We start from the raw sequence: 43,668 nt of genomic DNA on the forward strand, positions 1-43,668 counted from the left end.
TCGAGTCAAAACGTACAATGCTCCTTGGCCGTCGACTCCTGCATAGAACACTTCCTCGATGCTCTGTATTCCTTGCTCACGGAGCTTCTTTTGAAGCCACTTATCGTCATATCCGGCATGGCGGAGGTTTTCAGTAATGATGTTACCGTCCTTGATCACATCATTCATCATCCCTTTCTCCGGAGGCTTACGATTCAGATCGCCCAGAGTGAGTGGCATCTTGTCGGATTTAGGCAGGACGGATAGCTGCCCATCGGTCTCAAGTATGGCACAGTAGACATCGCCTGGATGAAATACATTTTTTTGGCGAAGAATTGTTAGCAGCTCATCAAGGGTCAACCTTGCTTTGCGAAGCTGTTGGGAATCGATTTGCCCCTTGTATATGACCATTTTGGGTTTGGAAATTACGAGATTACGGAGACCAGGGGACTTCTGGATAAAGTAATCCAGCGTTAAAGTAAGAGCGGTGAAAATGCCGAGTGCGACGGCAGCCCTTTTCCAATCATTCGTTGGAATCGCTACTTCAGTTGTCAGTGCGCCAATCGTAATGGCCGAAGCGAAATCAAAGAAATTGAACTGCGATAATACCTTGCGACCAAGGACTCGGCAAATCAGATGCAGGAAAAGATAAGCTCCAACCGCCGATACAGCCGTCCACCACCATTCGATGTTCCTCACCTCTTTGATATTTGCTTGTTATGTCCGTTAATTATTGTTATCTGAATGTTCCAGATTATTTGTGTAGGTCAGTGATCAGCTCTTAACTTCAACGTGTTTTTCGGGGCAACTGGAGCTTTCACTTCTTGGCTAATTTACCCACTTGGGTAGAAATGTATGTAACAGAACAGTGTTTAGTTACATTTCTACTGTCCGTTTGTTCAATGAACAGAGTAGAACGCTACAAAAGCGATGGATCTGTCGGATGACAAGAACCTGATGCCATAAATGACAAGAGCCTGATGTCATTACAGCTTATTGTAGATGAACGGGATACGGGAAATGAACCCGTACTTAAAGTTGTCAACATAAAATAAGTATTAGACAGGAATAGATGACATTACGGAGACGTTAGAGTTTAATGATGATCCATAAAAATGACGGATATGGGACATCTTAGACATGGAGCTTCGAGAGATCACCGATATGCAGCTTAGGTCTAGTCCTATTTGGGTGGCCAAGCTTCACGGAGCCGATCGTTTCCGCAAACATCAACGAATTGTGGGACACCTCCCAAGGGATGATAAGGAACGAGGTTAGATCCACTCACGGCGACAGCCATCTCGGTCACATCTTCCCGGATGGCCTTGCTAATCGCGGTGGCCTTCACTGCATCAATTTCGCGTCGCTCCGATTCATCCTTCGCGACGACGACATGGAGAGCGAGGGCTACGGCAAATATCGCGATCAGGTTGAGGAGGTATAAAAATGCATCAGCGCGCTGTACTCGCTGGGGGATGCTTCTGGGGAATGCAGGACTTGATCCGCAAGCTTCCCGGCGTCGTCTCGACTCGCGTCGGCTATACAGGCGGTGACACTCCGAACGCGACATATCGCAACCATGGTACTCATGCGGAGGGGATCGAAATCGTCTTCGATACAGCGGAGACGAGCTACCGGCGCATCCTGGAGTATTTCTTTCAAATCCACGATCCTACGAAGCGGAACCGTCAGGGCAACGATATCGGCACAAGCTACCGTTCGGCGATCTACTATACGAGCGACGAGCAGAGAAAGGTGGCGGAGGAGACGATTGCCGACGTGAACGCGTCGGGTCTGTGGCCAGGCAAGGTCGTCACCGAAGTGACGCCTGTCGGCGACTTCTGGGAAGCAGAGCCGGAGCATCAGGACTATCTGGAGCGCCATCCTAGCGGCTACACCTGCCACTTCCCGCGCCCCGACTGGGTCCTTCCCAGACGGGAGGCGGGTGGCGCCCCGTCAAGTAGACAAGAATGAAATAAGAGCACTATGCAGCCTTAGTTCTGCCTCCACCGGACTAAGGTTGTTTAATTTGCAAAAGATAATGATTTATATTCGCTAATGCATAAATTAGTATGTGGAAAGGACGCCGGCGACAAGGGTTTTGTCTACTTGGAGGAAATGAAAGACAGCAAATGGCGATTCACCCATACAAGCGGCACGATCCCAGACTTCTCCAAGGTGGCCGCTTTCAAGGTACTCCGTGAAAATAACTCCCCTTCCGGACTACCCGGGTCTACAGCGCTAAACGGTCGGCGATCCGAACCTTAAATGATGCCGATCTCATTTCAATCCTTGGCTCAGGCATCTTAGGATTGGAGCTGCATGTCCACACAAATAAGGTTCGATTCGTCGATATGCATGAGGCCGAAAGCCTTGCTTTGACAGGAGAGATCACCAGTGAGTTCTCCAGCTTCACTGGACTCGTGTATGCCGATGATGAGGATAGATGAAGCACTTATAGCCAAATTAAGCGACGACCCGCTTCAATTATGAGGAGTTGGAGCCAATATGGTTGCAATCTGATCAAGTTTTTCTGTAATTCTGATAATTCGATAACGAGTTCCTTGGATCTGGCTTCAGCCGAATTTGCTCTGTCATTCCAGTAATTTATTAGATTTCCGATGCTGCTGTTCGATTTGGACACGGACCCGCAGCAAAGAATGTACTGGTTGATGCCGCGGCCGGGGCTAGAATTATTCGGCTGATGGCCGGGCTGATGCGAAGCAATGACTCACCCGCCAAATAATTCGAGTGGCTGGGGGGTTACCGGTCGAATAGTATATGGGGCTGACCAACCGTATCTAGGATTACGGTGGACAGCCTCTTTTCATATGGAAGGGGAAGCTTAGAACACAGGAAAAATCGCACTTTTAATTAACTCCAATCCAGTGATCATTCACAATTAATCCAAGCTCGTGCCGGCTCCGAGTCTCCAGTCCCCTTTGTTGGGGCTTTTTAAGGGCTAATCACGATGGCGTGATGCCGGCTGACGGCCTACTAAATTACTGGATTTCGTGGCTGCACCTTTATTGAGGGGCAGATTCGCGGTATTGGTGAACGGGAATCCTAACGCCACCATGGCCCCTTCGAATTTCACTGAACAGCTCAAGTCGCCTGTGGTTTTGGATGTTGCCAATTATTTTGTCGCATTTGAATTTTTCTATTTTTTTCATGCATCTGAATCGCCTACCAATTTGCTCAGTTCCCCATGGAGTTTGGAAGCCTTACATTCATTACAGCTACCTTACTTCACGCTCTTCGCGGTTGCGTCCCCGCATTCCGGCCAAGCCCAGCAGTCCGAGGAGTCCTAGCCAGCCCCAATTGTAGCCATTACCTGTAGTCGCTTTGGCCGTATAATTGTTAGTTCGGTATGCGTTCGTGCGATAAGTGCTTGTGTCGTAGTTGCCGCCATAGCCGTAGCCCGTATTTACATTGGTATTGGTATGCATTCGGTCGAGCATATTATAGGAGTAATTGCGAACGGTGTTTGCAACGGTTCCTGTTGTTCCTGTATTTGTACCGGTTGTAGTCCCCGTTGTTCCGGTCGAAGTAATTGTACTAGTCGTACCATAGCCAGGTGCCGGTACGTAGGTTCCCGAGGCGGGATTGTACCCCCCCGGAGATCCCGTAAGACTTCCCGTGCCAATTCCCGTCGCACCGGTGGAAGGAATCGTACCATAAGTCCCAGTACCATAAGCTCCGGTTGTCCCGATACCATATGTCGTCGTTGGAGTGCTCGTTGTTTCCATTTCGGCAAACGCCTGACCACCCACGCAGAAAGTCGCTGTAACCGCGAAAGCTAGTACCGTTTTACGAAACTTATTCATCCGTTCGCATATACTCCCTTCTGACGCATGAGATTTGTATTGTGCTTGCCCCATAGCTTGGACGTCCGGCATTGTTCTTATCCTCCCCGCATTTTGGAGAAGCAGCCATAGATCATAGGAAAATTTGCTCGATCCGATCACGCCGACAACGGCGGGGCCGAGATGAATTACGATTCGAATGCCGATGAGATAGCATTTCACTGTAGAGAGATTAAGGTATAAAAAACATAAACAAGACTACCTTACCTTCGGGTGAAGGGGGACGGCAGTTTTGTTTTGATTTCTTGCTCTGATTATTAGATCTTAGCTCTTTTCATCTTCCAAATAAATTCTGCATTATCTCGAAAACTCTCTTTTTGATCGATAGCTCTGACATATTAGATATCGAAGGGCAAGCCTTCATTCCATCCCAATTATATTTTTTCTTCTGTCATCTCATGAATTTTTACCCATACTCCATCCCGACGCAGGTAGGATTCTAGCTTCAAATCACTACTCATAACGCTGATAAATTCTTCGCGAATTTCCGGTACATTCCAATTTAGTGTAAAAGTTATCCTCGTTAAAGTAAGCAAGCGCCATCCACCACGCCCAGATGCGTTTATATCTTGGTTCTTTTAGCAGATCGTCTAGATCGGGGCTCCAGCCGTAAACTGTATGTAGGTACCGCTGTACTTTTCTTGCCCTCTCTAGTTCAATACTCAACATTGCCTCCTCCTCCTAAATTCTTCCGGATACTTTTGCAAAAAAAACTGAAAACCCGATTTTCCTTTTAAGACAACCCTCGTGAGATACAGTATATTACTTAAAGTTGTCCATGCCTGTCGAGGCGAAATCCATGTAACGCCGTGCTCGGTTGCATCGAGTGTCCGGCTTCCCTCAATGTAGAAGTCGAAGCGAGCAAGATCGTTCTGAAGTTTCCAGATTTCCCGCTCCAACATCTTCTCGGGCAAGCTTGAGGTTATGTGACGCTTACAAAGAAGAAGGAATCGATCCATTTGGATTTGGCGAATTGTAAGAAGTTAAATGCGAAATTGGGATGCAGAAATGTGGGAGAAAGAATATTGGGGATTAGATGTATACTTGAAATGTAAAGGTGGATCTTACGTAAATGGGAGTTAAGGAGTAAGGGACTTCTCTAATGAAGTCCCTTACATTGACCTTCTTTTACTAAAGATTAATCTGGGGAGTACTTTCATTGTAATTATTAACGCCTAACGCTTTATTCTTCAATAAGATATCCTTAATTAATTCATCGTTTCCTTCGGAACACTTTACCATCAAAAAGACTTCTGTTGCTTTAATTCGACCAAACAAATCGATTGTGGGCATTTTTTTGACCGCGATCAGTTTTATTAAAAAACCAAGAACTCCTCCTACGACCAGTCCGATCAATGCCCATAACACAGGGCCAAGCTTAAGGACAAAACCGTAAATTCCACCCAATAGCATGAAAATGGAACCCAAAATGGTTGCCAGATCCACAAAACTTACACCGTCCGAGTAATGAGCATTATCAAACAACCTGGTCTTTTTATTTCGAACTTGTAGGGGCAAAGCAAGAATATCAGACTTCTTCACCCCATTCTGTTCTAGTTCAGTTAATGCGATTTCGACAGAAGCTGAATGTTCGTAGGATGCAACAATATACATATCTTCTCCCTTTCTCTCCGAATGGAATGGGGTTTCGAATGAATTTTGATAGTCAGAAACCAGAAGCTTAGCTTGGGATAGTTTATAATGTTTGTTACTTTTTACAGCCTCCCAGTAGCAATGATATAAAAATCCACCATAAATAGAGGGAATAAACAAAAACCACTGAGGATTAACAACTTCTATTGCTTTTGCAAAATCTCCGGTCAAGCTATAAAATAATCCCACGTAAAAACGTGAAAAAGTAATAGTTATTACCCACGTAACCAAACTGAAGAAAAAATTGAACACTTGGTTCAAATATAATGAACCTAGCCCTGGCATCAACATTTCCCAGAATAGACTTACCGATGGACTTACCTTGTTCAATGTGTTTACACTAAATGTAGACATAGAGGCTGTGTCCGTTGTTTTCGTTTTTCTGTAGGACAACACATAATTATTATTGAGATCTACAGCTCTTCGATAAGAATCAAACATGGTAAAAATGTATACTCCAATATATAAATAAAAAAAGCGAAGATCGATTACGTCTTTTGCACTTTGGATATCCCCGATCATGGAATAATATATAGCTTGATTAACCTTTGCAAGATTATTTATTATAAATTCAAAGATAACTAGAATGTAGCCAATTAATAAGTTGTTCATAACAGCGTGTCCGTATCCTGGAAAGGCTGCCGACCACCATAAAGGTATCCAAGGATTTAATGGATGCAAAATATTCGTGTTGTAAGGAACACTTTTCATCAAAAGTGGATATCTCTTCATCATTCCTTAGATCACCTGTTTCCCATGGGATGTACCATAATGTTGGGGTTAATCATGCTCTCTATGCTTATATAGTATGGGGAGCTTTTTCTTTGTTCCCGCCGCTCCGCGCTGAAATACATATGTTTATGTCGTGACGTGACTTAGCGACACAAAAATTGCGCTTTCAAATAAAAAATCTCCAAATTACGGGGATCACAAAGCACATACATGTTCGTTTTACGCGACACAAACATGTACTCTTCGCCGATTCGACTCAACGTATCATGTAAGCCTACACCGACCAGCCGAGCGCTGTCTCCAGCATGGACTTCAAAGATTCGGCCCTATGCAGTTCCGGTTTTGCCTTGAGCTTGGTGAACTCCTCGCCGATATATCGGATAAAATCATCGCGTAGCCGCTCCAGCTGTTCCACCGTCAATAAATATAAATAAGCTTTAACATAGTCGTAATCCGGGTACCATTCCCTGTTTTCCAGAAAAGCTAAAGATGAACGCTGGTACCACGCCCGAGTACTCGCCTTCAAAGCCTCTGTAATCTGTTGATCCTTCCCGGACATTGCAAAAAGCCGGTTTTCGGATAGCAAACTTCTGTACTTCACGACACCGCTATCCGGGAAGGTGTTCGGAAGCTCATGAAAACGAAGAAGATTTTCTTGCAAATCAACATAGACATCTGGCCCAGCGTAACGCGAGTTGAACTGCAGCCTCACCGCAGCATGAGCGATTTCTTTCAGCAGAGCAAGCGCTTCTGTAGCTTCTTCCTTAACGGGGGAACCGGTGAAGAACAACCCCTGCTTGCCGGCGCGAATTTCCGCCCGGTCGATGGCGTCGTGAAGCGCGTCCGCTAATTGCTCCTTACTGTGCGCTGCCCACTTAACGAATCGGTCGGTAAGAATTTTGCTTATACCAAACTCCCTGCGCAAAATATTGACAATGTCGACCCCGCTGCTGCCTTGAACTGTATTTAGTATATCAAGCAATAAATTTTCTAGGTTTCTGGACTTTTTAATGCTGACTATAACCTCTTCCGGAACCGTGAAGATAGCTGCCTGCTCTTTCTGCTTTAGATCGGTAATAAGCTGCTCTAGCTCTTTAAGTAATGGCTGCATTCTTGGTTCATCCTTTCTTGCATTCATTATTCCCATCTTTTCCACAAAATAGCGTGTGCAAAAAATTTCAACACAAACGTCCATTTATTTTCTGAACATTCACAATGTTTACCGTTAGATTCCAACAGCCCGCCACATTATAACGGGCAGGCTGTTATTGAACAAACTACGGCTATGCTGATATGTTATATGTTCATGTTTTAGCGTCAAAGAAAAGTTCATCAAAATCGCACCTAAACTTATCCGCAATTACAGGATGTGTTAAGTGCCCAACCGTCTTGAGTCCAAGTTTACTCAAGCGGCTCTGGCTAGATCTCACACGGAAATGACCTTAATGCTGGGGGAGCAAGCAAGTCTAATACGAGCGGCAGAATAGTCATCCCCCATCCGGACAAGTTCTTTGTTAACCCCGTTGGAAAACAGTCAGCGAGCATGGCAACAGGGCATCCGGCGGGAACAGCAGTAGGCATGGCCGTACGTCTGGCATTACGCCACATGAAATGAATGTAGCGGAGCTGCAAAGCCAGTTTCGTAAGGATAGTGCTATTCTGAATTAATTATTGTTCATCCTATAATGTAACCCGAACGCTATAAGGAGTTCGGGTTATTGTTAATTGGAATTGCCGCTGGGTAACTGAGTAATCCAGGTTAACCTTTCATATAATAAGGAAGCGGGAATGAATAGCAATAGAAGAGGCGAATATGATTAGCCCGGAACTGAAGGAAAAACTTAAACAGCTGGCGGCGGATTGCGGATTAGAGACTCGAGATGCGTTCATAGAGCATTTGGCAACGTTGTACAATTTAAACCAACTCAAGGAAAGTGACTGCAGCAGTTATGCAAAGCAGATAGAAGAACTAGAGTTTTATACGCGACGGAACCTAGATCTGTTCATTGGAATGATAAAGACGGAGGCGGCAGAACGACTTGAGCTTTCCATTCATCACGACGAAGCTCTCTCGAACCGAACTGCGACAATAGTAGCTCAGGAACTGGTGATTATTGATTTACAGAAAGTAGTGAAACAGCAGACTGAAGAATTGGAGCGTTTGCGTGACGAAATCGCGAAGCTTCAGAGGGTGATGGAAATGAGTGACATCGATAAGATATTTAATGGCGGCGAAGTCAAAGAAGTGTCGAAAATAATTAAGAAAAATTATGAATTATTGGAAGGAAACGAAAAGGTAGCAAAAAAGACAGGAGAACAAGCAGATATAAAAGAAATCTATGGGCGTGATGATAATGATGAGTATGCTGGATAGCAATGTTTTCAAGTTATGCGCTAGAAAACCATTGAATTTTTGATTGACGTATAAAAAGAAAACACTGTAGTTTATGCTACAGTGTTCTCTTGAAGGCCAATGATTAGCCCTGTCTTTGTTTGTGTTTTGGGTTGTCGCAGATCACCATGACATTTCCATTTCTTCTAATCGTTTTACATTTTTCACATATATGTTTTACAGATGGTCTAATTTTCATTATAGTTTCCCTCCCTATAATAATAAAGAGAATAGATATATAGATTATATCATAATCCATCTGTAATCAACTGATAACTACTGGAAACGAGGATGTCAGGGTGCTCGAATCTTGCAAAGAACAGTTTGATAAACAAAGTCCTTGTCTATTTAGAACAACCTGAACCTGTCGTAATTATAGCAGCATCTTCAGGTAGAATTTATGGAGGGCTCGAATGAGAAGTGGAGATTTGCATAATGTTTATGTCGCCGAACAGGTGGTGTCGAGTGGTTTTAGGAAGTCAGATAAAGGCGTTCCAAGTTTCCCTTAAGTTGATGCCCATAGCACAGCAAAAAGTAATATATCATTGAGAGATAACAACATAGGGTAACAAAATGACAAAGTGCCACCTTCGTGTTAACCGAATAACGTATAATAAAGACCGCATCACCGTCTGAGTAAAATAAGACGGCAATGCGGCGTTTTGTGATAAGCTCGGGTCCGATTACATATTCTCGGTTCTCAAACTTCAGGATCTTGTGTCATCTGCCCTTCCTTCAAATAAGCAGTGTATGCAATTATAACGCCTTTCCATAAATCTGGAGAAAACGACAAGCCAGGCTCCGCAAGCCAATAAAGCGATACCGCTCCAAAGCCGTAAGACCGACTGTTTGAACCAAGGCGGCATTGCATCATCGAAAGTACATAGTTTCTACGTACTCTGTATTGGAATTAACTACGGATCTCATAAAACTTAGTCCTTCGTAGAAACATTTTCAAACAAGTTAAGGTATTCCCCGTATCCTTCCCTTACCAGATCCTCCTTAGGAATAAAGCGAATCGCTGCCGAGTTAATGCAATAACGCAACCCGCCTTTATCCTTCGGTCCATCGGCAAAGACATGGCCCAAATGGGAATCCCCTTTCTGGCTCCTCACCTCGGTACGAATCATGTCATGACTTTGATCAAGCTTTTCCGTCAAGCGAGACTCTCCGATCGCTAGGCCATCCACAGCCCGAATCAAATTTATCCAGCGAACTGAAGAGTGGCTCACTCGAAACAACGTCCACATATATCCCTTCTTGTTTATGATCCCAATATTCGTTATGAAATGCCGGTTCTGTGCCGTTATTTTGAGTCACTTCATGTTGCATCGGCGTCAGCTTCTGCTTTAATTGCGCTAGGTCCTTCCTGGGCTTCCAATTCTGTTCAATAAATTGATCCCTGCCGGAACCTCTGCGGTACGTTTGATAGCGGAACGAATTGGTTCTATGGTAGTTCTGATGATAATCCTCTGCAGGATAGAACGTTTGTGCCGGTAAAATATCCGTCACAATCAGTTTGTTGAACTGGCCGCTCTCGGCGATTTTTCCCTTCGATGCTTCTGCCTTGTTCTTCTGTTCCTCATTATGGTAAAAAATCGCTGTCCGGTAGGATTCTCATCTGTCGTGAAACTGCCCGCCCGGATCAGTCGGGTGGATCTGCTGCCAATAAATGTCCAGCAGCTTGTCATAGGGAAAAACCTCCGGATCAAACGTAATTTGCACCGCTTCCCTATGTCCCGTAGTCTCGGAGCAAACCTCCCCATACGTAGGATTCTCCTTGTGACCGTCCGTATAGCCGGAAACAACCTTGATGATGCCCGGCATTTCCTCAAACGGCGATACCATACACCAGAAGCACCCTCCAGCGAAAGTAGCTAATTCATTATGTTTATCGTTTATGCCGTTCACCTTAACACCTCATTCTTCAATATCCAAGATGACGAAGATTTAAGAAAAAACATGCTACATTACAATGATCCACAGCCGGCTGGACAAATTATCAACTCCGTCTTCACTTCATCTAACCATTCATTGCCTATATCCAACGTGGACAGTCAATGTTTGTTGTAAGTCCTTCTTCAAATGCAAACCGAAACAGAGATCGAAGGAACCGGATACGGTTCCCTAGACTGCTCGGTTTTAAATGTTGTGACTGCTTTGCCAAATATCCTCTTAGAAACTCAAATGACACTTCTTCGATGTTTAGGTTTCCAATCTCGCGGACCAGCACTTTAAACTGTAGGGAATAAGCTTTTAACGTATACGGACTAAGACCCAGAATGCGTATATCGTCCTCATACAACGTCCAGAGACCAGTCATTTTCATAAAACAAAACCCCTCCCAAGGCTATTTATTATTAGCTTCACTATGTTTGGGAGGGGTTAATCCGTGTAATCGTATTAAATTTGTTGAACTACTGTAATCCGTTAGCTCCACGTTTGCGCTCAAATCAACTTTCGAATAAGGATTATATTCTGAACATCATACTCCGTTTACGTATTTTGCTGGATTTCCGTAGAAAAGCATGAAGCAAAAGGAAGGAATAACCAACCATGAGCTGCTGGTTGCTTCTCCCTCTTCCACTTTTATTGAATATAAATATTACCACTCTCAATGCCGGCCCTATCTCGAGTCGAAACGTACAATGCTCCTTGGCCGTCGACTCCTGCATAGAACACTTCCTCGATGCTCTGTATTCCTTGCTCACGGAGCTTCTTTTGAAGCCACTTATCGTCATATCCGGCATGGCGGAGGTTTTCAGTAATGATGTTACCGTCCTTGATCACATCATTCATCATCCCCTTCTCCGGAGGCTTACGATTCAGATCGCCCAGAGTGAGTGGCATCTTGTCGGATTTAGGCAGGACGGATAGCTGCCCATCGGTCTCAAGTATGGCACAGTAGACATCGCCTGGATGAAATACATTTTTTTGTCGAAGAATTGTTAGCAGCTCATCAAGGGTCAACCTTGCTTTGCGCAGTTGTTGGGAATCGATTTGCCCCTTGTATATGACCATTTTGGGTTTGGAATTTACGAAACTACGGAGACCAGGGGACTTCTGGATAAAGTAATCCAGCGTTAAGGTAAGAGCGGTGAAAATGCCGAGTGCGACGGCAGCCCTTTTCCACTCATTCGTTGGAATCGCTACTTCGGTTGTCAGTGCGCCAATCGTAATGGCCGAAGCGAAATCAAAGAAATTGAACTGCGATAATACCTTACGACCAAGGATTCGGCAAATCAGATGCAGGTAAAGATAAGCCCCAATCGCCGATACGGCCGTCCACCACCATTCGATGTTCCTCACCTCTTTGATACTTGCTTGTTATGTCCAGCAATTATTGTTATCTGAATGTTCCAGATAATTTGTGTAGGTCAGTGATCAGCTCTTAACTTCATCGTGTTTTTCGGGGCAACTGGAGCTTTCACCTCTTGGGTAATTTACCCACTTGGGTAGAAATGTATGTAACAGAAAACAGTGTTCAGTTACATTTCTACTGTCCGTTTGTTCAATGAACAGAGTCGAACGCAACAAAAGCGATGGATCTGTCGGATGACAAGAACCTGATGCCATAAATGACAAGAACTTGATGTCATTACAGCTTACTGTAAATGAACGGGATACGGGAAATGAACCCTTACTTACAGTTGTCAGCAGAAAATAAAGTAATAGACAGGAATAGATGATCATTACGGAGACGTTAGCGTTTAATAACGATCCATAAAAATGACGGATATGGGACATCTTAGACATGGAGCTTCGAGAGATCACCTAAATGCAGATTAGGTCTAGTTCTCCTTTGAGTGGCCAGGTTTCACGAAGCCGATCGTTTCCGCAAACATCAACGAATTGCGGACACCTCCCATGGGATGATAAGGACCGAGGTTAGATCCACTCACGGCGACAGCCATCTCAGTCACGTCTTCCCGGATGGCCCGTGTAATCGCCTTTCATCGATTCCGCGTCGCTCCGATTCATTCATCCGACGACATGGAGAGTGAGGGCTACGGCAAATATCTCGATCAGGTTGAGGAGGTTTAACATGCATCAGCGCGCTGTACTCGCTGGGGGATGCTTCTGGGGAATGCAGGACTTGATCCGCAAGCTTCCCGGCGTCGTCTCGACTCGCGTCGGCTATACTGGAGGTGACACTCCGAACGCGACATATCGCAACCATGGCACTCATGCGGAGGGGATCGAAATCGTCTTCGATACAGCGGAGACGAGCTACCGGCGCATCCTGGAGTATTTCTTTCAAATCCACGATCCTACGACGCGAGACCGTCAGGGCAACGATATCGGCATAAGCTACCGTTCGGCGATCTACTATACGAGCGACGAGCAGAGAAAGGTGGCGGAGGAGACGATCGCCGACGTGAACGCGTCGGGTCTGTGGCCGGGCAAGGTCGTTACCGAAGTGACGCCTGTCGGCGATTTCTGGGAAGCAGAGCCGGAGCACCAGGACTATCTGGAGCGCTATCCTAGCGGCTACACCTGCCACTTCCCGCGCCCCAACTGGGTTCTTCCCACGCGGGAGGCCGGTGGTGCCCCGTCAAGTAGAGAACAATGAAATAAGAGCATTAAGCAGCCTTAGTTCGGTACTCCACCGGACTAAGGTTGTTTAATTTCTTCTAAAACCGCTTGTGATTGTAAAAGTGAATGTACCGGTGGACCTCATCGATAAGCTGCCTCTGTCCCTTCTTCATTCTAACTACAGGGTGAAATCCTGCGAATTCATGAGTCTGAGTGAGGAAACGGAATCATTTTTAGGGAGTTCAATTACTTATTTGCCCTTTCCTTCTCTCTCAAAACAAACAAAGACTTCTCTTATGAACGCTCCTAAACTACCAGATAAGGCTATTATTATAATTAAATTAACAATCCTAACGATTAAATATGAAGTCTCGATTATGGTTAAGCAAGATAACAATATTAGTGTGGGGAAGGCGATGAATCCAACATAAAGCTGCTTTTTTGTAGTGATAATCTTACCTCCTTCCAAATTATCTCCCCATAATTACACTCGACTTAATCCATTTTAAACCTTTTGTGCCGCCCCAAACCATTAAACAAAACTGCCAGTTAGCGTAATCATGAGTTTAGATGAACTCAATCAATTTCTTGTCTATATCTGCAATCACTCCAATATCCGATACACCATCCCACAGAATAATTGACTTAGCTTCATCGTTCTCAACGAAATCATCAGCTGTCTTAGTTGACCTGAATACAAGATTGAATTAGACTGCTCTTTAACGTTGCAAAGCTGCCGATGAATGAATCAGCGACAGCTTCTAGCGGTGAGTTATTATTATTAAAATAGCGTATCCGTCCCTCGGTTTTAAGGGTTTATCTCACGTATACTCAGTCATTCGCAGGATTTCTCACGTTGGAATGCAGTGGTCCGTAGGAAATAGAGCTTTTTTACCCGTAAACTTTGTGTTTTGGGCATGCCGAAATAGAAGAAACGAACGCTTTGGAACATTTCCCCAATTATACTCTGCTGCACGTATCCTCCACAATAACCCTGGAAGTTTACCATCCCACGGCTCTACGGGTCCCTGCCCTAACATTCCTTCGTAACACTTATCCAAGGTGTGGAGACCGATAGCGTTTAGCGGATGGGTCAAAGCCCTTATCGGATACGAACTCGGTCCTCCGTGCTTTCTTTTTCTGAAATCCTGCGAATGACTCAATTCACGTTTTAATAAATCTTACGCAGCTTGAGTGTAATTGTGGATCGTTTTTTCAGGAGTGAACGACTCATCACGCTGAACCATACCGACTAGAACCCGCGCCAACTTCCCAAGCAGTTTAAACACCGACTGCTGTTTACTCATATGCTTTATTTGGACATTTTCTTCATGCAACTGTCGGAAAACAGCATTGGTCCCCACCAATGTAAGAGTAGCCAGATACAAATATTTCCGCAGTTTGGCATCTCCTCTTTTCGAGATTACGATTTCCCCTTTTCGTTTTCCCGACATGCTTTCAGCGAGGTTTAACCCAGCCCTTCGTAGTAATTGTCGTCCATGGGCATACTGTTTTAGATCACCTGCACCTGACAGAATGGCTGCAATATAGATTGGCCCCAGCCCTTTAAGAGATCTTAGCTGGCTTGCTATTGGAATCTCATCGAGTACGGTTGCAATGTCTTTTTCAATTTGTTCTAATATATCGACGATGCGCTCGTACTCGTCTATTAAGCGTTGGAGATCCTGCTTTGCATCCTCGAGTGCCGTTGTATCCCCCACACTCTTGCTAGCGTGAGAGATGAGTTCGGCAGCTTTCTGAATACCAGTTGAACCACCAGCTCGCTTCATATGGTTTCTCCAGCGTGTAATTACATCCGCTGTCGATTGATCTTTAAGTTCTAGCGGGGAAGGAAATTCTTTGAGGGTCGCTATTGATCGTGGACAGGTCCAATGTTTAAATACCGTCGTATATTCAGGGAAACGCATATCAAGCCAGCGGATAATTCGATTCTGCAGCCGAACGCTATTCGTGACCCAAAATTCGCGATCGCTCATAATGGTACGTATTCTTTGGAAATTGGTTGCCTGGCGTGTGTAATTATAGTAGTAGCCGCGACTAACAACGTCTGCAATGACAAGTGCATCCTTCGGATCACTCTTAGAAGGGCTGTTATCGCGATTTTCCTTGTTTCGCTTCGTAGTTGCGGGATTTACTAGGACAACATTTATCCCTTCGTCATCAAGCCAATTGGCTAAGTTATACCAATAGTGGCCTGTGGGCTCCATTCCGATTATAAGACTCTTTAATCGGTGTTTCTGTTGTAATCCGTCGATCCACCGTTGTAATTTCTCGAAGCCTTCAATGGTGTTTTTGAAAGAAAGATGCCTACTAGAAAGTACGATCCCACGAAAGTTCGTAGCTTGGGCTACGTGGACTTCCTTCGCCATATCAATTCCTACAACAAGATGGGAAGTGGTAATTCGTTCTATCCGTTGATTTTGTCCGTCTGATTGCTTAAATTTCATAATAAGAGCGCCTCCTTGATGGTGTTGGGTTTTGAACCCGTGGACAAACCCATCATACCGAGGCGCTCCTTTTTTGACAAAGCCCAATTCTTAGGCTATACAGGAATGTTTAGTGTAACGTGCAGTCATTCCGAAGAGAATCTCATGAAATATGTCCGTAAAGTTCGTCTAAAGTGGTTATCATTCGATCTACAGGCCTTTCAAAACGTTCCTTCTGCCTGTTTAACCAGATGCCTCTCATTTTGAGATTTTCGCAAGGTACGATGTCTGTAAATACATCAACTGAGGCAATTAAAACTTCGAAGTAATCTGATATCCCCATTACTTGTACTGCTGCAATATCCACTTCTTTCTTTGGGGCTAGCTTTTTTACCGGTGTCTTTGTATAAAACGTTACGATGCGTGATGAGATGGTTGGTCGCGATATAGAAAATTCATGCGTTCAAAGCATTCTTTTTGACCAGTGAAATGATCCATAAAATGAGTGGAATCGCGATACCACAAACAGGGAATATCACAGTTGTCCAAAATTCGTCGTATGTTGCAAGTGACGTCTCATTCGGAATCAAAATCGCCATAATAAAAATCACCGGTGCGCCGAACCAAATGATTCTACGCCAATTTTTCACATTGAACCACTGCGCCGTTTCATAGCTAACGACAAACAAATATAATGATAATTGTGCAGTCACTCCGAATATCCAAACAAATATGATGAATATATCTAAGTTTTGAATAAAATTTAATATATCAATGGTTCTTACATACATAATGTAAGGAAACCTCATTTTGGCTGCTAAATTCGGTCCCAAAACCATTAGAACCATAAGTGTGGCGGTAAAAACCATGAAAACGGTAATGCCTACGCCCAACATCGATTTGGAAAGCGCTTTTTGGGGGTTTTGCATAAAAGCGACAATAACCAATAAGGTGAACGGGCCTGAGAACCACATACCGGGACGAATCGATCCTTTTACAATGTTTAACCAACCTGTATCTTTAAATACAGGCAATAATTGATGCCAATCCGCATTGCCAGCATTAAAAATGAAACTTCCAATTAATGCTAAAATAATAATGGGACCCACGATTTGACATAATCGACCGATTCCCGTAATAGCTGTGGAATAGATTAAATATACCATTAAACCTAATAAGAGTATCATAAGCACCCACAAAGGTGTTCTGTCAATTACAATAGGTTGCAAAAAGCCGGGAAATCTGCGCAGTAAGTATGCAGTTAGCGTGTACCAAGCAATGAGATGCGGAAGGACAATCAGTCTCCCTAACCATTTGCCCAGCAGAGCTTGGCTGAATTGGGTCAAAGTTTGATTCGGGTGGAGAATGCTAAGATGAACGAAAAGAAAGGTTAAGGCTGCACCTATCCCGCCCCCAATCAACATCGAAAGCCACGAATCTTGTTTCGATATTAGGATCGCCGACGGAATATTTAGCCCGATCAACATAACGACTTCAGTCGTTACAAAAATCCAAAAAATTTGCGATTCTGACAGTTTCATAATTACTACCACTCCTTATCGAGGATAAACAGCCCGAACCCAAATTAAGGTATACTCTTGATTGACGAATTGGTTTCGCCCGGATCCTTGCATTGAAGGTGTACTTTGACCGAAACATTCAGCTCAGGGAAAGTTACGTTCCAATCTCGTTTCAAGGTTTTCCACTGTTCCGGATATTGCTGATGCACATGTACACCAAACCCGAAGATGTCGGTCTTATACTGCTTCTGAACTTTTTCGACCAACTGCTGTACCGATCTCTGAGTCGTTTCACTGACTTCATCTTCAATGATTTGGAGATCGTTTCGCTTGGTTGGATCCAAGTTCGTATTATTTTCGACAATGGTTCCTTTTCCGGTGAGAAGAACGTCAATTTTTATTTGCTTATCGATCATTTTCACTTGAATTCGTCGATCTAACGATCGCAGGTTTAAACTAATATTGCCATTTCCTCGTTTGACGAAAGAAGCGATAACTAAATTTGTTTGTCTATTCGCAATCCAATTGGCAAAGAAAGAGTCTTCAATATTCAAGAAACCCACTAATTTCAGGCCATCGTCTTTATTGAAAATAGCAGTGCCCGAATAAACAACTTGTTTGGTGTCTGTTAAACTAACCGCAGGCATCATGGGCTGTAAACCTTGACTAAATGTATCTGACAGAAAATTCCGGAAATAACGACGCTTTAAACCTAAAGTTTCTTGTTGCCGTACCAATGCCGTAGATGTGAATGGCTCGAAGAACGGCTCAACAGATAGGATATCTTTCGCTTGGCCATCTTTCACAACAAATATCCTTGAACGCTGCTCCGATTGAGGATTACGAACAAACTGATCAAGAAAATCGCCTATTCCTTGCTCGGCCATTCGTTGTCCGATGAGGATGATCTGACGATGCCCGATAAAGAAATTCCGCGATAACTGTTTCTGCAAATTTGGAACCGTATCGTAAATGTTCTTTCCAATCGCGCTTATTACACGAAAGCTTTTACCCCCAGCTCCGCCGCCCGCTTCCTGTCCGCCGCCAAGACGTGAGGGTATCACGATTTGAGAACTAACTTGTAACTGACCATCTTTTGTAAAATCCAGCCCTGTCCCCATAAAAAATGCGAGTTGATCCGGTTCCTTCAGGTTCCAGCACCCGGTTGTGCACGATACCATGAAGAGAAATATGAAACTAAGCTTTACCGCCCTCTTCATGGTTAATCCGCCTCATTTTGTGGTTCATTATATACGGCTCGCTTTCGAGGCGGTCGCATCCATACGTCCTTAAGCCTTCGAGTGATTTGCGGAGCCACTGGAGTTAAATACGGAGTCCCAAACGGACTAAGTTGAATTAGGTGAATTAAGATCGTTAAGATCCCGGTCGCTAAACCAAATAGGCCAAATAGTCCGGATAGGATCAACAAAGGGAATCGTAACATACGTAGAGCATAGCCGAACCGATATCGCGGAATGATGAATGACGCAATTCCGGCAGCCGAAACGACAATGACAATAGGCGCGGAAATAATTCCGGCACGGACAGCCGCATCCCCAATGACTAATGCTCCGACGATGCTCACGAGAGGACCGATCTGTTTTGGCAAACGGATCCCCGCTTCCCGTAAACCTTCAAACATAACCTCCATCATAAAGACTTCAATTATAGTCGGAAAAGGTGACTTTTCCCGTAATGATGCAATCGTCAACATCAGTTTTTGAGGAACCATCTCCTGATGGAAATTGGTCAACGCAATATAAACGGAAGGGAGCAGCATCGAGAACAAAGCAAAAAAATAGCGAATCCATCGAATCAAGGTTGTGAACAAAAATCGTTCATAAAAATCATCCGGTGCCTGAAGTCCTTCCCAAAAAGTCATTGGAACTACAAGAGTACAACTGTCTCCATTGGTTAATATGGCCACTCTTCCATTAAGCAATCCAGCGGCAACAACGTCTGGGCGCTCTGTAACCTGTATTTGCGGAAAAGGAGAAAGCTGAGTATCTTCAATGGATTCTTCGATATACCCCGATTCAAGAATCCCATCGATTTGTATCTGATGTATCCTTTTACGGACTTCATTTAGAACCGGGACGGAAACAGTTCCTTCGATATAGGCGATTAATATATCGGTCTGCGACAGTGTTCCGAGTTTTAATGATTCGAACTTCAGCTTCGGCGTTGCCAATATCCTGCGCAGCATCGTGGTATTAATCCGCAGGCTCTCTGTAAAGCCTTCTTTGGGTCCCCGGATGGATGCCTCATTGTGAGGCTCTTCTATGGCTCGAGTTTCAAATTTTGAGACGTCAGCTAGAAGGGCGGTATTTTCCCCATCGACCAGTATAGCAACATTTCCCTTTAATATATGATCAACAATTTCTTCAAAGTTTGAAAGCTTCTTGGTCGATAAAACGGAAACGAGCTCTTGTTTGCACATTTGTGCGAGACTGTCGATTTTCCCGAGACCTTGGGGCAGACCATCATAAATTAAAGGCTTTAGAACGCTTGATGTAATAATATCAGCATTGATCATACCATCTACGTAGACTAATAATGCCTTGGTTTGGTCATGAATCGTAATATCACGAAAAATAATGTCCGAACAATTCTGAAATACGTTTTTTAAAGTCTGTTCGTTCTCAACGACGTTGTTGTTGACGTACATTTTCTCCACTTCTTTCGAGCAGAAGTCATATTGGTATAATGTACCCTGCATCCCCAAAAATATCCTGTTTGATTTGATAATGAAATATCTAATTGAACCAACAACGGACTTTAATCGTAAATAGGGGACATGCCAAAATTAAAGCTGTTGTCCCAAATAAGAGGGAGCGAGCCTTCAGATCGCCACCAAGAAGGTGTGAAAGAAGTTATTAGTAGATATTGCTAAGTGAATTGAATCTTAACAAACAAACTAACAAACATGTGCGTTTCTTTATCTCATTCCCGACAAACAAAAAATACACCATCTTTAAAAGACGGTGTATTTTTTGTTTAAAGTCAAATTGTCTGGAATGCAATTCGCAAACCGCGATTGAATAAAAATGACTGGATATCAAATTTGACGTAATCCTTTTCTGTCTTTCTGCAATTTCAGTTTACCTTAATTCATTCTGTCGGGAATGAGATAATGTTCTTGTCACCCGACATTTGTCCAGCTCAAGCGACTTTTTAACGACAGCCAAGTAATCTGAGGTTGTCCTTTTCAAGCGGCAGTTCAAATGGTGTCGGTTTCTCGCTGTGATTATGTGCAATCAGCCAAACCGTTCATTCCCACTCTCTTACGAATACGTATAAATTCGAATCCTCCGGAAGCAAATCCTTGTAATCTCCGTAGATCATCACTGGATGTTCTTTTCGCAGAGCAATCAGCCTTATGTAGTAGTGGTACACGGAGTCAGGATTGCTCATAGCCTCATCAGCGTTGATTTTTTTATAATTGGGATTCACTTGAAGCCACGGTGTTCCTGACGTAAAACCGGCGTTAGGAAACGCGCTCCACTGCATAGGGTCCGGGAATTATCGCGGCTGAACGGAATCAAGCTCTACAGCACGTGCGCGGATCCCCTTCCCTTGGCGATTTCCTCGGCATATTTATTTTTCATCGTAATATCCTGGTACTCGTCTATCGACTCGAATCGTACCCCGGTCATCCCTATTTCTTCCCCTTGATAAATATAGGGCGTCCCAGGCAGCGTATGAACTTATGTAGCCAGGGAGCTTGGCCGACTCCACGCGGAATTCACTGTCATTGCCGTAACGCGTTACCTGCCGGGTGTGATCATGGTTATTCAAAAAATGCGAGTTCCACCCTTTACCGTAAAAGGTCTCATGCCATTTTGTTTGAATTTGCTTATATCGGAGCATATCCCAGGTCGGCATTTCATTCGCTATTTCAAAGTGGTACAGCGAGTGGAACTCCTCTCTTCCCTCCTCCACATAGTCAAGATTCTCAGACGGAGCCACGTAGGGCTCCTCGTGGGATGCGGAAATACCCGAGAATCTAAGGCTCTCTCGGGTTTAAGGGTATTCGATAAACTAGGACAGCCATCAGGCTTACGCCTGACGTGAGGTTGTCTCCGGCTCTGAGAATAAAATACCCGTTCCAATCCCATCCCCCACTACTTTTCGAGGTGTCCCTGCGACTATTGTCATCGCTCAGTACAGCCGAATCATTGCCGGTGTTTCAGATCTTAATCACAGAACGAGAATGGAACGGTCAGAAGTTTTGGAAATTGCGAAGTCAATATAATTGAGAAGCTTAGGATGCATTGACATCATGATCCTTATAAAGCATGATGAATGGACAAAGACTTCTATAAGATTGAGACTTCCTAAAATGGAGGGATTGTTACATGAAGGAGGAATACGAAATGAATAAATTATGGTATTTATCTCAAATCAGCATTTTTGAGGAAATGACTAGTGAAGAAATGAAGGCAATTGATTTACTAAATACCATTCGTCATTTCAATTGGGTACCGAAAGACGCATTGGTTCAAACTCCTGATACTATTCTGGAAGGTCTTTCTTTCGTCAAAGAAGGCAAGCTTAAAGTATACAAATTAAACGACAGTGGGAAACAGTTCACTCTAAGTATATTGACTCGTGGGAACATGTTTGGGGAAATCAATTCCATCTCGTTTGGTACTAAAGATGTTTACATTGAAGCCATGGAACCAACCCTGGTTTGCTCGATATCCGAAGCAGAATTCGACCGTCTTATGATAAGCAGACCGAGTCTGGCGTTGAAACTTCTAAAAGCGGTCAGTGAACGTTTGAAGGAAAGAGAAGAACAATTAGAACAAATTGCATTTAACGGTCTCCGCGAACGGGTGATTCATATGTTGACGATGCTTAGTTCAAAATTTGGTACCATCGTAGATGGTTATGCTTTAATCGATCTCCCTCTTACGCACCAAGAGATAGCTAACATGCTTGGTGTAACTCGGGAAGCCGTCAGTGGAGTCATGAGTGGACTTCTGAAAGATGGAGTTATCAAAACGTCTCGTAAGTCTGTTCAAGTAAATGCCGCGATGCTGCCCCAATCCAAATAACCTAAGGCTGAAGAGCCAGAGTGTCGTGATCCGGAATAGGTTTTTACAAATGGAAAAAAAAGAAGGAACAGATATGCAGCAATGTTAAAATTCAGCAATCGTCTGCCAGTTTCAACATCGAATTGGGAAAAATAAAAACCGGAAGCGAGCTCGCCTCCGGTCGTTTTTATATATGAAAGGCAGTTTGAACGTGTTCGAGAATGGCGTTGCGTTCAAGTGCCAGACTGTTGCAAACCGGAATTGAGCTGTTGAGCGACGGGAGCGCTAATTTGTGATATCTGTTTCCGTTTTATTGCAATCAATAACATACCGGAAATCGTCATGACTCCCCCGAGCATTTGTGACAACTCCAAAGCATGACCCAAGATAACCGAAATAATTGCTGTAAAGACAGGAATCAGGTTCATAGTTATGCCGGCCTTGCTCGCACCTAGTATCTTAACACCTTGATTCCAAAATATAAACGAACCGACTGACGGGAACACCCCCATGTATATAACTCCAACGATCCCCAAAGAAGTGATTTTGTCGGAGTGAATCGGATGGAAAAATAATAAAGGAATCATCAGAATAGCACCGATCAGCGCAATCATCGCAACCAAAGTCGCAGGCGGAATACCTTTTGCTTTTTTTAGAAGCAATGAATAAGCAGCCCAACATAAGACAGCGAATAGCATAATCGCATCGCCCTCGTTATACTGAGTGTGAAACAACTGTAGCAGGTTACCTCTAGTTAACACAATCATAACACCAATAAACGAGGTGATTAATCCAATGAACTGAAAGGCACTTACTTTTTCTCTCAGGAAAATCAACGAAAAGAGCATAATCAAACCAGGTGCAAGGGTAGTAAATAGAGCGCTATTCGTCGCAGATGTGAACTGCAATGAAGCATACGAGAGATACGTGTAGAGCACAATGGATGAAGTAGCTAGCAGAATGATCAACACCCAATTATTCCTCCATATTTGATACCATGAAGGCTTCTCAATAAATTGGGCAATGGGAATAAGAAGAATCAGTCCGACAACCCACCTTAGAAAGACTGTCCATTCAGCAGGAAATTCATCTACAATCAATTTTCCAAAAATGATATTACCGGCCCAAAACAGATTAGCCCCGATCAAAAATGTCCAAGCCTTATAATTCTTCATATTTTTCACCTTCACTTCTTTGTTTTGTAGATTAACTTGTCGTTAGCTACAATATCTCTAAAATCGATAGATCAGAACGAATGGGATCGTGTACTTCGAGAAGTGGAACGTACACGACTCAATGGGATATCGTTATTTTCCATCGAATTCTTAAAAAAGGGCTTTTAGGTTTCTGTGTTGAAGCTCTCACTTGAGTTTTCCCATTCGGCATTTAATCTCATAAAATTGAGTCACGAAACATCATTGTATAGTCCTTTGCCGATCATGCTCTTCAGGTTTAATAATACGGACAACAATCAATAATTGTGAAATGATTGCTGTCCGGTTATCCACGCTTCCAGAAAGATTAAAATTCACGAAGAAAAGGAAGTAAACAAATCTCTTAATTCATGAAGGATAACTTCCTGATATTCGTTGCTAACTTGATAGAGCTCGCCGATCTCTCGATATGTCTGGTTCAATTTCTCCTTATAATCTGCTTCCTGTTTATTTGGATTGTTCATTTTAAACCGATCCATCACGGCCTGAATATAGGCTGGACGCGCTCCCCATCTGCCTAGAACATCTCCGGACGCATTCAAGAAAACCGCGATCGGCTGATTTCGCCCGCCATCCGTTAGAAAGAGATCCATGGTTTCCAAATGCTCTTCCATGAGCAACACTTCAGTCGAAATGCGGCTCTCCTCCATCACTCTAAACAGTAAGGGGACGTTCCAGATAACATCCGGGCACCAATCTGTACATAGAATCAAACAGTGCAGGTCGGAGCTATTGTTTAAAGCGGTAAAAAATGCTTTCTGATCTTCTTGCGCCCATGTGAAATTCTCGTAAACGGAGATGAACCGCTCTTTGGTATTTGTGATATTACTGGTTACCATCGTCCGATTCTGCATGCCTTCTATGAACTGTTGAGGTGAAATCCCTTGACCGATTTTGTGTTTTAAGTTCAATCGTGCTTCCATTTCTTCACGCACCTTCTTCATTATTTTTGGATACTGTAGACTGTGGATCTAATAAAACTTTGTCCTTCGAATAAAATTTTCAAACAAGTGAACCCCTATCCTTCCTTCTCAAGATCCTCCTTCAGAATAAAGCAAAGCGCAACCGAGTTAATGCAAATTTCCTTCGGTACATCAGCAAAGACATGGCCCAATGTGAATCACCTTTCCTGGCTCCTCACCTCGGTATGAATCATGCCATTGCTTTGATTCAGCTTTTCATTGATAAATTGATTATAATTCTAAAAAAATCGGAGTTCTGTAATCCAGATGACAGATGCCGATTCTGTTGGCATGTTAATCTTTAAACTAAGCTGCCAAGTACCTACCATTGAATTCTCATTAAATTTTAATTTGTCCTGGATGGCATTAGTAAATTCAATCAATTAATAAACTTAGAATGCAAACGTGAAAGGAGAATATGGATGAAGATACTCGTTTTAGGAGGAACAACGTTTTTCGGTCGCCGGTTAGTTCATTTATTACTCGGGGAGGGCCACGATGTAACCATTGCCACAAGAGGTCAGACACCGGATGATTTTGGCGACGCCGTGACCCGAATAAAGGTGGACCGGACGAATCAGGATGCCATGAGGGAAGCGTTCGGCAATTGTTATTATGATGTTGTTTATGATCAAATCTGCTTCAACCCTCAAGATGCAAAAATTGCCCTGGGGGCTTTTGGAAACCGCGTTAAAAGGTATGTAATAACCTCAAGTATGGCGGTTTATAACAGTAAAGATACCGAAATCACCGAAGACGATTTCATGCCGGAACAATACAACTATGATTTAGACGCTCAGAAATATGCCTATGCCGAAGGAAAACGCCAAGCCGAAGCCTATTTCTTCCGGAATGCGGCATTTCCCGTCGTTTCGGTTCGCGTAGCTATGGTCGTATCGGGAACCGACGATTATACAGGCCGTTTTGATTATTATGTGAGGCATGTTGCTGAACATAAATCTATTGGCGTGTTGGAATCCGAACATCCTATTACTTATGTGACAGCGTGGGATGCGGCCGAATTTCTTCATTTTATAGGAACAAAATCCGATTTTGTCGGACCAATCAATGCTGCGAATAACGGTTACTTAAGCATCCAAGAACTCTGTTATGAGATAGGGGAATGCTTAAATATGACCCCGCTGTTTCATGTAGGCCAACATGAAGAACAAACTTTATCCCCCTATGCCATGTTTCCTTATACTTGGAAGATATTGAATGCCAGAGCATTATCTTTAGGATTTGAATTTTCACCAATACAAAAATCGATTTCGCTTATGGTCCAGGACAGTGTTTCTAAATGGCAAAGAAGCTTGAAAGATGAATTTGATGCACTTCAGGCTCGTAATATGTCACCAGATGCCGCGGCGACATTTGCCAGATTGATTCAGGACCTTCGAGATCAGGGGGCAGGCAAAGGACTGAATATCGGAGATAAGGCTCCCAATTTTACCCTGGAAGATGCTACGGGCAAACCGGTCACATTATACGAAGAACTAGCCAAGGGCCCCGTCATTATCGTGTTCTATCGGGGTGAATGGTGTCCTTACTGCAATTTGCAATTGAAGGCCTATGAGCGCATCATGCATGAGATAAAAGCTGCCGGTGCTCAATTGATTGCCATCAGCCCGCAAACACCGGATCATTCACTTTCCATGAAAGAAAAACATGAACTGAGCTTCTTCGTCCTTAGCGATGTGAACAACAAAACTGCGGAAAACTACAATCTTAAATACAAGCTGCCTGACTTTCAGCAAGCTATTCAGAAAAGATCTGGTATTGAACTGCATCAATATAACGGAGACCAGACATTTGAGCTTCCTGTCACAGCAACATATATTATAGATAATAACGGAACCGTCATAGCCGGTGCTTCAGAAATAAACCATAGAACGCGGATGGAACCGTCCGAAGCCTTAAAAAAAGTCCGTTCGTTGCACTAATATTATTACTACGAACGTCAATGACTTTCCCAACATTATTTTGGAGGACCGATATAGCCGATGAATAAGCTTTGGTACTTATCGCAAATAAGTATTTTTGAAGAAATGACACGAGATGAAATTAGAGAGATTGATCAGCTTGATACCATCCATCATTTCAATTGGATCACAAAAAACACATTGGTCCAAACCCCGGAGTCCACGCGCGAGGGATTCTATTTCGTCAAAGAAGGCAAGCTTAGACTCTATAAACTGAACGACAACGGGAAACAGTTCACGCTTGGTATTCTCACAAGAGGCAATATATTCGGAGAGTTAAACTCATTCTCGTTCGGAACCAAGCGGGTTTATATTGAAGCGATGGAATCATCGCTTCTTTGCAGCATGTCCGAGCCTCAGTTCGAACGCCTGATGATCAATCGGCCTCAGGTCGCACTCAAATTTCTTAAAGCACTTAGTGACCGGTTAAAGGAACGGGAGGATCAATTGGAACAGTTTGCGCTTCATAGTCTTAGAAAACGCGTGCTCCATCTCCTTTCTACATTGAGTGCAAAATTCGGCGTCATTCAAGACGGATATGCGTTGATCGATCTGCCGCTTTCACATCAAGAAATTGCCAATATGCTCGGGGCTAGCCGCGAAGCGGTCAGTAACGTGATGAGCGAACTTGCCAAGGAAGGTGTCGTTAAGATATCACGCCTGTCCGTTCAACTTGCTGTTACAATACTTGAAGAAAATATTCCTCGAATCTCTACACATTGATATGGTGATATGCGTAGCATTCAATTTGGTGGGTCTTCAGATGACGAACGACTGAATATACGCGAGCATGGGATCCAATACAGTTTCAAGCGGACTCGTCTCCTTTTGGCATTGAGTAAGAAGAAGTCCTCCTTGAAGTGTAGTCAACAGCAATGGAGCGAGATTGTCGACTTTAGTGAGGACCGGATGGCTTTTCGTCGTTCCGGTCTTCTATCATTACTTTGCCCCAAAAGGGGGAAATCCTCCGGAATCAATCACGGCTATAACGCGGTATATAGCCATCTGATTCTGCCTCATTAATCCACCGCTTGAGCCACCCACTCCGTCCACGTATTAACACCTTTAAGCCCTAAACACGGCCTGAGAACCAGCACAGGAATTACTTGCGGAATTAATTGATTGTACGAAACCGAAGTTCCTGCTAGTCTGTAAAGCAGCGTCAATTGGCTGATATGGCTGAACGAGGTTTTCGATAACGCGAAACAGGGTGAACCTCGCGAATTTACATATCAGATATGGCTAAATCTTCAGCCCAAGTGAGAGAGTATCTTGAATACATCCCTCTTGTCGGTTTTTGCTATATAAATAAAATAGAATGACTAAACGATAATATCTCTGTGAATACTCACATGAACATCAGAAGGATCAAACAGGTTATAACAGTCAGTTTTCGGTCCTCGCGGCTGACGATGATATCCACGAACTCCGGTCACTGTCCCTGAGCCCTTATGGAGGAAATGGGATGCTCGTTTTCCCTGACCCACTCTGTCGGGTTGAAGGCGGCGATAAATCTTCGAAGCAGCAAAAACATGATTAGTGCCCCCGGTAGGTGATATGATATGCAGGATGTTACGATTTCTATTTTGTTATAACAAAGAGACTGTCATAGAGACAGCCTCAAGGTTAATTTTATTTAAAAACTTTTATTCGTTCTTGTATCGGATTAAATTTCTTTTCACCTGCTGAGGCAGTCGGTTTACCGAATGGCATTTGGGCAGTCAGTTTCCAATTTTCCGGCAAATTCCATTCCGCTTTTACTCGTTCATCAATCAATGGATTGTAATGCTGTAGGTTTACACCCAGCCCTTCAGCCTCCAGCGCCGTCCAGATCACCAATTGGTGCATTCCATTTGTTTGCTGTGACCAAATCGGGAAGTGTTCTTGGTAAGATGGAAATTGTTTCATAAAACTATCAATAACTGACTGATCTTCGAAGAAAAGCACAGTACCGTATCCGTTACGAAATCCGTTCATTTTTTCCTGAGTAGATGAAAATTGTTCGGTAGGAACGAGTGCTTTGAGAACTTCGGTTGTAATATCCCATAACTTGTTATGTTGTTCACCTAAGAGCAGAACAACGCGGGTAGTTTGATTGTTAAACGCTGATGGTGTATGTTTGACGGTTTCCTCGATTATTTCTTGGATACTTTGATCCGAAATTGGTGATTCTTTGCTAATTCCATAAATTGAGCGCCGTTCGCGTAATGCAGTGAATAAACTTTTCTCCAAGGTTTTCATGATACCTCTCCTTAACCTATTTATCAATTAGAAACAAATGTAGCGAACAAAACAAGTCCGAATTGAATGTACTAAACTGCTCCCGAATCAGACTTGAATGACAATTACCCTGGGAACATGGAAGCACTTTTACTTGTGCTTTACGGACGAACGCGGATGATCGTCTTTCCCTTGATCCGCTCAGTCGGGTTGAAGGCGGCTACGGCTTCGTCAAGTGACGCCACTTTGCCAATATTTGTCCGCAGCCGTCCGTCACGCACTCGCTGGGCGATCTCAATCAGTTGGGCACGATCGGACACGACAACGAAGTCGACCGTCAAACCGTTGGCGGGCCGCACCTCGGGCGGGCCTGCGACGGTCACTAGCATTCCTCCATCTCGAACCAGACCCGCAGACCGCTTCCCGATGTCGCCGCCGAAGACATCGAAAACCAGATCGACGCTGCCGACGTCTTCCAGCGAGTCGTTCTCAAGGTCTACGAAATACTGCGCGCCGAAGTCGAGTGCAGTCTGACGGTGGGCAGCTCGTCCGGTGCCGATAACGTAGGCACCGGCCTGACGTGCGAGCTGTGTCGCCATCGAGCCGACTGCACCGGCCGCACCGTGCACGAGGACACTCTGACCCGCCCGGAGGTGACCGTGCTCGAATAGACCTTGCCAGGCGGTCAGGCCCGACATTGCGACGCCCGCGCCCACCGTGAAGTCAACATCGCTCGGTAGCGGCGCGAGGTTGCGTGCCTCGACGACTACATACTCCGCGAGGCTGCCGTCGCGAGTCCAGTCCGTGAGACCGAACACACGCTGTCCCACCGACAGGCCAGTTGTGCCATAGCTGAGGGCGGAGACCACTCCGGCCACTTCGTGGCCAGGGATCGACGGCGTCCGGTCCCGCCCGAGGCGATCGATCCAGGTCGAAGGCCACGTCAGCTCATCCCAGGTGAATCCCGACGCATGAACCTGAACAACGACATCTCCGTAGCTCGCGCCCGAGAGGCTTGCGAGCATCGCCACGTCCGGCTCCGGGCGCTCCACCAGCTTCATGCCGGCCGTTCCCGCGGCTTCGTCCGTTACCACAATCGCTTTCATTTGGACACCTCCCTGAATAGTCTTGCCTGTTTCTCCAAGTTTCCCATGATACTCTCCTTACATATTTTTCGATTTTTAATCTTCTAAGTACCTATGTCCATGGGACACATCTACTGCAAGGGGGCTAATTAGTCGCCCTTTTGTACATGGTTTTATTATAAACATTACAAAAAAAAAGTTATGTAATGTAAATTACATAACTGATTGAGCTAATATGTTAGGAAAACATTTACAAGAATATGAATTCATTATTCGAGAAAGATTACACTATCAATGCAAGTAGGAAAACATACTCTACATTATTTCGAGTTTTTGTTAACTTTGGGTCCCGATTTCTGAAGTCCTTCACTCATTTGACCGTGCTTGACCTATGCATTAATCGGTGAAGTGGCCTTTAACTGCTGTCTGGCCGCTTCCAGCTGGCTGCCTCACTCAAATGATGCGATGCTTCACAGCGCCTCGTCTGCAGATCGGATTGAAATTATATTCCCATACAAAATCGTTTCCACTGCTCATACTCAATTATGACGGCTTTATTACACGATTACAGATTCTAGATATCCCCTCACTTGAACAGGTGTCTTTGCATACTTACTGTGCAAATGTCCCAATTTTACTCCGTTTTTATAAACGAGTAAACTTGGAATCCCCATAACCTCATTTTCTTCCGCAACCGTCTGAAATTGTTCCACATCGATTGCATAGAAATCTTTATCTCTATTTTCCGCTATAATATCACCAATAAACCGGTCAATGTTTTTGCAATCGGGGCACCTGGTTGCGTCGAACTTAACTATCGTATATTGATCCCGATTAACCAAATCGCGAAAACGTTCTGCCGATTGTAGTCTTTCCATTATTAGTCGCTCCTTAAAAATTTAATTTCATTCCACTTAATTAATTAGTCCATAGAGTATCAATTCATAATACTACTCGTCTATTTCCTGATTAACCTATCGGATGTTTCTTCCAAAAATCGTTCGCAATCCATCGCAGCAATTGCTCCGCTGCCGGCCGAAGTAATCGCTTGCCGGTAATGAGGATCCTGTACGTCACCGCAAGCGAATACGCCTGCAATACTGGTTTCCGACGTACTGGGCTTTACAATCAAGTATCCTTGTCTATCGGTCAGAAGTTGTCCGTCAAGAAACTTGGTATTCGGATGATGGCCAATCGCTACGAAAATTCCATCCGCATCGAAGATTTCTTCGTCGCCGGTTTGGTTATCGCGTACTTTAAGTCCAGACACTCCCTTCTCGCCAGGGATAACCTCGAGAGGTGTCCGATCTAAACTCCATTCGATTTTCTCATTTTGTCGTGCTCGGTCCTGCATGATTTGATAAGCTTTCAGTTGGTTTCTTCTGTGCACGATACGGACTTCTTTGGCGAACCTCGTCAAGAAATGCGCTTCTTCCATCGCGGAGTCACCTCCACCTACAACGATTACCTTTTTGCCTCGAAAGAAGAAGCCGTCGCATGTAGCACAAGTGCTCACGCCTCTTCCGATATAATCATGCTCGTTCGGTATGCGAAGTAAATTCGCGGTAGCCCCTGTCGAGAGGATGACGCTCTCAGAGATAAGCATCTCACCGCTTTCCAAAAACAAACGAAACGGACGGTTCTGTAGATCGACTCGGCTCACCCGACCAGATTTAAACTTTGCTCCGAATCGCTCCGCTTGTTTTCGCATATTATCCATCAGATCCGTCCCCAAAATGCCGTCTGGGAAGCCGGGGAAGTTTTCAACTTCTGTTGTCGTAGTCAGTTGTCCGCCGGGTTGGATACCTTCGATAACAAGAGGCTCCAGATTCGCCCTTGCCAGGTAGATCGCTGCAGTTAATCCAGCGGGGCCAGTACCGATTACAATTGTTTTAAACATATTAAGCAACTCCTTATTTAGATGTAGTAAAATAATATTGCAAACAATCTTTTGGGGTAAAAAAGATGTACAACAAATACATCTTTATTTACCGTTAACACGCATATTGTCCGATAAATGATTGATGGTTTCGTTCAATGTCCTCTGTTCATCTGTCGACATGCCGCTGGCTGAGAGTAGTGATAAGGTAAAACATAACGCTTTTCCCTTCAATGTTGTACCTATGTTTGTAAGCTTGACCATAATTTTTCTTCATCTTACTTCGAACGTTCGCAACGAATTAGCCTCATCCGTCGGGATTGGAAAGCCTGTAAACCTGCCTTGGATGGAAGACCTTCCGCCTGAGTTTGCGTTCCGTTTCTGGTTGCATAGTAACGCTCAAACCTTACGGAATAACCCAACATGTAGAGAACTACCAGGGAAGCTAGAACATTCAGGACGATTAGAGACACGTACAAGTCAAATAAGTAGCTTAGGAGGCCGACCCCCACAATGGGAACAATAAATCCAATGTAACCCGCAAAGTAATAAGTCGTTATCACCTTCGGCCGCTCCGATGCATTCGGAAGCTCGCCGGCCAGTCGCAAGCTAATCTGGAACGTCCAACCGCTGCCCAGCGCCTGAACGAGCACCCCGATCCACATTAGGCTTATGCTTCCCGACGTCCCGGAGAGAACGACAAGCCAGGCTCCGCAAGCCAATAAAGTGATACCGATCCGAAGGCGTACCACCGGCTGTTTGAACCAAGGCAGCATTTGCATCATCGTGCCGCCCCCCATAAGTAGTAGAATCAGAAGACCGGACACGGCAAGGTTTGAAGTGTGAATCACGTTTTTCACGAACGAAGGAATCAAAGAGAGAACGGTTCCGTTCAAGGTAAACAACGTGAAAACGGGCAGCGCACTAAACGACCAGAAATGAGGCTTAATTTCGTTAGACACCCCGAGCGAGATCGATGCCGATGTCGCTCGACGGCGTTCCTTCCGGGCTTGAAAATCCTTGTCCTGCAACGTTTCCAGACTGACTACAGCGCTCAGCAACAGAACGGTCAAAAGCCAAAATGGTGCGCGCAGCGGCATCAGATGCAGATATTCGATGATCAAACCGGCCAAGGCAGGTCCTAGACCAAAACCAACGGAAACGGCCATACCCGATAATAGGATCGCCTTGCTCGTTTTCTCTTTGGACGTTTGCTTCAGCAAGAACGCGACTGCGGTGCCCGTAAAGCTTCCATAAGCGATTCCTTCCAGCATTCTCGCCCCGTAAACGAGCCAGGCCTGCTGGCTTGCCATAAAGAGAAGGGTGGCCAGGATCGACAACAGGATGCTGATGCGAAGAACTCGCTTCAGCCCCCAACCGCTTCCTCTGGAGCCAACAATGAGCAATGTGGGCAGCAAGAAGACCGCATACATAGCGAATAAAATGGTGATTTGCAGACTGCTTAATCGATACTGCTCCTGATACAGCGGAAATAAAGGCGACGTAAAGGAAGTTCCGGTGGACATCATGAAGATGACCCATAACATTTTTTTCATAGAGAACGACCTTTCTTTAAGAATTCTACCCGTTAGCACCATAAAAAAGGAGTTGCCACACCCGCAGCAACCCCCATTCTAAACTCAAGCACCTTTTAGCGAAACATGTCCCCTGATGCTGAGAAATATCATCTTAAGTTTATCGCCACTCAACAATTTCATCGAGATGTTGTCTTGTTTGTGGACGTTTGGGATCCTTTTGACGATATCCGAAAGCGACCATACAGGCTACACCGAAATCGTCGCCGTTAATGATACCCTCATTTTGTAAAATAGCGGTCACCTGCTTTTTATCAAAACCTTCGATAGGACAGGAATCAATACCGATTTGAGCCGCGGCTGTCATCATGTTTCCCAATGCTATATAGGTTTGTCTGATTGACCATTCAAAAATGAGACGGTCATTATCTTCGAGTTCTGTTTCGACGAAGGATTTGTAGAAATCGTACCAATCTTGCACAACTTCTTCAGGCATATGATGAATGTCTTTCCACATTTTATTCACGTGAACCGAGTCAGGCCGTAAGCCTTCTTCTCTTCTGGCCAATATAACTACAAAATGGCTGGCAGTGGGCAGTTGTCCCTTGGCACCGCCAGATACAGGTTTTAATTTTTCGCGAAGAGCTTCATTCTGGATCACAACAAACTTCCACGGCTCGAAGCCAAATGAACTTGGAGACAATCTTCCTGTCTCCAAAATAAAGTGAAAATCTTCATCCGAAATCTTTTTGTTGGTGTCAAATGCCTTGCAAGCATGTCTGAACTGATAAGCTTTTATAATTTCTTGTTGTTTACTCTCCGTTCCTATCATGTGGAATCTACCTTCCTTCTATTTTGCTCTCTTTGCTAACCGATCTTGTTATCATAACTACTTTATGGATTGATGTTTATTAAAGTTATGCGAAAGTATCAATAGGTAAACATTTGATGTGATCTCCAGCTTTTCCCCTGCTCCACACGGAGCGTGCCAGTTTCCAAAGCACTCCGCGCACCATCTAACTGAAAGTAATCGTTCATAAGTTCCACGTTACTCTTGGAATGGGATTGTCAGATTGGTTCCAATTCGCATCTTTTGCGGTATTAAAATCGGTTGTTCAGCTTACAAATGAATGATGCAAAAATCATTACAGCTTTTTTAGCTCTCGCAAAATTTCCTCCGGGCTTTGACGCTGCATGAAATTCGGATTGACATAAGCGGAGCGGATAATGGCGCTCTCATCGATCATAAATGTAGCCGGCACCGGCAAAACCCAATTCGAGGTATTGTTGTACTCCGCAAGATCAACTCCGACACCTTCCATGAGTTCCCTTACTCCCTGCGGAACATCGAAGAGCAGATTGTACTTGGCCGTTACCAACCCGTTCGGATCGCTAAGGACTTGAAATTCCAATGATTCCTTTTCCTGAAGGGATAACGTATGATCCGGTTTTTGCGGGCTAATCGCTATAAGCTGCGCTCCCATCGCTTGGATTTCCGGTAATATCTGCTGGTAAGCCCTTAATTGCATATTGCAAAAAGGACACCATCCGCCGCGATAGAAGACCAGCACAACCGGTCCTTTCGCGAGCTCTTCAAATAAAATTACATCCCGGCCTAGTGCGTTTGTTAATTTAAAGTCCACCGCCTTCTCGCCTGGTTGCTTCCCGGAAGCGATCCCCGATTTCTGAAGTTCCTCAATCATTTGACCCATCTTAATCTGCGCTTCAATCGGTGCATTGGCCTTAAACTGCTGTGTGGCCTCTTCAAGCTGTTCGGTTAAATTTTGGTTGCTCATCGTTCTGTTCCTCCAATATCATGTGATAGCTTGATTATAAATATTAATTAAATCGGAGTTCTGTAAAGTAGATTACAGTTCTCCATCCTATCCTGAAATACGAAATAAGGTAGAACAATGTAAAGTAGATTACTGACACCGATTCGACCGGCATGTTAACCTGCAAGTATAAGGCAACCTGCCATGGACAACGGGTTATCAATTAACCGTATCTTTTTTCCTGTCGGCAGAATATAGATGATGATACTAGTTTTAGAGGATCAGCTTTTTTCGGTCGCCGGTTAGTCCATTTATTACTCGGGCATGCCACGATATGACCATTCAACAAGAGGTCAGACACCGGATGATTTTTACGACGCCGTGATCCGAATAAGATGTCATTTACGAAGGAGATGAGCCGGTTTGAAAAATAATTTAATTGAATACTGTCTAAACAAAAAAGGAGCGAGAAAGGATTATCCCTCGGGACCCGATCCAATCGCTATAAAAATTGCAGGTAAAATATTCGCTCTTTTTTTTGAGAAAAAAGGGTACTTAGTCCTAAAATGCGACCCGGTGATTGCGGAAAATTTGAGAGAGCAGCATAAGGACGTTCGACCGGGGTATCATATGAACAAACAGCACTGGAATACGATTATTCTCGAGGGTTCTTTGCCAGAGTCGTTTATCTTTGAAATGATTGACCAATCTTACGATTTGGTTGTTAAAAGCCTTCCTAAGAGCATCAGGGAGTCTGTTTAGTTAAATTTTTACATGACAAAGGCTGCGGTCCCGTATCTCAATGCAGGAAGGGACAGATCCCATAAACCACGGATTTTCTCCATTTTCACGATATAGGTTTATATTCAATGCGCTCGACAAGAACTTGCATTTCGTTATCCGAAAGAACAAAAACTTATCGATATCATTTGGTGGTAATGCCGGTTAACCAGTCTGCGCTGTCCTTAGACGTCAAATTTCCTATTGTTCTTTTCGATGTAAATATCTAATGCTTTAATGCCACGGGTAATAAATTTGATCAAACGATAATGGGGAGGTTTCATCAAGAAAATAACTATTTCGCAAAGCTTAAAGAGCAGTTTGGGCATGCGGATATGAATACAACCATGATTTATACCCAAATTGGACAAGAAAATCGCAGGGCGTCCGTATAAAGCCGATAACTAGCATAAGCGCTGCTCTCCCCTCTTCCTTCCATTATCGAGACAGACGACAATCCCGTATTCCTAACTGGAAGCGGGATTTATTTATTGTTGAATTGTGATGAAGTATCGTAGTTGAATGTTTGTATGCATCTTACGAGACACGACGGAAGCCGGTCTCTTTCTGCTTCTTTGCAAACAAGACGAAGCGATAGTGGGGCTCGAAGTGACGCCAATGGAGAGGTCAAAAAAAATCCCCTCGAGGGGATTTTTTGCGTCTAGTTCGTTACCAGGCCGCGGCAAGCTTCACGGCTTGTTCCATTGCTGACCGGACGATCTCTTTCGCGCGCTCCGGTTGAAAATCATGACCTTCCACGTACAACGCTTGTACGTCACGAATCCCCACGATGCCGAGTACCTGGCGTAGATAGGGATGGCTGTGATCCATGGGAGCTGTCGGCCCTGTGGAGTAAATCCCGCCGCTAGACTGAATGTGCAATGCTTTTTTGTTGTGCAGCAGGCCGACCGGTCCGCGTTCCGTGTAATGGAACGTCTTGCCTACGATGACGAAGGCGTCGATGAACGCCTTGAGCCGAGGGGGAATGCCCCAATTCCACATGGGGGAGACGAATACGTATTTATCGGCGCGCATCGCCATTTCGGTAATATCGTTAAGTGCATTAACTTTCTGCCGTTCCACGGGACTCAGCTCGGAGAATTCCAGGCGCTCTTTTCTCAATTTCTCCCACGCCCTCACGACATCGCCGTCGACGGTCTGGAACGCTTCTTGGTAGACATCGAATATACGTACATCATCGTCCGGATGAACTTCCCGATAAGCTTTAAGAAACGCCCCGCCGACCTGCAGGCCGACCGAATGTTCCGGCGACTTGGGGGTAGCGGTAATATACAATAATTGCGTCATGTTGCTGCCTCCTAGATTTGTTCTGAAACCTCCAATATCGAATGGATAGCTTGATTATAAATCCACATTAAAGTGGAGTTCTGTAAAGTAGATTACTGTTCTCCATCCTATTTTGAAATCCGAAATACGGAAGATCAATGTAAAGTAGATTACTGACACTGATCCGGCCGGTATGTTATTCTCTGCAAGAATCAGGGCAGCCTGACATGAAATTCTCAAATTAAAATGTGAAAGGAGAATATGTATATTATCGATAAAAAAGGAACCGTCATAGCCGATGCTTCAGATTTAAACCATAGAACGCGGATGGAACCGAGCGAAGCCTTAAAAAAAGTCCGTTCGTTGCAATAATCTTATTGCAACGAACACCAATGACTTTGCCAACATTATTTGGAGGACCGATATATCCGATGACAAGCTTTGGTATATTTATCGAAACTGTCAATCGTCCCGAGTCCATGTTGGCGGAGATGACAGCGGTACTTCGTTCTTAAGTAACCGATAATATTCCATAATTAATTCATCTAATTTTTGAGAGAGTTGTAACAAAGCATGGTCTGTTAAATCAAATCTGTTTTGAACCGCGGCATTGTTGAGAGATTCTTTAAGCGATTCAATTTCTTTAGCAATTGACTCGAGCTCGAATCCCATTACTATCGCCTCCTATTGGAATTACCGATAAGAGCCTTACGTTCTTTCGGGATTTCTGAGCGCTTATTGAGAAAGGACTTGAGAATATATGTGTAATTTCTATTAAATTGATCATCCTGCTGAAGCAAAAATTCAATAATCTCTTTGTCGCTTAGACAATTTGAGCGGTAGCTACGCGGCAACCTTAATGCTGAATAGATATCGGAGATGGCCGCAATACACCCAATTTCACTTTGATTCGTGGTGCCATGAGGATAGCCGCTGCCATCAAGTCTTTCATGGTGTGAGTAGCAAAATTGAAGGATATCCGAACCAAAGTCAAGCTGTTTTAACACATCATGTCCAACCTTCACATGTTCAACAACCAATGTTCTTTCTTCAATGTTCAGACGGTATGATGATTTCAAAATATAATCCGGCATTGACAATTTTCCTATGTCATGTAGCAAACCGGCGAGAAACATCCGTTCTGCATGACAGGAAGTGAGACAAATGTTTATGGTTAAGTGGTAGGCAATAAATGCAACAACCACAGAATGATTCGCGGTTGCCGGATCGCGGCAATTCATGGAAACAAACAGTGCCCTGCCTTTCTCCCACTCTTGATCACCTTTGTACTTACTGAATAACTGAAGAAACAAAGATTGAGAGTCCAACAAAACATCGTCCATGTGGCGCCTCCTAGCAAAAATACAAAAAATATTCTGCAACATCTAAGAAGTAACCTGGAATTCCAGTAATTTTCTACATGAAGTAAATTTCCCGATCATCCGTTTGATCCCGAGACAATGATACGATATATCAAACCGTATATAAAATGATTATAAATTATTAGGAGCATACCAACTTTGATATGAATAGAGGGCTAATGCAATTAATTGTTAAGATTTCCGATACGAGAAACTTCACAAAAGCAGGGAAAGAACTCTACATGACGCAGCCTGCAGTCAGCCGTGCAGTGGGAAAACTTGAAGCTGAGTTGGGGGTAAAGCTTATTGCCCGCGATCGTTGTTATGGCGTTCATTTCACGGATATCGGTGAACGTATTTTGGGAGTCTTCAAAGAGATTTTGACTTGTTTTGAGAGAATTGATCAAGAGATTGCTCGCGAAAAAGGACTTGATACGGGCATTGTGAGGATCGGCGTTTTTCCCTTAGCCTCCTCCTACTTCATTCCCAAAATCATAAGCAGAATAACTGAGAAGTATCCGAAAATTGAATTCACACTTCATGAGGGAACCATTGCTGAAATAAAGGAAATGCTTGAATCAAGAGAGGTTGATGTTGGACTTATCGTTCCTTCCGGCCATCACGATGAACTCATAACATTCCCTTTGTACCGTGAAGAAATATACACGATATTTAAGGAGAATCATCCTCTTGCCGCGAAGTCCGTTATTCAGGCGGGCGATCTCATGGATCAACCCTTGATTATTAGCAAAGCCGACTGTAAGCCTCCCGTAATGGATTGGTTTGAGCAAGCCGGAAAAAAACCTCAAATAAAATATGTACTCAATAATTACATGACAACATTAAATATGGTCCAGGAGGGATTAGGTATTGGAATCATGTCTGAACTGTCTACAATGAATCTTCCTTCAAACGTAATCGTACGTAAGTTGGAACCGAAGTGGCATCGTGAAATTCATCTTGCCGTATCCTCATTAAAGGATTCTTCGATCGCTGTGCAGCTGTTTATTAGAATGGCGCTTCAACTATTCGAAAGTCGCTCAGGATCTGAGGTGAATCTACAATGACTTTAAAACCAGAATGCGGAACCCAACGTAGGAAATGATATAAAGTTCTTGTCAATTTCGGGAATGTTATAAAGTTCTTGTCATTTGTTTTTGACAAGAACTTTATAACATAAAACAAAAAAGCCGCGTTTTAGGGACTGTTGACAAACGTATCAATTTTATTTTCCGCGGCAATTAATGATATAAAATTCTTGTCACCCGACATTTCCCATGACCCCTATTGTTTTAGAGCATCCGTTTCACTTCAAACTGCAGGATCATCGATTCTGCAAGTGAAAACACTGGTGACCGGGGACCGTGGAGCTCGATTTCGATCCCGGGATGGTAAGTCTGGAATCCATACTTGAGCTGTTTTGGGACTCCGTTCTTCCTAATGATTTATTGAAGGAAGTTGGTCGGATTAAGCTTTTCGGCATAAGTCTCGTCATAACGATGTTATGTAACCATCGTCAGGAATCAGGAATGTGATAAAGTTCTTGTCATTGAAATTTGACAAAAACTTTATCCCATAAAACCAAAAAGCCGCGATGTAGGGACTGTTGACAAACGTATCAATTTAATAGGTTTTTTGGAGGGCCGTGTAGAATTTATCTCTATACGGTCTTTTTTACTTTGGAGGGTAATCCTATGATGGGTGTAGATGGAGCCAAACAAAACCAATTGATGTATATAAGCCTAGATGACCTCGTGCCTCAAGACCACTTATTGCGTGCTATTCGGAAAAAACTGGACTTTACTTTTATTTATGAAAAAGTGCAGCATCTCTACTCTCCTTTTGGGCGGAGATCAATTGACCCGGTTCTACTCATGAAGATGTTACTCATTGGATACTTGTTCGGAATCCCTTCAGAAAGAAAATTAGAGCAAGAAATCACTGTAAATTTAGCTTATCGTTGGTTTTTAGGTTTAGATCTGGGTGAAGCTGTGCCTGACCACTCCACGTTAAGTCAGAACCGTCGCACATAAACCAAACAAAGTGGTTGCCAGTATTTCTATCCACGTTAGCCGCCTAGGGATTAAGAAGCAAGCAATATAGAATACAATAATTGAAACAATTAAAAATACCATAACTCCCTCCGACAAACGAATAATTATTATATTATTCCCTCTGGCATCGGTTTCAATCATAAAAGCCCTTTTCGTTAGAGGTCGAGCTTATCATCTCGATTTTCTGTCGTTTTCCGCGCCGGATTTTTCTCGTTCATTTATTTAATATGAGCCAAGCTCTGAACGCCGATCTTATTACTGACAGCACGAACGCCTCGGACATTGCCACTATGTTCAGTGCTATGTTGATTTTTCGCCAGCTCGGCGACGTGCCCCACTCCGAATCGCCAGTGCGTGCAACCGAGGCAGCCATTGCCTTCATCACTTTTAGCATTGATCGAATATTCCTTGTATGCCATAAGAGAATGAATATTAAGTGGAAAATGTTGCAAAATAGGGTTGATGCTGAGTGAACTGACGGATTCTAAAACAGCAAACTGGGTTCGTCAACAAATTGAACAGATACGAGTTGATGTTGGCTTTGTAGCGACAAAAATCAGTCAGTCCTGCAACTCTTTATTATCTATGATCGCGCGTCAACCTTTTAGAAACCCTTCCGATCATAAGCTGTTGGCTGAAACGCAACTCTCATACCCTCCCCATGAGCTCGCAATGGTAGGCATTATTAGAAGGCAAATCATTGTATACATACAAGCACGCAGTGACGATAGAATGAGCAAAAAAAGTATCCGGAGCTCCTGCATTTGACACCGTGAATATTTTGGAAAATATTGATTTTAAGGAGACCGTGAAATAACGGATATAGGGCCAAATGAAGAATAAACCAAGTCGTTTTTTTAAAGCCAATGCAATCACGAATAAGTACAATCGAGGTGACACTCTTGATTATTCCTGTTCCCCGTAAATCATTCCAGGTAGCACACGAGAAGATTAAGGGTGCGGCTGTGTTTCATCCTAAATATCAGCCTGAGACCACTAACCCCAAGGTCAAACGTCGTTATCTACTCCACCGTTTATGGAGCTCCGATCTCCCTGTTATGACAGCCTTCCTTATGAATCCAAGTGCTGCGGATGAATTGGTTGGTGATGATACCGTTGATTATATTGTGCGGTACGCTAAACATAATGGAGGTGTATTGGAAGCCACGGTCGCTGTTCAGCAGAAGGCTGCTTCCTGGAGCTGCCTGCATGGCCCGTTTCACAGTGGGATGGGGAACCGTAATTTATCTCAAAATCCCCATTAATTATTAACTAGACAGACAGAGGCGATATGCCTCTGTCCATCAATTTGCCCACCGATGACACTTTCTAGCAGGCGCTTATGGGATCATAAAAGCTTGTATCACCGTTGTTAAGGACTGACGAGCAAAAGAGCCGCTACAGGCTCGATCATCTCCCCCTTGTTAGGGACAACCTAACATTTGAATGTGCAGAGTTCAACAGTCGCGGTCCCTATTGCGAGATCTCAAAGCGCCTATGTTTGTCTCGCCTTACATCCCACCGGAGACAAAATAATCAAATCAATTCTTCTACCTGAGGTTGTTGTTATCCATCATTTTGTACTGCATCAATAATTGTATCAATAATTAGTGCTAATACCATCGGTTATTCTGTATTACCAGGGTATACCAGTTAGGAGGTGACATTTCCTTTTCGATGTTGAGATGATTTTCTTCAAAGCATATAAACTGAGAACAAAATAGGTTTCCTGGGTTGATGAAAATGATCACTGCGGGAAGGAAAACTAGTAAAATTTCAACTTATGATAGTGCTGATGGGATTGAGTATGATGATAGTGGATCAATGAAATATCATCCGGATTTATCCATATCACGGTGTTCCTTTTACAGAGGAAGAACTCGAATACCATGGTTATTACTGGGATTATGACCATAATAGGACTTTAACCTTTGCATTGGGGAGAACGCAGCAAGCTTGCAGAAAATCGAATTTTCAGTTTAAGACAACAAGGTCGATATGAGTATTATAAAAACGTTTTGCACTATATTTAAAAAATTTGAATTAACTATTTTGTACTCATAGTATCGCTTTAAAAAAAGGCATCCGAATGACTCAAACTATTTCTATCAAAAACCGTGTCTAAAATTCTACTTACAAAAGAATTTCTACTTACAAAAGAATTATATAAACCTTCACTTTAAGGTTACTATGGTAGCCTTTAGCCTTATTAAAGCGATAAATGGATCAATACGCATGGAAAGCGAAATTGATATAGAGTATGAGAAAATCCCGCCAAGTTACTACACGGCGGGATTCTCTTTAATGCTTGCAATAAAAAAACTAAAAAATGGGAAGATTATCCAAATTATTCCCATCAAATCCGTCCGGTTCACTACGAAGGATATCGCGTCCATATTTGTGGAAGACATCCACATGCGCCAATTTTCCACTTTTTGCTTCGTTTAACGCTGTCACATAATCGAGTTCTCTACCGGATTCCGTTTTAATCGCAATAATGTCACCGTCTTCATTCTTTCGAACCGCTACGATTTGTTCTTTACCTCCTTCCGTTTTAATTTCTAGAGCTGCTCTTTGTTGTCCTTCTTGGCGGTATTGGTTATAGATTTCTTCGAAGTTAGCGTTGTCACTACTAGGATAATTATTTGGCATATATGCGCACCTCCAAGGTGTAGGATTCCCTGTCAGTTGAATACGCATACACAATCTCACACAAAATGTGGGTGGTATCACGCTGAAAAAATTAAATGAGGTTAGACCTCTAAGATACATAAATAATATAGACTTAAAAAGCCCGATCCTGTGTGTGAACACGCATCCGGGCTTTTTCGCAACTCATATTGTCATATTTGTGGTGAATTCAATGCTTCTACTAGCTTTGAACGGTTAATACTGAACTAAGGCTGCGGCAAAGGATATGCTTTTTTAAACTTTCTTTACAGATGGCTTGATTGCATGCTAATGGATCCATGTTATGATCAGCAAGCCTATGATGGCTACAACGGTTAAGTGAATTCCGTTGGCCCGGAACCCAGCCTCAATTCCTGTAGCAACTCCGGAGAGTCGGCTTACAAGCATATTTAACGGATTGACCGGGCTTAATACAGACGAGATCGACCACCCTAGCATAAGCAACACGGCAAGCACGTGATTTGTCGTACCAAGCTCGTGGGCGTTCATTTGAGTGACTAATGCGGTCACGATCACCATTGGATGAATGCCTACGAACGTGACGGCTATGATAATAAACACTACGCTAATGGCAAAAAGTAAAAATGACTGATGAGCCAGGCCTTCAAGAACCCATTTGATCCCGTTACCAAGGCTCGTCCCCTGCATGGAGAATCCCATTAGTCCTGCACTCGTAAAC

Annotated in this window: 37 protein-coding genes and 4 pseudogenes; 12 read left to right on the forward strand and 29 right to left on the reverse strand. The window is 43.7% G+C overall.

Annotated elements, in window-relative coordinates; genetic code table 11:
- Nucleotides 1-678 (reverse strand): DUF421 domain-containing protein (locus tag FPZ49_RS25330; protein ID WP_144852422.1); only part of this gene is annotated, 678 nt, incomplete at its 3' end.
- A gap of 463 nt (nt 679-1,141) precedes the next feature.
- On the opposite strand from FPZ49_RS25330, the gene FPZ49_RS25335 reads away from it, so the two are divergent.
- Both FPZ49_RS25335 and msrA (FPZ49_RS25340) read left to right on the forward strand, forming a co-directional pair.
- The gene (locus tag FPZ49_RS25335; RefSeq protein WP_144852424.1) at nt 1,142-1,423 is read left to right on the forward strand and encodes a peptide-methionine (R)-S-oxide reductase; all 282 of its coding nucleotides are present in this window, start codon (nt 1,142-1,144) and stop codon (nt 1,421-1,423) included.
- Between the two features lie 2 nt (nt 1,424-1,425).
- Nucleotides 1,426-1,953 carry a peptide-methionine (S)-S-oxide reductase MsrA gene (gene msrA, locus FPZ49_RS25340; RefSeq protein ID WP_144852426.1) on the forward strand — a complete coding sequence of 176 codons (528 nt, stop codon included), beginning with the start codon at nt 1,426-1,428 and terminating at the stop codon, nt 1,951-1,953.
- 1,265 nt (nt 1,954-3,218) lie between these two features.
- Here the strand turns inward: msrA (FPZ49_RS25340) and FPZ49_RS25350 are convergent.
- The 3 genes from FPZ49_RS25350 to FPZ49_RS25360 form a co-directional block, all read right to left on the reverse strand.
- The gene (locus tag FPZ49_RS25350) at nt 3,219-3,806 is read right to left on the reverse strand and encodes a WGxxGxxG-CTERM domain-containing protein (RefSeq protein ID WP_144852428.1); all 588 of its coding nucleotides are present in this window, start codon (nt 3,804-3,806) and stop codon (nt 3,219-3,221) included.
- Nucleotides 3,807-4,976: 1,170 nt separating this feature from the next.
- Nucleotides 4,977-6,233 (reverse strand): hypothetical protein, encoded by a 1,257-nt coding sequence (locus FPZ49_RS25355; protein ID WP_144852430.1) that lies wholly within the window; start codon nt 6,231-6,233, stop codon nt 4,977-4,979.
- Nucleotides 6,234-6,504: 271 nt separating this feature from the next.
- Nucleotides 6,505-7,425, reverse strand: coding sequence for a hypothetical protein (locus tag FPZ49_RS25360; protein WP_144852432.1), 921 nt, complete (start codon nt 7,423-7,425; stop codon nt 6,505-6,507).
- A gap of 618 nt (nt 7,426-8,043) precedes the next feature.
- Between FPZ49_RS25360 and FPZ49_RS25365 the strand changes: the two genes are divergently transcribed.
- Complete coding sequence (locus FPZ49_RS25365; protein ID WP_144852433.1) at nt 8,044-8,604, forward strand: hypothetical protein; 561 nt, start codon at nt 8,044-8,046, stop codon at nt 8,602-8,604.
- Nucleotides 8,605-8,707: 103 nt separating this feature from the next.
- Here the strand turns inward: FPZ49_RS25365 and rpmJ are convergent, their stop codons facing one another.
- The 4 genes and pseudogenes from rpmJ to FPZ49_RS25385 form a co-directional block, all read right to left on the reverse strand.
- Nucleotides 8,708-8,821, reverse strand: a complete 114-nt coding sequence (gene rpmJ / locus FPZ49_RS25370) for a 50S ribosomal protein L36 (RefSeq protein ID WP_144852435.1) — start codon at nt 8,819-8,821, stop codon at nt 8,708-8,710.
- A gap of 733 nt (nt 8,822-9,554) precedes the next feature.
- Nucleotides 9,555-10,470: pseudogene (msrB, locus tag FPZ49_RS36475) on the reverse strand (peptide-methionine (R)-S-oxide reductase MsrB).
- 190 nt (nt 10,471-10,660) lie between these two features.
- Nucleotides 10,661-10,951 carry a site-specific integrase gene (locus FPZ49_RS25380; RefSeq protein WP_144852437.1) on the reverse strand — a complete coding sequence of 97 codons (291 nt, stop codon included), beginning with the start codon at nt 10,949-10,951 and terminating at the stop codon, nt 10,661-10,663.
- A 260-nt stretch (nt 10,952-11,211) separates the two neighbouring features.
- The gene (locus FPZ49_RS25385; RefSeq protein ID WP_144852439.1) at nt 11,212-11,931 is read right to left on the reverse strand and encodes a DUF421 domain-containing protein; all 720 of its coding nucleotides are present in this window, start codon (nt 11,929-11,931) and stop codon (nt 11,212-11,214) included.
- Between the two features lie 498 nt (nt 11,932-12,429).
- Between FPZ49_RS25385 and FPZ49_RS25390 the strand changes: the two are divergent.
- Nucleotides 12,430-12,666, forward strand: a pseudogene (locus FPZ49_RS25390) (peptide-methionine (R)-S-oxide reductase); the annotation flags it as partial.
- A 1-nt stretch (nt 12,667) separates the two neighbouring features.
- Complete coding sequence (gene msrA, locus FPZ49_RS25395; protein WP_144852441.1) at nt 12,668-13,195, forward strand: peptide-methionine (S)-S-oxide reductase MsrA; 528 nt, start codon at nt 12,668-12,670, stop codon at nt 13,193-13,195.
- 1,144 nt (nt 13,196-14,339) lie between these two features.
- On the opposite strand, the gene FPZ49_RS25400 is transcribed toward msrA (FPZ49_RS25395), so the two are convergent.
- From FPZ49_RS25400 to FPZ49_RS37915, 7 genes and pseudogenes are all read right to left on the reverse strand, one after another.
- Nucleotides 14,340-15,626 (reverse strand): IS110 family transposase, encoded by a 1,287-nt coding sequence (locus tag FPZ49_RS25400; protein ID WP_144852443.1) that lies wholly within the window; start codon nt 15,624-15,626, stop codon nt 14,340-14,342.
- A 434-nt stretch (nt 15,627-16,060) separates the two neighbouring features.
- Nucleotides 16,061-17,146, reverse strand: coding sequence for a GerAB/ArcD/ProY family transporter (locus FPZ49_RS25405; RefSeq protein ID WP_144852445.1), 1,086 nt, complete (start codon nt 17,144-17,146; stop codon nt 16,061-16,063).
- Nucleotides 17,147-17,190: 44 nt separating this feature from the next.
- Nucleotides 17,191-18,345 carry a Ger(x)C family spore germination protein gene (locus tag FPZ49_RS25410; RefSeq protein ID WP_144852447.1) on the reverse strand — a complete coding sequence of 385 codons (1,155 nt, stop codon included), beginning with the start codon at nt 18,343-18,345 and terminating at the stop codon, nt 17,191-17,193.
- A 2-nt stretch (nt 18,346-18,347) separates the two neighbouring features.
- Nucleotides 18,348-19,844, reverse strand: a complete 1,497-nt coding sequence (locus FPZ49_RS25415; RefSeq protein ID WP_261381610.1) for a spore germination protein — start codon at nt 19,842-19,844, stop codon at nt 18,348-18,350.
- 551 nt (nt 19,845-20,395) lie between these two features.
- A complete protein-coding gene (locus FPZ49_RS37905) occupies nt 20,396-20,635 on the reverse strand; it encodes an alpha-amylase family glycosyl hydrolase (protein WP_449289943.1) in 240 nt (79 codons plus the stop codon).
- Nucleotides 20,636-20,673: 38 nt separating this feature from the next.
- Nucleotides 20,674-20,781: a hypothetical protein gene (locus tag FPZ49_RS37910; RefSeq protein ID WP_449289944.1), complete on the reverse strand. Its 108-nt coding sequence runs from the start codon at nt 20,779-20,781 to the stop codon at nt 20,674-20,676.
- A 76-nt stretch (nt 20,782-20,857) separates the two neighbouring features.
- Nucleotides 20,858-21,010 (reverse strand): annotated as a pseudogene (locus tag FPZ49_RS37915) (alpha-amylase family glycosyl hydrolase); the annotation flags it as partial.
- A 491-nt stretch (nt 21,011-21,501) separates the two neighbouring features.
- Between FPZ49_RS37915 and FPZ49_RS25425 the strand changes: the two are divergent.
- Nucleotides 21,502-22,185, forward strand: coding sequence for a Crp/Fnr family transcriptional regulator (locus FPZ49_RS25425; protein WP_186446088.1), 684 nt, complete (start codon nt 21,502-21,504; stop codon nt 22,183-22,185).
- 212 nt (nt 22,186-22,397) lie between these two features.
- Here FPZ49_RS25425 and FPZ49_RS25430 read toward each other — a convergent pair whose 3' ends face one another.
- The gene (locus FPZ49_RS25430) at nt 22,398-23,339 is read right to left on the reverse strand and encodes a DMT family transporter (protein WP_144852450.1); all 942 of its coding nucleotides are present in this window, start codon (nt 23,337-23,339) and stop codon (nt 22,398-22,400) included.
- A 353-nt stretch (nt 23,340-23,692) separates the two neighbouring features.
- Nucleotides 23,693-24,301: a thioredoxin family protein gene (locus tag FPZ49_RS25435; RefSeq protein WP_144852452.1), complete on the reverse strand. Its 609-nt coding sequence runs from the start codon at nt 24,299-24,301 to the stop codon at nt 23,693-23,695.
- A 461-nt stretch (nt 24,302-24,762) separates the two neighbouring features.
- On the opposite strand from FPZ49_RS25435, the gene FPZ49_RS25445 reads away from it, so the two are divergent.
- Together FPZ49_RS25445 and FPZ49_RS25450 are read left to right on the forward strand one after the other, a co-directional pair.
- Entirely contained in the window at nt 24,763-26,283 is a 1,521-nt protein-coding gene (locus tag FPZ49_RS25445; RefSeq protein ID WP_144852454.1) for a redoxin domain-containing protein, read from the forward strand.
- Between the two features lie 60 nt (nt 26,284-26,343).
- Nucleotides 26,344-27,045 (forward strand): Crp/Fnr family transcriptional regulator, encoded by a 702-nt coding sequence (locus FPZ49_RS25450; protein WP_144852457.1) that lies wholly within the window; start codon nt 26,344-26,346, stop codon nt 27,043-27,045.
- Between the two features lie 909 nt (nt 27,046-27,954).
- Here the strand turns inward: FPZ49_RS25450 and FPZ49_RS25455 are convergent.
- The 7 genes from FPZ49_RS25455 to FPZ49_RS25485 all read right to left on the reverse strand — a co-directional run bounded on the left by FPZ49_RS25455 (nt 27,955) and on the right by FPZ49_RS25485 (nt 34,837).
- Nucleotides 27,955-28,554, reverse strand: coding sequence for a nitroreductase family protein (locus FPZ49_RS25455; protein WP_186446092.1), 600 nt, complete (start codon nt 28,552-28,554; stop codon nt 27,955-27,957).
- Between the two features lie 149 nt (nt 28,555-28,703).
- Nucleotides 28,704-29,648 carry an NADP-dependent oxidoreductase gene (locus FPZ49_RS25460; protein ID WP_144852461.1) on the reverse strand — a complete coding sequence of 315 codons (945 nt, stop codon included), beginning with the start codon at nt 29,646-29,648 and terminating at the stop codon, nt 28,704-28,706.
- A 536-nt stretch (nt 29,649-30,184) separates the two neighbouring features.
- Nucleotides 30,185-30,505, reverse strand: coding sequence for a thioredoxin family protein (locus FPZ49_RS25465; protein WP_144852463.1), 321 nt, complete (start codon nt 30,503-30,505; stop codon nt 30,185-30,187).
- Between the two features lie 80 nt (nt 30,506-30,585).
- Nucleotides 30,586-31,527, reverse strand: coding sequence for a thioredoxin-disulfide reductase (gene trxB / locus FPZ49_RS25470; RefSeq protein ID WP_144852465.1), 942 nt, complete (start codon nt 31,525-31,527; stop codon nt 30,586-30,588).
- A 257-nt stretch (nt 31,528-31,784) separates the two neighbouring features.
- Nucleotides 31,785-33,062: an MFS transporter gene (locus FPZ49_RS25475; RefSeq protein ID WP_144852467.1), complete on the reverse strand. Its 1,278-nt coding sequence runs from the start codon at nt 33,060-33,062 to the stop codon at nt 31,785-31,787.
- A 139-nt stretch (nt 33,063-33,201) separates the two neighbouring features.
- Entirely contained in the window at nt 33,202-33,873 is a 672-nt protein-coding gene (locus FPZ49_RS25480; protein ID WP_144852469.1) for an NAD(P)H-dependent oxidoreductase, read from the reverse strand.
- Between the two features lie 313 nt (nt 33,874-34,186).
- Complete coding sequence (locus tag FPZ49_RS25485; RefSeq protein WP_144852471.1) at nt 34,187-34,837, reverse strand: peroxiredoxin-like family protein; 651 nt, start codon at nt 34,835-34,837, stop codon at nt 34,187-34,189.
- A gap of 402 nt (nt 34,838-35,239) precedes the next feature.
- On the opposite strand from FPZ49_RS25485, the gene FPZ49_RS25490 reads away from it, so the two are divergent.
- Nucleotides 35,240-35,578: an MmcQ/YjbR family DNA-binding protein gene (locus FPZ49_RS25490; RefSeq protein ID WP_144852473.1), complete on the forward strand. Its 339-nt coding sequence runs from the start codon at nt 35,240-35,242 to the stop codon at nt 35,576-35,578.
- Nucleotides 35,579-36,265: 687 nt separating this feature from the next.
- Here the strand turns inward: FPZ49_RS25490 and FPZ49_RS25495 are convergent.
- The 3 genes from FPZ49_RS25495 to FPZ49_RS25505 form a co-directional block, all read right to left on the reverse strand.
- Nucleotides 36,266-36,904, reverse strand: coding sequence for an FMN-dependent NADH-azoreductase (locus FPZ49_RS25495; RefSeq protein WP_144852475.1), 639 nt, complete (start codon nt 36,902-36,904; stop codon nt 36,266-36,268).
- Nucleotides 36,905-37,345: 441 nt separating this feature from the next.
- Nucleotides 37,346-37,555: an aspartyl-phosphate phosphatase Spo0E family protein gene (locus FPZ49_RS25500; protein ID WP_144852477.1), complete on the reverse strand. Its 210-nt coding sequence runs from the start codon at nt 37,553-37,555 to the stop codon at nt 37,346-37,348.
- A gap of 2 nt (nt 37,556-37,557) precedes the next feature.
- A complete protein-coding gene (locus tag FPZ49_RS25505) occupies nt 37,558-38,226 on the reverse strand; it encodes an HD-GYP domain-containing protein (RefSeq protein WP_186446089.1) in 669 nt (222 codons plus the stop codon).
- 182 nt (nt 38,227-38,408) lie between these two features.
- Here FPZ49_RS25505 and FPZ49_RS25510 point away from each other — a divergent pair, with 182 nt between their 5' ends.
- From FPZ49_RS25510 to FPZ49_RS25520, 3 genes and pseudogenes are all read left to right on the forward strand, one after another.
- Nucleotides 38,409-39,311 (forward strand): LysR family transcriptional regulator, encoded by a 903-nt coding sequence (locus FPZ49_RS25510; protein WP_144852481.1) that lies wholly within the window; start codon nt 38,409-38,411, stop codon nt 39,309-39,311.
- A 627-nt stretch (nt 39,312-39,938) separates the two neighbouring features.
- Nucleotides 39,939-40,271 (forward strand): annotated as a pseudogene (locus tag FPZ49_RS25515) (transposase); the annotation flags it as partial.
- A gap of 929 nt (nt 40,272-41,200) precedes the next feature.
- Nucleotides 41,201-41,563, forward strand: a complete 363-nt coding sequence (locus FPZ49_RS25520) for a DUF1643 domain-containing protein (protein WP_186446091.1) — start codon at nt 41,201-41,203, stop codon at nt 41,561-41,563.
- Nucleotides 41,564-42,620: 1,057 nt separating this feature from the next.
- Here the strand turns inward: FPZ49_RS25520 and FPZ49_RS25525 are convergent.
- The gene (locus FPZ49_RS25525; RefSeq protein WP_144852487.1) at nt 42,621-42,950 is read right to left on the reverse strand and encodes a DUF3892 domain-containing protein; all 330 of its coding nucleotides are present in this window, start codon (nt 42,948-42,950) and stop codon (nt 42,621-42,623) included.
- 306 nt (nt 42,951-43,256) lie between these two features.
- Nucleotides 43,257-43,668 (reverse strand): hypothetical protein (locus FPZ49_RS25530; RefSeq protein ID WP_222429969.1); only part of this gene is annotated, 412 nt, incomplete at its 5' end.

Source organism: Paenibacillus cremeus (genome assembly GCF_007786445.1).
Taxonomy (GTDB): Bacteria; Bacillota; Bacilli; order Paenibacillales; family NBRC-103111; genus Paenibacillus_G; species Paenibacillus_G cremeus.

What these genes read in the sequence shown, in the direction of transcription:
- msrA (WP_144852426.1), top strand. Translation starts at nt 1,426, where the DNA reads ATGCATCAGCGCGCTGTACTCGCTGGGGGATGCTTCTGGGGAATGCAG.
- FPZ49_RS25350 (WP_144852428.1), bottom strand. Translation starts at nt 3,806, where the DNA reads ATGAATAAGTTTCGTAAAACGGTACTAGCTTTCGCGGTTACAGCGACT.
- FPZ49_RS25355 (WP_144852430.1), bottom strand. Translation starts at nt 6,233, where the DNA reads ATGATGAAGAGATATCCACTTTTGATGAAAAGTGTTCCTTACAACACG.
- FPZ49_RS25360 (WP_144852432.1), bottom strand. Translation starts at nt 7,425, where the DNA reads ATGGACGTTTGTGTTGAAATTTTTTGCACACGCTATTTTGTGGAAAAG.
- FPZ49_RS25365 (WP_144852433.1), top strand. Translation starts at nt 8,044, where the DNA reads ATGATTAGCCCGGAACTGAAGGAAAAACTTAAACAGCTGGCGGCGGAT.
- rpmJ (WP_144852435.1), bottom strand. Translation starts at nt 8,821, where the DNA reads ATGAAAATTAGACCATCTGTAAAACATATATGTGAAAAATGTAAAACG.
- FPZ49_RS25380 (WP_144852437.1), bottom strand. Translation starts at nt 10,951, where the DNA reads ATGAAAATGACTGGTCTCTGGACGTTGTATGAGGACGATATACGCATT.
- msrA (WP_144852441.1), top strand. Translation starts at nt 12,668, where the DNA reads ATGCATCAGCGCGCTGTACTCGCTGGGGGATGCTTCTGGGGAATGCAG.
- FPZ49_RS25400 (WP_144852443.1), bottom strand. Translation starts at nt 15,626, where the DNA reads ATGAAATTTAAGCAATCAGACGGACAAAATCAACGGATAGAACGAATT.
- FPZ49_RS25405 (WP_144852445.1), bottom strand. Translation starts at nt 17,146, where the DNA reads ATGAAACTGTCAGAATCGCAAATTTTTTGGATTTTTGTAACGACTGAA.
- FPZ49_RS25410 (WP_144852447.1), bottom strand. Translation starts at nt 18,345, where the DNA reads ATGAAGAGGGCGGTAAAGCTTAGTTTCATATTTCTCTTCATGGTATCG.
- FPZ49_RS25415 (WP_261381610.1), bottom strand. Translation starts at nt 19,844, where the DNA reads ATGCAGGGTACATTATACCAATATGACTTCTGCTCGAAAGAAGTGGAG.
- FPZ49_RS37905 (WP_449289943.1), bottom strand. Translation starts at nt 20,635, where the DNA reads ATGCAGTGGAGCGCGTTTCCTAACGCCGGTTTTACGTCAGGAACACCG.
- FPZ49_RS37910 (WP_449289944.1), bottom strand. Translation starts at nt 20,781, where the DNA reads ATGACCGGGGTACGATTCGAGTCGATAGACGAGTACCAGGATATTACG.
- FPZ49_RS25425 (WP_186446088.1), top strand. Translation starts at nt 21,502, where the DNA reads ATGAATAAATTATGGTATTTATCTCAAATCAGCATTTTTGAGGAAATG.
- FPZ49_RS25430 (WP_144852450.1), bottom strand. Translation starts at nt 23,339, where the DNA reads ATGAAGAATTATAAGGCTTGGACATTTTTGATCGGGGCTAATCTGTTT.
- FPZ49_RS25435 (WP_144852452.1), bottom strand. Translation starts at nt 24,301, where the DNA reads ATGGAAGCACGATTGAACTTAAAACACAAAATCGGTCAAGGGATTTCA.
- FPZ49_RS25445 (WP_144852454.1), top strand. Translation starts at nt 24,763, where the DNA reads ATGAAGATACTCGTTTTAGGAGGAACAACGTTTTTCGGTCGCCGGTTA.
- FPZ49_RS25450 (WP_144852457.1), top strand. Translation starts at nt 26,344, where the DNA reads ATGAATAAGCTTTGGTACTTATCGCAAATAAGTATTTTTGAAGAAATG.
- FPZ49_RS25460 (WP_144852461.1), bottom strand. Translation starts at nt 29,648, where the DNA reads ATGAAAGCGATTGTGGTAACGGACGAAGCCGCGGGAACGGCCGGCATG.
- FPZ49_RS25465 (WP_144852463.1), bottom strand. Translation starts at nt 30,505, where the DNA reads ATGGAAAGACTACAATCGGCAGAACGTTTTCGCGATTTGGTTAATCGG.
- trxB (WP_144852465.1), bottom strand. Translation starts at nt 31,527, where the DNA reads ATGTTTAAAACAATTGTAATCGGTACTGGCCCCGCTGGATTAACTGCA.
- FPZ49_RS25475 (WP_144852467.1), bottom strand. Translation starts at nt 33,062, where the DNA reads ATGAAAAAAATGTTATGGGTCATCTTCATGATGTCCACCGGAACTTCC.
- FPZ49_RS25480 (WP_144852469.1), bottom strand. Translation starts at nt 33,873, where the DNA reads ATGATAGGAACGGAGAGTAAACAACAAGAAATTATAAAAGCTTATCAG.
- FPZ49_RS25485 (WP_144852471.1), bottom strand. Translation starts at nt 34,837, where the DNA reads ATGAGCAACCAAAATTTAACCGAACAGCTTGAAGAGGCCACACAGCAG.
- FPZ49_RS25495 (WP_144852475.1), bottom strand. Translation starts at nt 36,904, where the DNA reads ATGACGCAATTATTGTATATTACCGCTACCCCCAAGTCGCCGGAACAT.
- FPZ49_RS25500 (WP_144852477.1), bottom strand. Translation starts at nt 37,555, where the DNA reads ATGGGATTCGAGCTCGAGTCAATTGCTAAAGAAATTGAATCGCTTAAA.
- FPZ49_RS25505 (WP_186446089.1), bottom strand. Translation starts at nt 38,226, where the DNA reads ATGGACGATGTTTTGTTGGACTCTCAATCTTTGTTTCTTCAGTTATTC.
- FPZ49_RS25510 (WP_144852481.1), top strand. Translation starts at nt 38,409, where the DNA reads ATGAATAGAGGGCTAATGCAATTAATTGTTAAGATTTCCGATACGAGA.
- FPZ49_RS25525 (WP_144852487.1), bottom strand. Translation starts at nt 42,950, where the DNA reads ATGCCAAATAATTATCCTAGTAGTGACAACGCTAACTTCGAAGAAATC.